46 protein-coding genes, 2 tRNA genes and 3 pseudogenes are annotated in these 57,671 nt (G+C 30.9%); 19 read left to right on the top strand and 32 right to left on the bottom strand.

The window, feature by feature from the left end:
* Nucleotides 1–382 precede the first annotated feature (382 nt).
* The 5 genes from J3359_RS00820 to J3359_RS00800 are packed head-to-tail and all read right to left on the bottom strand — an operon-like array spanning nucleotide 383 to nucleotide 8,951.
* A complete protein-coding gene (locus J3359_RS00820; protein ID WP_208078822.1) occupies nucleotides 383–3,175 on the bottom strand; it encodes a M16 family metallopeptidase in 2,793 nt (930 codons plus the stop codon).
* A gap of 27 nt (nucleotides 3,176–3,202) precedes the next feature.
* Nucleotides 3,203–3,928, bottom strand: a complete 726-nt coding sequence (locus J3359_RS18610) for a DUF4929/DUF8472 family protein (RefSeq protein WP_496559667.1) — start codon at nucleotides 3,926–3,928, stop codon at nucleotides 3,203–3,205.
* Between the two features lie 17 nt (nucleotides 3,929–3,945).
* Nucleotides 3,946–4,458 (bottom strand): DUF4929 family protein, encoded by a 513-nt coding sequence (locus tag J3359_RS18605; protein WP_208078820.1) that lies wholly within the window; start codon nucleotides 4,456–4,458, stop codon nucleotides 3,946–3,948.
* A 22-nt stretch (nucleotides 4,459–4,480) separates the two neighbouring features.
* Complete coding sequence (locus J3359_RS00805; protein ID WP_208078818.1) at nucleotides 4,481–5,866, bottom strand: RagB/SusD family nutrient uptake outer membrane protein; 1,386 nt, start codon at nucleotides 5,864–5,866, stop codon at nucleotides 4,481–4,483.
* A 4-nt stretch (nucleotides 5,867–5,870) separates the two neighbouring features.
* Nucleotides 5,871–8,951 (bottom strand): SusC/RagA family TonB-linked outer membrane protein, encoded by a 3,081-nt coding sequence (locus J3359_RS00800; protein WP_208078816.1) that lies wholly within the window; start codon nucleotides 8,949–8,951, stop codon nucleotides 5,871–5,873.
* Between the two features lie 243 nt (nucleotides 8,952–9,194).
* Between J3359_RS00800 and J3359_RS00795 the strand changes: the two genes are divergently transcribed.
* Nucleotides 9,195–9,377, top strand: coding sequence for a hypothetical protein (locus J3359_RS00795; RefSeq protein WP_208078814.1), 183 nt, complete (start codon nucleotides 9,195–9,197; stop codon nucleotides 9,375–9,377).
* Between the two features lie 72 nt (nucleotides 9,378–9,449).
* Here the strand turns inward: J3359_RS00795 and J3359_RS00790 are convergent, their stop codons facing one another.
* The 14 genes from J3359_RS00790 to J3359_RS00725 form a co-directional block, all read right to left on the bottom strand.
* Entirely contained in the window at nucleotides 9,450–9,788 is a 339-nt protein-coding gene (locus J3359_RS00790; RefSeq protein WP_367890404.1) for a 2Fe-2S iron-sulfur cluster-binding protein, read from the bottom strand.
* A gap of 77 nt (nucleotides 9,789–9,865) precedes the next feature.
* Nucleotides 9,866–10,681: a 5'-nucleotidase, lipoprotein e(P4) family gene (locus J3359_RS00785; protein ID WP_208078813.1), complete on the bottom strand. Its 816-nt coding sequence runs from the start codon at nucleotides 10,679–10,681 to the stop codon at nucleotides 9,866–9,868.
* A 14-nt stretch (nucleotides 10,682–10,695) separates the two neighbouring features.
* A complete protein-coding gene (locus J3359_RS00780; RefSeq protein WP_208078812.1) occupies nucleotides 10,696–10,995 on the bottom strand; it encodes a hypothetical protein in 300 nt (99 codons plus the stop codon).
* A gap of 11 nt (nucleotides 10,996–11,006) precedes the next feature.
* Nucleotides 11,007–11,663 carry a fructose-6-phosphate aldolase gene (fsa, locus tag J3359_RS00775; protein WP_208078811.1) on the bottom strand — a complete coding sequence of 219 codons (657 nt, stop codon included), beginning with the start codon at nucleotides 11,661–11,663 and terminating at the stop codon, nucleotides 11,007–11,009.
* Nucleotides 11,660–11,914: a YgjV family protein gene (locus tag J3359_RS00770; protein WP_208078810.1), complete on the bottom strand. Its 255-nt coding sequence runs from the start codon at nucleotides 11,912–11,914 to the stop codon at nucleotides 11,660–11,662. Before J3359_RS00770 ends, fsa begins: the two co-directional genes overlap by 4 nt.
* A gap of 19 nt (nucleotides 11,915–11,933) precedes the next feature.
* On the bottom strand, nucleotides 11,934–12,638 hold the full coding sequence (deoD, locus tag J3359_RS00765) for a purine-nucleoside phosphorylase (RefSeq protein ID WP_208078809.1): 705 nt from the start codon (nucleotides 12,636–12,638) through the stop codon (nucleotides 11,934–11,936).
* A gap of 3 nt (nucleotides 12,639–12,641) precedes the next feature.
* Entirely contained in the window at nucleotides 12,642–13,898 is a 1,257-nt protein-coding gene (locus J3359_RS00760) for an MFS transporter (protein ID WP_208078808.1), read from the bottom strand.
* A gap of 33 nt (nucleotides 13,899–13,931) precedes the next feature.
* Complete coding sequence (locus J3359_RS00755) at nucleotides 13,932–15,275, bottom strand: amidohydrolase family protein (protein WP_208078807.1); 1,344 nt, start codon at nucleotides 15,273–15,275, stop codon at nucleotides 13,932–13,934.
* Nucleotides 15,276–15,281: 6 nt separating this feature from the next.
* Nucleotides 15,282–16,331, bottom strand: a complete 1,050-nt coding sequence (locus J3359_RS00750; RefSeq protein WP_208078806.1) for an esterase-like activity of phytase family protein — start codon at nucleotides 16,329–16,331, stop codon at nucleotides 15,282–15,284.
* A gap of 13 nt (nucleotides 16,332–16,344) precedes the next feature.
* Nucleotides 16,345–17,283 carry a ribokinase gene (gene rbsK / locus J3359_RS00745; RefSeq protein WP_208078804.1) on the bottom strand — a complete coding sequence of 313 codons (939 nt, stop codon included), beginning with the start codon at nucleotides 17,281–17,283 and terminating at the stop codon, nucleotides 16,345–16,347.
* A gap of 43 nt (nucleotides 17,284–17,326) precedes the next feature.
* Nucleotides 17,327–18,070 (bottom strand): glutamine amidotransferase, encoded by a 744-nt coding sequence (locus J3359_RS00740; RefSeq protein ID WP_208078802.1) that lies wholly within the window; start codon nucleotides 18,068–18,070, stop codon nucleotides 17,327–17,329.
* Between the two features lie 98 nt (nucleotides 18,071–18,168).
* Nucleotides 18,169–19,539, bottom strand: coding sequence for a RagB/SusD family nutrient uptake outer membrane protein (locus J3359_RS00735; RefSeq protein WP_208078801.1), 1,371 nt, complete (start codon nucleotides 19,537–19,539; stop codon nucleotides 18,169–18,171).
* A gap of 11 nt (nucleotides 19,540–19,550) precedes the next feature.
* Nucleotides 19,551–21,968, bottom strand: coding sequence for a SusC/RagA family TonB-linked outer membrane protein (locus tag J3359_RS00730; protein WP_208078799.1), 2,418 nt, complete (start codon nucleotides 21,966–21,968; stop codon nucleotides 19,551–19,553).
* Nucleotides 21,958–22,743, bottom strand: a complete 786-nt coding sequence (locus J3359_RS00725) for a TonB-dependent receptor plug domain-containing protein (protein ID WP_208078798.1) — start codon at nucleotides 22,741–22,743, stop codon at nucleotides 21,958–21,960. The genes J3359_RS00730 and J3359_RS00725 overlap by 11 nt, the downstream gene beginning before the upstream one ends.
* A 189-nt stretch (nucleotides 22,744–22,932) precedes the next feature.
* Here J3359_RS00725 and J3359_RS00720 point away from each other — a divergent pair, with 189 nt between their 5' ends.
* Nucleotides 22,933–23,964: a LacI family DNA-binding transcriptional regulator gene (locus J3359_RS00720; RefSeq protein ID WP_208078796.1), complete on the top strand. Its 1,032-nt coding sequence runs from the start codon at nucleotides 22,933–22,935 to the stop codon at nucleotides 23,962–23,964.
* On the opposite strand, the pseudogene J3359_RS00715 reads toward J3359_RS00720, so the two are convergent.
* Nucleotides 23,961–24,180: pseudogene (locus tag J3359_RS00715) on the bottom strand (phospho-sugar mutase); the annotation flags it as partial. The gene J3359_RS00720 and the pseudogene J3359_RS00715 overlap by 4 nt on opposite strands.
* A 53-nt stretch (nucleotides 24,181–24,233) precedes the next feature.
* Between J3359_RS00715 and J3359_RS00710 the strand changes: the two are divergent.
* The 3 genes and pseudogenes from J3359_RS00710 to J3359_RS00700 form a co-directional block, all read left to right on the top strand.
* Nucleotides 24,234–25,181: pseudogene (locus J3359_RS00710) on the top strand (IS256 family transposase); the annotation flags it as partial.
* 296 nt (nucleotides 25,182–25,477) lie between these two features.
* Nucleotides 25,478–27,130 (top strand): alkaline phosphatase family protein, encoded by a 1,653-nt coding sequence (locus J3359_RS00705; RefSeq protein ID WP_208078794.1) that lies wholly within the window; start codon nucleotides 25,478–25,480, stop codon nucleotides 27,128–27,130.
* A 61-nt stretch (nucleotides 27,131–27,191) separates the two neighbouring features.
* On the top strand, nucleotides 27,192–27,863 hold the full coding sequence (locus tag J3359_RS00700) for an MORN repeat-containing protein (RefSeq protein WP_208078792.1): 672 nt from the start codon (nucleotides 27,192–27,194) through the stop codon (nucleotides 27,861–27,863).
* Between the two features lie 64 nt (nucleotides 27,864–27,927).
* Here J3359_RS00700 and J3359_RS00695 read toward each other — a convergent pair whose 3' ends face one another.
* The gene (locus J3359_RS00695; protein WP_208078791.1) at nucleotides 27,928–29,151 is read right to left on the bottom strand and encodes an NAD(P)/FAD-dependent oxidoreductase; all 1,224 of its coding nucleotides are present in this window, start codon (nucleotides 29,149–29,151) and stop codon (nucleotides 27,928–27,930) included.
* Between the two features lie 340 nt (nucleotides 29,152–29,491).
* Between J3359_RS00695 and J3359_RS00690 the strand changes: the two genes are divergently transcribed.
* On the top strand, nucleotides 29,492–30,538 hold the full coding sequence (locus tag J3359_RS00690; RefSeq protein ID WP_208078789.1) for an alkaline phosphatase family protein: 1,047 nt from the start codon (nucleotides 29,492–29,494) through the stop codon (nucleotides 30,536–30,538).
* A gap of 392 nt (nucleotides 30,539–30,930) precedes the next feature.
* Here the strand turns inward: J3359_RS00690 and J3359_RS00685 are convergent, their stop codons facing one another.
* A complete protein-coding gene (locus J3359_RS00685) occupies nucleotides 30,931–31,497 on the bottom strand; it encodes an RNA polymerase sigma factor (RefSeq protein WP_208078787.1) in 567 nt (188 codons plus the stop codon).
* A 261-nt stretch (nucleotides 31,498–31,758) separates the two neighbouring features.
* Between J3359_RS00685 and J3359_RS00680 the strand changes: the two are divergent.
* Nucleotides 31,759–32,714, top strand: a pseudogene (locus tag J3359_RS00680) (ISAs1 family transposase).
* A gap of 82 nt (nucleotides 32,715–32,796) precedes the next feature.
* Nucleotides 32,797–33,216, top strand: a complete 420-nt coding sequence (locus J3359_RS00675) for a nucleoside-diphosphate kinase (RefSeq protein ID WP_208078786.1) — start codon at nucleotides 32,797–32,799, stop codon at nucleotides 33,214–33,216.
* A gap of 114 nt (nucleotides 33,217–33,330) precedes the next feature.
* On the opposite strand, the gene J3359_RS00670 is transcribed toward J3359_RS00675, so the two are convergent.
* The 4 genes from J3359_RS00670 to J3359_RS00655 all read right to left on the bottom strand — a co-directional run bounded on the left by J3359_RS00670 (nucleotide 33,331) and on the right by J3359_RS00655 (nucleotide 36,187).
* Nucleotides 33,331–33,564: an Arm DNA-binding domain-containing protein gene (locus tag J3359_RS00670; protein WP_208078784.1), complete on the bottom strand. Its 234-nt coding sequence runs from the start codon at nucleotides 33,562–33,564 to the stop codon at nucleotides 33,331–33,333.
* Between the two features lie 230 nt (nucleotides 33,565–33,794).
* Nucleotides 33,795–33,869, bottom strand: a tRNA-Pro gene (locus tag J3359_RS00665).
* A 70-nt stretch (nucleotides 33,870–33,939) separates the two neighbouring features.
* Nucleotides 33,940–34,023, bottom strand: a tRNA-Ser gene (locus J3359_RS00660).
* A 100-nt stretch (nucleotides 34,024–34,123) separates the two neighbouring features.
* Nucleotides 34,124–36,187 carry an HD family phosphohydrolase gene (locus J3359_RS00655; protein ID WP_208078782.1) on the bottom strand — a complete coding sequence of 688 codons (2,064 nt, stop codon included), beginning with the start codon at nucleotides 36,185–36,187 and terminating at the stop codon, nucleotides 34,124–34,126.
* Nucleotides 36,188–36,323: 136 nt separating this feature from the next.
* Between J3359_RS00655 and J3359_RS00650 the strand changes: the two genes are divergently transcribed.
* Both J3359_RS00650 and J3359_RS00645 read left to right on the top strand, forming a co-directional pair.
* Nucleotides 36,324–37,499, top strand: coding sequence for an acetyl-CoA C-acyltransferase (locus J3359_RS00650; RefSeq protein WP_208078780.1), 1,176 nt, complete (start codon nucleotides 36,324–36,326; stop codon nucleotides 37,497–37,499).
* A 64-nt stretch (nucleotides 37,500–37,563) separates the two neighbouring features.
* Nucleotides 37,564–38,298: a C40 family peptidase gene (locus tag J3359_RS00645; protein WP_208080380.1), complete on the top strand. Its 735-nt coding sequence runs from the start codon at nucleotides 37,564–37,566 to the stop codon at nucleotides 38,296–38,298.
* A gap of 215 nt (nucleotides 38,299–38,513) precedes the next feature.
* Here the strand turns inward: J3359_RS00645 and J3359_RS00640 are convergent, their stop codons facing one another.
* The 3 genes from J3359_RS00640 to gyrA all read right to left on the bottom strand — a co-directional run bounded on the left by J3359_RS00640 (nucleotide 38,514) and on the right by gyrA (nucleotide 43,823).
* Nucleotides 38,514–39,761, bottom strand: a complete 1,248-nt coding sequence (locus tag J3359_RS00640; RefSeq protein ID WP_496559666.1) for a transposase — start codon at nucleotides 39,759–39,761, stop codon at nucleotides 38,514–38,516.
* Nucleotides 39,762–40,022: 261 nt separating this feature from the next.
* Nucleotides 40,023–41,273, bottom strand: a complete 1,251-nt coding sequence (locus J3359_RS00635; protein ID WP_208078778.1) for a tetratricopeptide repeat protein — start codon at nucleotides 41,271–41,273, stop codon at nucleotides 40,023–40,025.
* 18 nt (nucleotides 41,274–41,291) lie between these two features.
* Complete coding sequence (gene gyrA / locus J3359_RS00630) at nucleotides 41,292–43,823, bottom strand: DNA gyrase subunit A (protein ID WP_208078777.1); 2,532 nt, start codon at nucleotides 43,821–43,823, stop codon at nucleotides 41,292–41,294.
* A 262-nt stretch (nucleotides 43,824–44,085) separates the two neighbouring features.
* On the opposite strand from gyrA, the gene J3359_RS00625 reads away from it, so the two are divergent.
* Complete coding sequence (locus J3359_RS00625; protein ID WP_208078776.1) at nucleotides 44,086–46,644, top strand: ATP-dependent Clp protease ATP-binding subunit; 2,559 nt, start codon at nucleotides 44,086–44,088, stop codon at nucleotides 46,642–46,644.
* A 169-nt stretch (nucleotides 46,645–46,813) separates the two neighbouring features.
* Here the strand turns inward: J3359_RS00625 and J3359_RS00620 are convergent, their stop codons facing one another.
* Nucleotides 46,814–48,202, bottom strand: a complete 1,389-nt coding sequence (locus J3359_RS00620) for a trypsin-like peptidase domain-containing protein (protein WP_208078775.1) — start codon at nucleotides 48,200–48,202, stop codon at nucleotides 46,814–46,816.
* Between the two features lie 129 nt (nucleotides 48,203–48,331).
* On the opposite strand from J3359_RS00620, the gene dapF reads away from it, so the two are divergent.
* The 7 genes from dapF to gldG all read left to right on the top strand — a co-directional run bounded on the left by dapF (nucleotide 48,332) and on the right by gldG (nucleotide 54,297).
* Nucleotides 48,332–49,102, top strand: coding sequence for a diaminopimelate epimerase (dapF, locus tag J3359_RS00615; RefSeq protein ID WP_208078774.1), 771 nt, complete (start codon nucleotides 48,332–48,334; stop codon nucleotides 49,100–49,102).
* A gap of 291 nt (nucleotides 49,103–49,393) precedes the next feature.
* Nucleotides 49,394–49,807: a GxxExxY protein gene (locus tag J3359_RS00610; protein WP_208078773.1), complete on the top strand. Its 414-nt coding sequence runs from the start codon at nucleotides 49,394–49,396 to the stop codon at nucleotides 49,805–49,807.
* A gap of 94 nt (nucleotides 49,808–49,901) precedes the next feature.
* Nucleotides 49,902–50,423, top strand: coding sequence for a GNAT family N-acetyltransferase (locus J3359_RS00605; protein ID WP_208078772.1), 522 nt, complete (start codon nucleotides 49,902–49,904; stop codon nucleotides 50,421–50,423).
* Between the two features lie 28 nt (nucleotides 50,424–50,451).
* Nucleotides 50,452–51,477 carry an endolytic transglycosylase MltG gene (gene mltG, locus J3359_RS00600; protein WP_208078771.1) on the top strand — a complete coding sequence of 342 codons (1,026 nt, stop codon included), beginning with the start codon at nucleotides 50,452–50,454 and terminating at the stop codon, nucleotides 51,475–51,477.
* Between the two features lie 108 nt (nucleotides 51,478–51,585).
* Nucleotides 51,586–51,939, top strand: a complete 354-nt coding sequence (locus tag J3359_RS00595; protein WP_208078770.1) for a hypothetical protein — start codon at nucleotides 51,586–51,588, stop codon at nucleotides 51,937–51,939.
* A 5-nt stretch (nucleotides 51,940–51,944) separates the two neighbouring features.
* Complete coding sequence (gene gldF, locus J3359_RS00590; protein WP_208078768.1) at nucleotides 51,945–52,664, top strand: gliding motility-associated ABC transporter permease subunit GldF; 720 nt, start codon at nucleotides 51,945–51,947, stop codon at nucleotides 52,662–52,664.
* On the top strand, nucleotides 52,657–54,297 hold the full coding sequence (gldG, locus tag J3359_RS00585; protein ID WP_208078767.1) for a gliding motility-associated ABC transporter substrate-binding protein GldG: 1,641 nt from the start codon (nucleotides 52,657–52,659) through the stop codon (nucleotides 54,295–54,297). The genes gldF and gldG overlap by 8 nt, the downstream gene beginning before the upstream one ends.
* A 776-nt stretch (nucleotides 54,298–55,073) precedes the next feature.
* Here gldG and J3359_RS00580 read toward each other — a convergent pair.
* Nucleotides 55,074–55,838: an NAD(P)H-binding protein gene (locus J3359_RS00580; RefSeq protein ID WP_208078766.1), complete on the bottom strand. Its 765-nt coding sequence runs from the start codon at nucleotides 55,836–55,838 to the stop codon at nucleotides 55,074–55,076.
* A 31-nt stretch (nucleotides 55,839–55,869) separates the two neighbouring features.
* A complete protein-coding gene (locus tag J3359_RS00575; RefSeq protein ID WP_208078765.1) occupies nucleotides 55,870–56,535 on the bottom strand; it encodes an MIP/aquaporin family protein in 666 nt (221 codons plus the stop codon).
* Nucleotides 56,536–56,648: 113 nt separating this feature from the next.
* Here J3359_RS00575 and J3359_RS00570 point away from each other — a divergent pair, with 113 nt between their 5' ends.
* Nucleotides 56,649–57,581 carry a DUF2911 domain-containing protein gene (locus tag J3359_RS00570; protein ID WP_243765965.1) on the top strand — a complete coding sequence of 311 codons (933 nt, stop codon included), beginning with the start codon at nucleotides 56,649–56,651 and terminating at the stop codon, nucleotides 57,579–57,581.
* Nucleotides 57,582–57,671 lie beyond the last annotated feature (90 nt).

Here is a 57,671-nt window from a genome sequence, read left to right as displayed (position 1 = left end):
TTCATTGCAATTCTATCTTTCATCCATTGTTATATTTTTTCAGTAGGATTTAATTCTGGACAATATTTTTTGCTAACTCCTTATCTTTAGTGGAATAAAAAGAAGCATTATCTATTATTTTTACTTCGAATTGTTTGTTTATTTCTTCCTAACTTCTTTCTTTATAACATCACTTTGATAATGATATTTCTTTGAAATTACATAACGCAATATTTTTATTCTATCTTGTTAGAGACTACTTGAAGTTTATCAAAAAGCATTATTCAAAAAATGTAAACTCTCTTTTATGATAAAATATATTTTTTTTTACATACAACAAGGTACAACTTATCGTGGTAAATTCAAAGATAAAATGGTCTAATATCAACAAAATTCTATGATTTTAATCTTCATAAATTATTTTCATGTTTTTAAAATCAATAGTTTTTTTTATAAAACTTTGAAGGTCTTTTGTAGAAATTTTATGCAATATATCTGGAAAATATTCTAGTTCGCCAATATTTTCATTATTAGACAAACTTTTAAGAATATTAAAATTCCAATTATAACTGTTACTACTAGTTAAAACAGCGTTGTATTGTAGTAAAAGACCTTTTTTATATGAAGAAAGTTCTTCTTTTGTTAATATAGTTTCGATTGTTTTTTCTAAGGATTGTATAACAATTTGTTTGGCTTTTGCAGAATTTTCAGGTTTGCAGCTATATTGAATTTCTAAGATAGAAAACGGTTTTGGATGTATGTTTTTTTTAATAGCTGTAATAGGCGTATATACCAAGCCATGTTCTTCACGTAATACTTTAGTTATTTTAGATCTTAAATATTTTTCTGCCAAAGAAGCCAAAACACTATTTTTTATAGTTGGTTTATATCTTCCATAAAACAGAAAAGTTGTAGTGGCTATTTTATTGTCTTTTTTTAATGGGATTTTCAGTGCTTTTTTGAAACTATTTTTATTGAATAAATTGTTGTTTTCCAGATTTTTTCCTTTCCTTAAATTACCAAAATAAATGTTTAGAGAAGGTGTAATGCTATCAATAGAAAAGTTTCCTGTTATAATGAATTTCCAGTGATTTGCATTATTAAAAGCAGTATTGTAAAATTCTTGCATTTTAAAAATATCTAATTTTTTAAAATTGTTTATAGTTGTAGCACTCTTACGATTTGGGAAAAATACATTTTTCAATTCGGCGACTTTTTCATTATAAGTATTTGGCTCAAAAATTGTTCTCTTTTGTTTTTCTAATGTTTTAATTTCATCTTTGATGACTGATTTAAACTCGACTGTATCTACAGTTGCCTTGGTCATTTTTAAATACAAGTATTTTAAAAACTCGTTAACTTGATTAGTTTTTGAATATCCATAAATATTTCGTTCATATTCAGATATCATAAATGAAACGCCAAAATTTTTATCTTCGTTGTACGACTCTAATTGTTTTGGGTTTAAATTGGCAATTCCACCCAACTCCATATACGAAACCGCAAATTCGTATTGATAATACAAACTATCAGGAATAATCGAAGTTCCGCCATTAGCAACACCAGCAACTTTAACTTCATTGCTATGGTTTTTTATCGGTTTTAAATACACCTTAACTCCGTTTTTATAGTGCAATTTTGTAATTCCTAAATTTTTATAATAGCTTTTTTGTTTTGGCTTTTGTGCTTTTAAAACAGGTGTTTTCAGTTTATAAACAGTGTTATGTTTTTCTTTTTTTTTCTTTTTTTCTTCAGAAAAATCAAAGGGGATAGGCTGTAGCTTTTTTTCTGAAATTTTAGCTTTTATTTGCTCGAATTCACGTAGTGAAAGGCTTTCTTTTGGATATTGAGATGGTTCAATAAAAACACGTAATTTATTTGATTCAAGCCTGTTTTTAGCAATTTTTTTAATGATTTCAGGTGTAATTTTACGTAAAATTACACGTTTTAATTCATTTTTTTGATTTGTTGGCATAGCAAAATTAATTCCTAAATAGGAGTCAACAACCGTATTTATAATTTGATAAGACGATACTTTTTTAGGCTGTCTATTTTTTATGTTTTTTAATGCTTTGTTTACATAAAATTGCAATTCTTTTTCAGAAATTTGATGTAGTGCCAATCGTTGAATTTCTTGTAATACGTTTTCAACACCTTGTTTAATATCAGATTTTGCATTGTATGAAATTGATGAATACCCAACATCTGCCACAAAGTAATTTAAACCTATCGACAAATATTTTACATCGTTCTTTGCCAAACTATCTAACCTATTTTCTAAAATTCGATTAAATAACTGATTGGCAATTTCTTTTGATACTTGATCTTCCAGATTTGTAAAATCTTGTGCTAACGCCCACTCTAAATGTACTTTCGATTCAGATTTCGATTGAATTGTATCTGTTAAAACATCAGATGTTAAATGTTTGTATAATTGTTTGTCGGCTTTTTTTGTAGTTGTATTGTTGTTTTTAATCGTAGCAAAAGTGTTTTTTATAAGCGTTTCAGTTGCTGTGGTGTCGATATTTCCGACGACAAAAATTCTTGCGTTTTTTGGTTGATACCATTGGTTATAAAACGTTTTTAATTTTTTTTGAGAGATGTTGTTAATGCTACTATCTGTTCCAATTGCTAATCGTTGTAGGTAAAGACTGTTTCCTAATTTAAAATTATAGTGGTTGCTTGGCAGATTTGCAATGCGTTTTTCTTCTAAAACAATTTTTTTTTCGGTTGCTATTTGTTGTTTGTTTAGGTGCAATCCGTCTAAAATATCAGCAAAAAATGCCATTGTTTTTTGTTGCATTTCATAGTTTTCTTTTTTAGGAAATTCGATTGTATATAAAGTATAATCGTAGTTAGTTACTGCGTTGTAGTGTACGCCAATTTGCAAGCCTTGTGCCGTTAAATATTGGGTAAAAGGTTTGTTTTTAAAGCGTTTTCCGCCTTTAAAAGCCATATGTTCTAAAAAATGCGCATAGCCTAATTGATGCTCGTTTTCTTGAATAGAACCCGTTTTTACCACCAAATAAAAAAGCGTATTTTGCGTAGGATAATTATTTTGTTGTATGTAATACGAAAAACTGTTGCGTAATGTCTTTTCGGTAGAATATTGGTGTTGAGAAAAAGTTCTCGCAAACACAAAAAAAATGAGCATTCTTGCAATACAAAACAATACTGTATGTTTAAGAATGCTCATAATAAGGTTCGTTAACAATTATGTAAATTAGTTAGAAGCTGGTGTATATTTTACTGTAACTGTATCGTAGCTCCCTGAATTTTCGTGGTCTGTGTTAAACGTAAAAGTCATTTTACTATTTGAATAACTACTTGTAGGTGCTACCCAGTTACCTCCACTCCAGTCATCTGTTAAAATTGTGCTTAATCCGATGTATTTGTTAGGGTGAATAGACCCACCTTGTTCTACATTTTCTTTCAATTCAGCATTTGCATTAGCAAGTTCTAACAATTCATCCCATAGCGGAAATTCATATTGGAAATTTACCGCAGAAACTAAATCTGTACCTGTTGGCGTGGTTAAGAAATTAGAATAGATACTTTGTGAACCGTTTTCTCTAACAAAATCTACTGTATTATCTGCTTTGAACTCTAAATCGTCTACTTTTACATTAAACGTATATTCTTTATTTTGCCATTTAGTTACTCTATCTGTACCTAAAGCTGTCAATACAGCTTGTGGAGCTGGTGGTGTATTAGGATTGCTTGGATCATACCAATCTGTAGAGTTTAAAATAGTTTCATGTCTAAATACATATTGTAAATATTCGTTTAATCCGAAAGCGTTGTTTGTCATTACTAATAAAGGTTTTTCTCTTGTAGCATTTTCACTTAAGGTAATTTGTGTTGTACCTGTGTAAGTTAAAGTTTCTGAAGTTAAGAAAGGTGCAAAACCACCATTTTTACCTGTTACTACAGTTACTTCTACAGGAATTTTACCAATCCAAGGGGTTAAATTGATACCTTGTGTTTGTAGTATTCTACTAAATCTTTTTGTGCTTGTGTTAAAGGTGTAAAATCTTCTTCTGAAGTTACGGTAATCGTTTGCTCGTTTTCTAATCTAATAGTATTTGGAATACCTGTAGAAGACGCTAAGTTAATTTTAAAGTTAACGTTTTCAGCTAAGGTGTTTTCAGCATCTGGTTTTGCAGTTGCTACTATTTTTAACGTACCTGTTGTTTGACCACTTGCAATAACTACTGGGTTCGTTTTTATAGATAATAACCCAGGGTACTGTGCTAAATTCTCTAATTCGAATATTAAATTTATTTCTTGGTCGAAAGAACGGCTTAAAACTACGTTATAGGTAAATTCTCCTGCTTTACCTTCTACTACTTGTGTACCACCATTGGTAAGTAAGTTTACTGTTACTTCACCAGTAAAGGCGGTCAGTTCGTCATCACTACAAGATACTGTCAAGACAGTAAATAATAGTATATACAATAATGATTTAATGGTTTTCATAATACTTAATATTTTAAAATGTTTATATAATTGTTCCCCAATTTGGGTTTTGTGTTACGTTGCTATTGTTTCTAATTTCGGTAGCTGGTATTGGAAAAAGCCATCTGTAATCGTCAGACGATATGGTATTGATAAGCTCGTTAGTTCTAAAATCTACACGATCTACCCCGATTTTGTAGTGTTTTAAATCGAAATAGCGTGTACCTTCACCTATGAACTCTTTTTGTTTTTCTTCGAGCATATCGATTAAAAACTCTGTACCTGTCGTTGTAATTTCTTGGGCGTTTCTCAATGTTAAAAAAGTATTGAGGGTACTTCTTGCATCGGCTTCGTTACCAGCTTCGTATTTTGCTTCTGCTTTTGTAAAATAAAGTTCTGCACCTCTTAATGCAATGATAGGTCTTACAGTAAGCGTTGTTAAATTGGTTTGATATTTTCCTAAATAATTCACCTCAGTTCGAATATTGGTTATGGTAAAATATTCTGAGGGTAAAAAATTAACCTCTTTTCGATAATCAGCACCATCGTAGTTTATAGTTGAATTGCAAAAGAATTCAAAATTCGACGATGAGCTATCGTAAATACCATTATAATTAATTTGATTGTTTTCGAAAGCAAACAATGGTTCTTGGTTTAGAACAGGTGAGGTCCACATTGTTCTGTAATTATTTTCAGAAAAAGAAACGGCAGAAATAACCTCGTCGCACAAGGCTATAGCTTGATTGTATTTATTCCAATTCAAATATGTTTTTGCCAATAATGTTTTAGCGCTATTGGCCGAAAATCGATATAGGTTCGAGGTAATATTGTTCGAATTTGCTGGAAATAAACGAATAGCTTCTAATAATATTCGTTCTATTTCGCTGTAACAAGTTTCTAAATCGGCACGCGGTAATTCTTCTGAAGCTAAATTATTTTTGAGAATTATTCCTGCATCGTTTTTTGTAGTTTCTGAATAGGTTGGTGCGTATAATTGTAACAATTCAAAGTATGCAAGTGCTTTTAATCCTAATGTTTGTGCTTTGATGAATTGTAATCGGTCGGTTTCTTGTTGTCCTTGTGTAGTGATATTATCTACAGTGTTTAAAAGGATATTTGCTTTGTTAATTGTACTGTAATACGATGCCCAATACGAATTCGATGTAAAAATTATGTCTTGAGGCAACCATCTATAGAAATTATATCCTGACGGATTTTCAGCAATATATTTATTCGGATAAAAATCATCTGACAATACCGACAACATTAATTTGTTCTTAGGATATGCAAGATAAACACCCGATAAACTTTCATTTGCAATCGCTATTCCATCAATTGCGTCTAAGCCCGTTATTTCATCTTCTACAGGAAGATCTAAAGAACACGAAGTAAATACACTTGAAATTAGTATGTAAATAAACTTTTTCATTTTTTTAAAAAGATAAATTAAAGCCCATTGTTATAACTGGTTGTGCTGAGCCTACTAAGTTTGCAGATTCTGGGTCTCCTCCACCAAAATTAGACCATGTGGCAATGTTTTTTAACTGTAGATAAAATTGAGAACTCGTAACATTGTCGTTTGAAATTTTGCGTAAAAAATCATCGTCAAATTGATATCGTAGCATAATATTATTAAGGCGAATAAAATCGGTTTTACCAACAGTTCTATTGTTAGCAAAAGATAAGAGATCGAAAGCTTGGTTATTTACACCTTCTAAGCTTTGATAAATTTTATTTTCATCGCCTGGTTCGAACCAAGTATTTTCTAATTGCCCTGCAACACCATTTTTATTTGCCTCTAAATCGTCTGTAATAACAGATTGATTCGTAAACCTTGCAATACCACCAAAATTATAATACAAATCGAACGATAATTGCCAATTTTTATAGGTTAAACTATGATACCAACCACCATTATAAGGTGCCGTTCCATTTCCTAAAACCACAAAATCTTCAGAAGTAGCTGCGCCTGATACGCCACTTAAAATTCTACCATTTGCGCCCTGGTAACGTGTAATACCATCAACAGGATGTATACCCAAACTAATTAAACCATAGATAATATCTGCCGATTCTCCTTCTTTATAATCTGGGTAACGTTGCCCTGTTAAACTTAACTCTGTGCCTTCATATAAATCTACCACCACATTTTCGTTATACGATAAGTTTGCAGAAGTACTCCACGTAAAATATTTGGTGTTTAAAATAGTAGCATTTATTGAAAACTCTAACCCTTTGTTATCCATAACACCTACATTTCGCAATTGCTGGGTAAATCCGTTTGAGGGTGCAATAGGTACTGTTAATAACATATCTCTTGTTCTTCTTTTATAGGCTTCTACAGCTAGATTTAGTTTATTTGCGATACCAATATCAATTCCTAAGTTTATCGACGTATTTTCTTCTGGACGTAAACCTTCGTTAAACAAGTTTCTTAATGAAAATTCTCTATTACCATTATAACTTTTGGTTGTATATGCAAAAGTTGGTACAGCCAAAGAAGCATCAATACCTGCTAAGTTTGCAGTTACACCGTAAGTGGCTCTTAATTTTAAGTAATTGATAAGGTTGTTGTTTTTTAAAAAGCTTTCATTACTTAATGTGTATCCGATACCTATTGCCCAAAACTTATTCCAGCGTTTATCTTTAGGCATTAATGAAGAGCCATCGGTTTTATAACTTCCATAAATTTCGTAGGTATCGTTGTAATTGTACAACCCTGAAAAACCAAATCCTAATTGGGCATCGGTTATGTTTCTTGAAGAAGTTGTTGAGCGTCTTGAGCCAGAAATATCATTATTAATACCTGCACCAGAAGATAATTTACTTGGTAAACCATAACCATTAATACCTATAAAATCTACCTTGTTTCTGTAATAATCGACATTGGCACTGGCAGATATTTGATGTTTATCGATAGTTTTCTCGTAATTTAAACGTGTGTTGGTACTAAAGTTTATATTCGTTGTTTGATTTTTGGTGGCTCTACCTCGTTCTTTTTCAGGAACACCAGAAGTTACTTCAGAAAATGCATCTCTGGGTACGATAGCTAAGGAACGTTGAAATAAATAATCGACACCTACAACCGAGTTTAAATTAAGTTCATCTGTGAATTTTGCTGAGAGATTTCCTGAAAAGTTAAAGCGATTGTCTTGTGAATTTCTACTATATTGATTTATTAAATCTGCATACGTTCTATTTGGATAAGAAACCAAAACACCTTCTTCCATTTGTTCGTAAGGGTTTAGTTTATAAATAAGGTCAGTAGGTGAATAATTAGAAGCATTTGGTGTACTACTTTTAGACATACCAAAACCAGAATTCAACATTATATATATCTTTTTAGAAACGTTGTATTCGTAGTTTAACCTTGCAGTAAATCGATTAATTTCGTTTCCGGCAAATTTTCCACCTTGCTCGGTAAAATTTCCTGAGATATAAAACCTATTGGTTTCGTTACCACCTCTTGTGCTTATATTGTATGATTGAAAGGTGCTAATTCTTGATAATTTATTAAACCAATTATTGTCTATTTTTTTTAAAGAGTCTAATTTTCGTTGTCCGTCTGCGATAAGTTGTTCTAAATTCTGGTCATTTGCGAAAAACCTTCTAAAATATTCCTCAGACAAATTGTAACCAGGTGTACTTGTGTTTTTAACACGGCGTTCGAATTCTAATTTCTCTGTAGTTCCCATCATTTTTATACTTGGTTCGCCTTTTAAAGTAATACCTTGTTGTAACGAAAAAGAATATTGTGTTTTTCCGTTAATACCACGTTTACTGGTAATTTCAATAACTCCGTTAGCAGCTTTTATTCCGTATAAAGCATTGGCGGCGGCATCTTTTAAGACTTTCATTTCTTGAATGTCATTCACATTTAATGTCGCAAAGGCTTCTGGGGTAATTACTTGTCCATCTAATACAAACAAAGGTTGATTGGCTCTGTTATCAAATTCTTGTCGCTGTTCGTCGGTTAAGTTACCTGTCGCTGTTTTTATAGGTAAGGTAGTAGTACCTCTAATTCTAATTTTTAAGGGTTTTCCTAATTCTCCATCAGACTGAATGGTAAGACCTGCAACTTGTCCTTGTAATGATTCGATTACATTTACCGAAGGACGTTCTCTAATTTTATTAATTGCTACTGTGGTTATCGCACCTGTTGCCTTTCGGATATCAGTATCGTTAATATTGGTTTTAGTGTTAATAACTACTTCGTCTAATTGGGTAGTTTGCTCTTCTAAGTAAACAATTAAATTTGTTGTTAAAGCAACTTGTTTTTTCGTTTTATAACCAATAGCATTAAATATAATAGTATCGCCTAATTTTAAGGTCATTTTAAATTCTCCATTAAAATTAGCACTCGTTCCTCTTGTTTTTTTAACATTGAAGATATTCACTCCAGGTAAAGATGTCTTTGTAACCTTATCTAAAACTTTCCCTTTTATTACAGTTTTCTGGGCTTGTAATAGGAAGTTAGAACAAATTAAAAATGCTATCAAAAGGTTTTTTTGCATTTATTTTTATTTAGATTTAATATAAATAATAAGCAAAACTAATATATTTTTATTCTTTAAAAAAAGAATTACTCTAATTATTTCATTTTTTTTAAAATTAGCCATTCCCCGTTTTTTTTAATTGAATTTTTTGAGGTCAGTAGTTAAGAACATATAATTTTGTTTTGATACATTTTATCAGATTTGACCATTAAATTAGATATATTTACTTTAAAAATCAGAATAACTTTACTTACACACTTAATGGGATATTACCTTAGTATTTGTAAAACTATAAAAGGTGTCGAAATCGACACCTTTACTTGTACCTTTATTTTTAAAACATCTACCAACTTTAACAAAGTAGATACACTCATTTTAGTTTTGGCGTTTAAATTCTGTGACAAAGTGCCTTCTGGTATGCCTGTAATTTTTGAAATTCGATAAGGCGTATTTTTTGCTCATTCATTTCCATTCTTATTACTTCTAAATAATTATCTTCTGTTAATTTCATAAATATTATAGTTTTTGATTAAAAAATTCGTGTTCAGATAGTTTTAAAACAATTTCTAAATTTTCACATCTTATATAATTCATAAGTGAAAAGAAAGATTTATGACCTGTAATTTTCATTATATCTAAAGAGTTTATTCCTTCAACAGTAACAATGTGCTTTCCATTTGTATTTCCTAAAGGAGAAATACAAGATGTAATACTTTGATAATTTACCTTGTTATCTTTTAACTCTCCAACTAAAACTGTACAAGCGCTACAATCTCCTTTTCTACATTCAATTTTTGTTCCTTTTAATTGTTGCTGTTCTCTAATAAAATCCAGCAATGTAACCCCTGAATTTATAGCAGTTTTTATAATTTTATTATTGAATATAAATTGAATAATTTATTAGCTTTCTTTAAAAGAACAATTGTTGTTTATTAGTATGAAATAAGTTTACTTTTTCTAATAGAATCTCTTTGGGTTGGCGACCATGTATATTTACCTGAATACAATCCGTGATTTTCCCAGTCTCCATAAATTGGATTTGGCAGTACTATAAACTTTTTACCAAATTCAGTTTTCATTATTTTTACAATATTATTTCTATCTTTTGTTGATTTTCTTTCAAAAGCACTTGTAAAGTCAGATAAATTATCTCCTAATAACATAACAATATTATGAGCCTTTAAGACTTTTTTTCTTCTATCTTCTTTACTGCTAGTTTGTTTTTTTAAAAAGGTATGCTCTTTATTAGCAAAAGGAAATCCAAGTTTTTTTAAATTTTTAACGGTTTCTTCTAATTGATTTTCATTACGATTAGATATATAAAAAACAGCTACATTTTTACTTGCTGCATATTGAAAAAACTCTAGTGCTCCTGGTACAGGTGCTGCTTTTTCTAGAAGCCCCCAATCTTTCCACATCTTTTTACTGAAATTTTTATCTAATTTAATCATTTTAGCAAAATACGGGCTATTATCTAATACTGTTTCATCTATATCTGTAACAATTGCGAACGGTTTGCCATTATTTTTTGAAGATTGTATTGCATTATCTAATTGAATTTTAGCCAATAAAAATGCCTGATAAGCCAAAGCTTTGTATTCGCCTGAGAGTTGTTGCCATAAAACAGCTTTTACAGAATGTTCTTGAATTGGTGTTTTTAACACATTGTGTTTTGTGGGTAAAGTTTTGCAACTTATTATAGTAATAACACAAACTAATAAATTTATTATTTTTTTATTTATTCTCATTCCTAAAATTAATTCTAAACGACCAAAAACCAACCTGATAAACTATTTCCCAAGGATTTTCTAAAGCTAGATTTGTTAATAATTGATTTTCCTGATTTTAAAACTTCTGGAATTATACCATATTCTGCTACATTAGATTTTTTATCAATTTTTCTAATTAACATCATATAATCTACTTCCCAAGTTAATCTAACTAAAGTATATTCATAATATTCTTTATGCATTTTACCTTTAATTAATTTAAACAATTTTGTACCTGCTAGAAATTCTTTTTTAGCATCTATTTCTATTAATGGTCTCAAAATTGTTTTCATATTTTATATTTTTAATGATTGCCTTTCTTATAGTCTTTTAAAAATTGTGTTAAGCCACTATCTGTTAATGGATGATTTAATAGACCTAGAATTGACGATAAAGGACCTGTCATGACATCAGCACCTATTTTAGCACAATTAATAACATGCATTGTATTACGAACTGAGGCTGAGAGAATTTGGGTTTCAAAGCCATAATTATCATAAATTTGTCTAATTTCTGAAATAAGATGCAATCCATCTGTAGAAATGTCATCTAATCTTCCTAAAAAAGGAGACATATAGGTCGCCCCAGCTTTTGCTGCTAAAAGTGCTTGACCTGCAGAGAAAACTAATGTTACGTTCGTTTTTATATTTTTGTCTGAAAAATATTTGCAAGCCTTTACACCATCAGCAATCATGGGTAGTTTTACTACAATTTGTGGATGTAATGCAGCGAGTTCTTCACCTTCTTTAATTATCTCTTCAAATTCTGTAGCAATAACCTCTGCCGAAACATCACCATCTACCATGTTGCAAATTTTTACATAATGATTTAAAATATTCTTTTTTCCGGTAATACCTTCTTTTGCCATTAAAGACGGGTTAGTGGTAACTCCATCTAAAACTCCCAATGCTTGTGCTTCTTTAATTTGCTGTAAATTTGCAGTATCTATAAAAAATTTCATTTTCTATTTTTTATTGTTTGATTTTTATTGTTTTTAAAGTGTTTCCACAAATAATAAACATTAGTTATTCCTATAAAATAGTTTACTAAAATAATTGGCATAGATTCTATAAAAACGCCATAGGTTCCCAATAGGATTGCACCAATAAAATTGATTATTCTCAATTTTACAACAGATTCCATAGTAATACTAACAGCGATAAATAATGATGCTATATAACCCAATATTTCAATCCAATTTATTTCTTCCATTTTTATTATTCTTAGATTATTAAGCTAGCTCAAGTGCTAGGCTAATCATTTCTTTAAATGAATTCAATCTATCTTCTGCCGAAATTGCTTGCTCTTTTAAAAGATGGTCAGATACTGTTAATATAGCGAGTGCTTTTTTATTATATTTTGCAGCTATAGAATATAAAGCTGCTGCTTCCATATCAATACCTAAAACACCATATGTTTTCCATGGTAAAAAAGAATCTTTAATATGACTTTCTCCATAAAAAAAATCGGATGTTAAAACAGCACCTGTATGAACATTTATGCTTTTTTCTTTTGCAACTTCCCACGCTTTTTTAATTAATTCGAAATTGGCAGCAGGTGCAAAATCGTTTCCATTAAACCTTAATTTGTTCATGCCAGAATCTGTACAAGTACTCATTGCTAAAATAATGTCCATAATCTCTACATTTTCTTGAATAGAACCGCAAGAACCTATTCTTACTAGCTTTTCTACATCATATTCTTCAATGAGTTCAGTAGCATAAATAGACATGGAAGGCATACCCATTCCTGTACCTTGGACACTAATTCTTTTCCCATTAAAATAACCTGTATACCCTAACATCCCTCTTACTTCATTATAACATTTAGCATCTGTTAAGAATGTTTCTGCAATTAATTTTGCTCTTTGTGGGTCTCCTGGAAGGAGCACAAAATCTGCAATATCTCCTTTTTTCGCGTTGTTATGCACACTCATAATTTAATGTTTTATATGTTTAAAATCTTGTTTGAAATTGTGTTTGTATTTGAAAAATATAGCAAAAGCTACTGCAATTACCAAAGCATAGCCTGCAAATACAAACCAAATCGTTGGCCATTCTTTTAATGAATTCTTTGTAAAAAAATCTACAATGTAACCACTACTGTAAGCCCCCAGAATTGGACCTAAACCTCCAGTGGTCATTGCAAAAATACCTTGCGCACTCGATCGCATATTTTCTGGGGTTTCTTCTTCTACATACAACGAACCAGAAATGTTAAAAAAGTCGAAAGCCATTCCATAAATAATCATTGAAGCAATTAAAAAACCTAATCCCATTCCTTCTGGATTTCCAATTCCAAAAAAACCAAAACGAAAAACCCAAGCAATCATACTTATAAGAATTACTATTTTTATTCCGTATTTTTTATAAAAAAATGGAATTGCCAAAATAAAAATAGTCTCAGAAATTTGAGATAAAGACAATAAAAAAACCGAGTGTCTTACAGCAAATGAATCTGGATAATTCAATGCAAAATCATTTAAAAACGGAACGCCCCAAATATTCGTAATCTGTAGAACAGACCCCATAAATATTGAAAAAATAAAAAATATAAATAATCTTCTATTTTTGAAAATTGACAATGCTTCACTACCAAATCGTTGCCAAAAAGATTTACTTTCTATTGTATTATCTGGTATAGAAACTTTAGATTTTGGAAGTGTAAAAGCATAGATACCTAAAAAAGCAGAAGCACTTGCACTTAAAATAAATTGATTTTTACTCGTGCTCCAATCCAGTAAATCTATTGCCCAAGCTGCAACAATAAAGCCAATAGTACCCCAAACACGAATTGAGGGAAAATTTTTAATGATATCTAAATTCATTTTTGAAAGTACAGCATATGATACTGAATAGTTTAATGAAATAGAAGGCATATAAAAACAGTTTACTAAAAACATAATTGCATAAAAATAGCTGAAACTCTGTACTTGTGTTAGTAAAAGTAGTAAGCCGACAATTAACCAATGGCAATACCCAAATAATTTTTCTACAGGTATCCATCTATCTGCTATGACACCTACAATAGTTGGCATAAATAAAGATGTTATTCCCATAGTAGCATAAACCGCACCAATTTGTATGCCCGTAAAAGCTAATGTAGAAGACATATAAACACCTGCTGAAATCAGCCAAGAACCCCATACAAAAAACTCAAAGAAGTTTAAAATAGATAATCTTACTTTAATGTTCATGTTTTTTAATTTTATTTATTTTAAATCTTCTGTTTAATTTTTTTTTGCCAAGCTATTTCCAAAGGGTTTTATTATATGAAACCATTCATCCATAATTTTTTTATTTTCACGGATATCGTGAGTTAATAATTTTCTGTTTTCTACAATTATTTTTCCGTTTACAATCGTAGTTTCTACATTATGTGGGTTAGCTTGAAAAACTAAAGTAGCGTAAGGGTCATAGTTAGGAATCATGTTCATAGATTGAGTTTCAATAATAACAATATCTGCCAATTTGCCTTTTTCCAACGATCCTATTTTTTCACCCATTCCTAATGCGTTTGCTCCACCAAGTGTTGCCATTCTAACTACTTTTTCAGGAGTCATTATGGTTCTATCCATTTTTCGAATACGCTGAATTGTAGTTGTATAAGTCATCACTTTAAATAAATCTACCACATTAGAACCCATAAGACCATCAGTGCCAATTCCAATAGGAATATCGTATTGCATCGCTTCTACAATTCTAGCGGTTCCTGTTGCTCCTTTTGCATTTGCCATAGGATTGTGTGCTATTTTTGCACCACTAGATTCAATAATTTTAAAATCTTCATCATCTACATAATTGCAATGTGCCAACAATACATTTTCACCTAAAAAACCGATATTATTTAAATATTTTATCACCGATACTTTTTCTGTATTCTCTTTGATTTGATTCTTTTCATCTTCAAATTCTGCTACGTGAATGTGAATGATTAATTTATGTTGGTCTGCAAATTCTTTAGCAGCCAACAACTTATCTTTTGAAACCGTATAAGGTGCGTGAGGTGCAATTGCCAAAGAAACTAATTCTTCATCTTTAAAATCTGTAAGTATTTGTTTGGCATAATCTAAACCACCATAAGCTTCAGAAGCGTCTACCACAGGAAATCCCACGACTGTTTGCCCTAAAAGAGCACGAAGTCCAATTTTTTTGGTTGCTTTTGCCATTTCATCTACATGGTAATACATATCTGCATAAGTAGTAACACCAGACATTGCCATATCTATTGCACCATGAATTGTCGCATCGTAAATTAGTTTTCTGCTCAACATTTCTTTTTCTAATGGTATAAAATATCCCATTAATCGATCTTCAATCCCTTCTTCGCCTAAACCTCTAAAAGCTATCATTGGCAAATGACAGTGACTGTTTACCATACCTGGTATTACAATACCTTCTTGTGCATCTATCACTTTTTCAGCAGTATATTTTTCAAGTAAATCCTCAGAACCTAAATCTACAATTGTTTTATTTTGTATAATAAGAACACCATTTTCAATAATCTCCATTCTAGAATTTATTGTTAATACTTGTCCGTTTTTAATAATGATATCGACCTCTTTTTTATTCATTTTTTATTATTTATAAGACATGGTAAATAAGTATATAATTGTAGGTGTTTTATCTCTAAAATTATTATCGGAAACAAAAAGTATATATTGTTTTTGATTGATGATAGGTCCTAATGTCATTCCTTCTACATTAAATTGCCCAGAAGGAAGTTTAGAAAAATCTACTAACTCTTTCTTTATCGTATGATATCTATCTTTTGAAGATTTTTTATCAATTATTGTTAAAAACACTTTACATATATACTTAAAAGAGCCGTCTTTTCGATACGCTCCTGAACGCTCTAATGTTAGAAATTCTTTATCATTTAAATATAAAATTTCAGACAAACCATTGTCGCTACCAGTACCTTTCCAAGGAGGTTGAATTGCAGCCTTCTGTGGTACTTTTTCTAGCCAATATTCATACTCTTTTTGCAATTCTGGATTGTCGAAATTGCTTTCAAAAATACGTATGTGTCCTTTTTCATTTATTGATGCAACATCTCCATCACTTAACAAAGGTGCTTCTGTGGCGTAAAAAAGTGATTGATAATCTTTTGAAAAACTTAAACTTTCGAAAGATTTATTATTTCTGATGTTTGCTAAATATTCTTTTTTCAAAGGAAAGTCTTTGAAAAAATTTCCATAAACATCAAAAATTTTAATAGACGTTTTACCTTGTTTTCCTCCTTCGTCTCCAACTAATATTAGATTCTTGTTGGGGTTGAATCGAATGCTTTCTAAATCGATTTGATCTTTTTGATAATGATTTTTATTTTTATCAATAAAAGTACTCTTCCTCAGAAAAATAACAGTATCAATCTTATTGTTTTGAATCTTAATATTTACGGAATAAAACCTAGCGTTATTGTGTTCTGACCGATCGTCGCTTACTAAAAAATAAGTGTTGTTTTTAGGATTGAAATCAATACCAGAAATACCACCAACCTTACTATTTTCAAAATTAAAATCTGCTCCAATTTTATAATTATCTACATATTTTAATACAATTTCTTTATGAGAACTGCAACTTAAAAAAAGCATGCATGCTAAACAAAATAAGAAAGTATTACGCATATATGTAGGTGTTTTAAACAATTGTTTTCTGTTCGCTTTTATAATTTTTATGAACTTCTAAATCCTCTAAATAAGGAATTGATGATTGTGCACCAAGTTTTGTTACGGCTAAAGAGGCTGCTTTATTTGCAAATTTTATGGTTTCTTTTATTGACAATCCTTTGCTAATACCAATAGCAAAGGCACCGTTAAAAGTATCGCCTGCTGCTGTTGTATCTTTTGCTATTACTTGATAACCAGATATAATTCCGGAAAACTCATCTGAACATAAGTAGGCACCTTTGCTACCTAAAGTAATTATTACATTTTTGACTCCTTTACTTCTTAAAACTAAGGCTGCTTTTTTGGCACTTTGTTCGTCTACTACTTTTACATCCGTCATTATCTCTGCTTCTGTCTCATTTGGTGTAACAGCGAAAAGATTTCGATACAAAACATCTTCTAATTTTTTCCCTGGTGCAGGGTTTAAGATTACTTTTTTACCATACTTTCTACCCAATTCAATAACATGTTTTACGATTTTTAAAGGAATTTCTAATTGAATTAAAATAATTTCAGCTTTTTTTATTTCATCTATTGCCTTATTAATATTTTTCTTTTTCAAAGAGTTATTTGCACCAGGAGCGACTACAATACTATTCTCTGCATTGTCGCCTAAAGTTACTAATGCAATCCCAGAAGGCTTTGATTTATGTGTTACTGTAAAATCTATATTAATTCCTTCTTCTTTAAACTTTTTTAAAGATTCCTTACCGAAAACGTCTCTACCTATTTTAGTAATAAAGGTAACATCGCCACCAAGCCTAGCTATTGCAACTGCTTGGTTGGCTCCTTTACCACCAGAGTTCATAAAAAAATTTCCTCCTAAAACAGTTTCACCTGGTATAGGAATATGGTTTGTTTTAATAACCATATCTGTATTTGAACTACCTACTACTATTATTTTTGACATTTAATTTATTTTTATAAAACTTTAAGAAACCTAATAATCTACTCTAATCTCGGTTAGATAGCCAAATAATTAATTGTTTCCATAATTTAGGATAATCTTTCCAATCTACGAATTCTGGTGGTGCCCAATGTGGTGCCAAATCAGATGCAAATGCAGCTGTACGACCTTTACCGAATTCACCAATTACTAATAATGGATCTTTACCAACTGTAGCCAATGTTTTTGTATTTTCTTTTGCAGAAAATTGGTTGTAACCTAATAAGTTTGGCCATTCTTTGTCTAATGAATTTGTTATTTCGTGTTCTTCTGTTTTAACAGGCACTATTCCTTCAGGAATTTCAACTCTATCATCAAAATTTGGCATAATTACTGGTAAACAATCTTTTAAAGGAGATTGCCCGAAACGTGCTTTGGCATCTATTCCTGTAAAAGACATGTAACCACCAACCATTAAAAGGCTTCCACCATCTTCCACATAATTAGAGATTGCTTGTAATTTATTGGGTACAATTTTAGATTGATTGAATGTTTTTCTACCCAGTAAAAAACTATTTGCACCAACATCGCTAATAATAACAGCGTCATATTTTTTGTAATCTGAAGCTTCATCTGGTACCTCTGCTTCGATTTTATGAGCAGGAACATAGTCTACCTGCATACCTTGTTTTTCTAATTGGTTTATAAAGTTTGTACCACCTTCTACATATTCGGAAGTATGGAATACATCGAAACCCTTTTGGTGTACAGAATAAGTGAACCAAGATTCACCAATAAATAAAATTTTCATATTATTGTTTTGATTTTTAATTAGGTTTTTTATTATTAACCTGTAGCAAACTTTTTACATTTGCTACAAGTTAATGAAACCAATTCAAATTACTATTTTTAATACCCAGTGTTTTGTGGAAATTGAGTTGGATTATTATATACATTTATCTCGTTTTGAGGAATAGGATATAATAATTGAAACTGCTCAACTGTTTTGCCATCTGCTGCCATTGCTTGTATTGCGTTGTTTGTTCTTAAAAGATCGAACCAACGATGTAATTCTAAAGGAAGTTCTAATCTTCTCTCGTTTAAAACAGCTTTTCTAAATTCGGCTTGATTTGTTAAATCTGTTGAAGTAAAAGGTGTTACACCTGCTCTATTTCTTACATCATTTAAATAATTAAATGCATTTCCATTTGGTTGGTAACCAATTTCGTTTAAAGCTTCTGAAAGCATAAGTAAAACATCTGCATAACGTAAAACAATAAAATCTCTTCCTAATTCGCCATCTGCATTTTCAAATTGTTTTTTAGGATAAGAACCATTGCTATTACTTACGACATCTAATAAAGCTAACCTTTTGTCTACAACATCGTATTGAGCTAATAAATTTGTATATTCTGGTGTTCCAAAACCTAAATGACCTTCTTTAAAAGAACCGCCTTTAAAACGAACAGAAAAAATAATTTCATCATTTAACTCATTTGTTATATCAAAAACATCTTCTACATTCGATAATAGTTGATATTTACCAACTACTTCTTGTAAAATTGTAGCTGCTTCATTCCATTTTTGTTCTGTTAAATATACTTTTCCTAAAAAAGCTTTTGCTGCACCAGAAGTAGCTCTTCCTTCTTTACCAGTCACTGAAATTGGTAAATTATCTGCTGCAAATTTAAAATCGTCTTCAATTACTTTATACACTTCAGTAATGCTATTTCTCGTTAATGTTTTTGCTTCTTGCGGAGAAATTTCATTTAAAATTACAGGTACATCACCCCACAATCTAACTGCATTAAAGTAAGACAATGCTCTTAAAAAACGTGCTTCTGCTAGGTATTCATTTTTTAAACTTGCATCTATAGTTATATTTTCTATACGAGTTATAACCACATTTGCTTCAAAAATTGTTTTAAATATACTTGACCAAGAACCTTCTATAATACTGCTTAACGGATTGTCTACATAAGTATCTATTTCAAAAACATTTTTTCCTACACCTGAGCCAGCTTGACCATCTTTTGCATCATCTGCTCTTACTTCCATTAGAGCGTAAAAACCTCCACCAAAACGTGTGTCGCTACTACCATATTGATTATTACTTTGTAAATTGTTATAAACCGCCACTATTGCAGATTCAAAATCTGCTGGTGTTTTATAAAAATTTTCTGCATTACCTTCTGATATTGGTGCTAAATCTATAAAATCATCGCTACAAGACACCAAGAATACAACTAGAAGAATACTAATTTGTTTAAAATATTTCATAATAATTATTTTTAAAATTTAACATTTAAAGCCAAAGAAAATGTTTTTGATATTGGATAAGTTCCAAAATCTTCTCCTTGCCCTAATTGATTTGATGGATTACTACTAACTTCTGGATTATAGCCAGAGTACTTCGTAAATATAAATGGATTTTGTGCTGATAAAGCAATCCTAACACTCTGTAAATTCATCTTCTTTGTAAGCTCTTTGGCAAAATTATAACCTACGGTTATATTCTGAATTTTAAGATAAGAACCATCTTCTACATAATAACTAGATATGACGTTATTATTACCTGTTGTATCGAAATTAGCTCTTGGCACTTTTCCGTTCCCAGGATTGCTTTCAGAAACCCATCTATTGGCATTAATTGCCAAATTATTTACACCTCCTTGTGGAATTGCTGTGTAATTTCTTAAAGTATTTAAAACTTCGTTTCCTTGAACACCTTGTAAAGCAAAACCAAAATCGATATTTTTATATTTTAAAGAAGTTGTAAAACCGTATGTAAAATCTGGTTGGTAATCTCCAATAATCTGTCTATCGTCTACCGTAATTTTACCATTATTGTCTAAATCTCTAAACTTAAAATCTCCAGGTTGAGTAGTACCACTATCAGAATTTAAATGTGCATCTATTTCGGCTTGTGTGTTATAAATACCTTCTACAACATATCCGTAATAAGAACCAATTGGTTTACCTATTTGAGTAATAAAAGATTGCCCTCTACCACTATCTGCAAATATTGGATCTCCTTCTGGACCTAATTCCAATACTTCATTTTTATTGGTAGCAAAATTAACGGAAGACCTCCAACTGAAATCACCAAAGTCTTTATTAAGACCTACAGTAAACTCAAAACCTTTGTTACTTACTTTTCCAATATTTTGAAGTTGTGTAGAAAAACCAGATACACGTGGTACGTTTACATTTAATAATAAATCGGAAGTTTCGCTGTCGTAATAATCTGCTTCAAAAGTTAATAAACCATCTAATAAAGTTGCATTCAACCCAAAATCTACGGTTTTGGTACGTTCCCAACTTAATTCTTTATTACCTGACGAAATTTGTGTTAAACCATTGGTAATATTATTGTCTCCTGTAACATAATCACTATTACCAACTAAAGCGATTGCACCGTAATTAGGTATTTGAAAGTTACCTGTAACACCATAACTTGCTCTTAATTTCAGTTCGTTAATTGTTTTACTACTTTCCAAGAATTTTTCTTTTGAAAGTCTCCAACCAACAGAAGCAGATGGAAAATTACCCCATTTATTATTTGCTCCAAATCTTGAAGATGCATCTCTTCTTATTGCCGCTGAAACATAATATTTACTATCGAAATTATATTGTGCTCTAAACAAATAAGATAATAAAGACCATTGTTCTCTTCTGGTTTCTGAATCTCTATTTAATGCTGCATTTATGGTTGACACCAAATCATTTGCAAAACCTCTTCCTGTTGCTTTTGTGTACTTAATATCTTCTTTTTGTACGGAATAACCACCCAAAAGATTTAAACTATGCTTGCCAAAGTTCTTTTTATAATTTAACGTATTCTCTAACAACCAATTAGATGTGTTTGTTGAAACTGAAACAGCATCTGGTCCAAATCTTAACCAGAATAATGTTTCCAATGCTTGCGGTCTATAAAAATCTCTTCTAATATCATTTGTTTCGATACCAAATGAAGTTTTGTAAGTTAAATCTTGCGCCAGTTTAAAGTCTAAAAAACTACTAGCTACTAATCTGTTTGTTTGTATGTTATCTTGCACAGAATTTGCGATTGCTACTGGATTAGCCACAAATTCACTAGATAAAACTCTATGTCTAAAAGTCCAGTCTAATAAACCTCTATTATAGGTTCCGTCGTCATTTCTTACAGGAAATATTGGTGCTTGAGATAATGCAGAAGCAACAACACCTTCATTCCAAATAGGACCATTAGAGCTAACAATACTATAATTTAAACGGGATGGGTTTAATTTGATACCATATTTTACTTTATCAGACAATTTACCTTCATAATTAAATCTTCCAGTAAAACGCTCTAAATTAGAACCAATTACTGTACCTTCTTGAGTAAAATAATTTAAAGAAGTAAAGTATTTACTTTTTTCGCTACCACCATTTATAGACAAAGTATGACTTTGTGTAACAGCAGTTCTAAAAATCTTATCTTGCCAATTTGTATTTATTAGACCTTTTTCATTGTTAAGATATGGAGTTAATTCTTCTGGAATCCTGTATTTAAAACCTCCTTTAGAAATTCTAGTAGCATTATCATCATTTATATTTGCTCCTGCAACATTGTCTAAATAAGCATTGTTTTTAGCATCTGCATGTAATCTTGCAAATCCGTAAGCATCTAAAACATCTACTCTTTTTAAAACACTGCTAATTCCTATATTTGTACTATAAGACACTTGTGGTGCCCCTGTTTTTTCCTTTTTTTGTTGTAATTAAAACAACTCCATTAGAACCTCTTGAACCATAAATTGCTGCAGAAGAAGCGTCTTTTAATACTTCAATAGATGCAATATCTGCCATATCTATAGAGGCTAAAGGGTTCGTTGGCTGCTCTTGAAAACCGTTCCTAGATTCAGAAATTGAAGACAAGGAACCTGTTTCGTTTGACATTGGTACTCCATCAATTACATACAAAGGATTACCACCTGCTGTTATAGAGGAAGTTCCTCTAATTTTAATATTTACATTACTACCTGGTGCACCAGAAGTTTGCCTAATTTGCACACCTGCTAGCTTACCTGTTAAAGCTTCTGAAAAACTTGCTGTATTTTCGTTACTTAAAGCATCTCCCTTAATTGAAGATACTGAAGTTGTTACATCAGATTTTCTTTGAGAGCCGTAACCAACAACTACAATTTCATCTAATTGAGATGCTGCTGAAACCATTTTTATTATAAATTCAGTTTCATTTTTTAATGCAACTTCTTTAATTTCATAACCAACATATGAAATTGTTAAAAATTTAGCCTTTTCTGAAACTTTTAAACTAAAGTTACCATCAAAATCTGTTGTGGTTCCTTTTGTTGTACCTTTTACTACTACACTGGCACCTGGCAATGGCATCCCTAATTCATCTTGAATGACACCTTTTATTGTTCTAGCCGTTTGCGCAGATAACAAACTGCTAAACAAAAGCAAAAAACTGAAAATAAAATAAAATTTGTTTTTCATAATACATATTATAGTTAAATTAATTTGAACAATCGTTTATCCTAAGCGAAAACAAATTTAGAACAAACGATTGTTCAAATGTATATAAAAAAAATGAAAATAATAATAAAACTAAAAAAAATAATAAAATTAGATGTTAAATCAATACATTTGTTTTACTTCGTATCAATTCACCTTCAGAGTAAAACTATGAATAGTAACAAGGCAAAAACATTAAAAGATTTATCAAAGATTACAGGTTTTACTAAATCTACAATCTCTAGAGTTCTTAATGGTTTAGGAACAAAATATAGAATTAGTGAAGCTACACAAGTTATTATCAAAAAAGCAGCAGAAGAAACAAATTTTTCATTTAATGAAAACGCAAGAAGTTTAAGGTTAAAAAAAACATTTACAATTGGTTTAATTGTACCTGATATTTCCAATTCTTTTTTTGCTAAAATTGCTTCATTGATAGAGAGGGAAGCTAGATTACATAATTACTCTATTTTTCTTTGTAATAGCGATAACTCAACAGAAATTGAAAAGGAATCCCTAATTTTACTCCAAAAAAGAAAAGTAGATGGAATTATTATTTCACCTGTAGGGCTTCATTATAAACATTTAGAAAAATCCTACAGTAATATTCCTTTGGTATTGATTGACCGGTATTTTAAAGAAACAAACATACCTTACGTTACATCAGATGATTATCATGGCACTGTAGAAGCTGTGAAGTATTTAATTAACTCGGGGCATAAAAAAATTATTTGTGTACAAGGAGTAAACGAAACTTCATTAAATTCAAATAGAACAAGTGCATTTAAAAATACTATAGAAGCCAACGGAATACCATTAAATGAAAGTATGATGATTGGAGATGCTTTTAGTGAAGAAAACGGTTATTTATCTGCGAAAAAAATACTTAAAAAAACTAAAAAAGAACTTCCTACTGCCATTTTATCATTAAGTAATACAATTACTTTAGGAGTTTTGAAGGCTTTACATGAAGATGATATTTCCATTCCAAAAGATATATCGATTATTTCTTTTGACGAAGAAGGGTATTCATCCTTATTAAAAACTGCCATGACTACCATTTCTCAATCTAAAACACAAATGGGTAAAACCGCATTTATGATGCTTTTAGAACAAATGGAATCCGAAGAAAAAATAAAACAAAAAAACATTCTACTCCCAACAAAACTAATCATTAGAGATTCTGTAAAATCTATACATTAGTTATTAAATATTTTTACAATTCTTTTAATTTTGTCTTCTAAAATTAGCTCTATTGTAGAGGCGTCGCTAATACTATCTATAGGCATGTTTACACTAAAATAGAATTTGATTTTAGGTTCTGTTCCACTAGGTCTTGCAGCAATTTTGGTTCCTTTCTCAGTTAGAAAAATTAATACGTTAGATTTTCGGAATATTTATTGTTGTTTCTTCTCCAGTAAAGTCTCTTATCCCAATAAGTGTGTAAGTAAAGTTATAAACACACATTTATTATGAAACCAGAAGAATTATTAAACGACGATTTTTTAAGACAATTTAAAACAGGTTCAGAACTGACCCGTTTTATAGAACAACTGCACAAACGAGGAATAGAAAAGATTTTAGAAGGCGAATTAAATGTACATTTAGAGTATGAAAAGCATCAAAAAAGTAACAATCCCAATTCACGCAATGGTTATGGTACCAAAACCATAAAGACGCATTTAGGAGAAACCAAAATTAAAGTTCCCAGAGACCGTGATTCCTCTTTCAACCCTATGCTTATTAAGAAACGAGAAAGTACCTCAGAAGGTATTGAAAACATCATTATTTCTTTGTATGCCAAAGGAATGAGCACTACAGATATTGAAGAGCAAATACGAGAATTGTATAATTATACTATTTCTAGTTCCGCCATTTCTAGAATTACAGATAAAATTACTACTGATATTATTGCTTGGAAAAATAGACCTTTAGAAGCTACTTATTTGATTGTTTGGATGGACGGAATTGTCTTTAAAGTAAGGGGAAATTCCAAAGTCATTAACAAAACTATTTACATTGCAGTTGGCTTAAGAGTTGATGGAAAAAAAGAAGTTTTAGGACTTTGGTTAGGTAAAAACAAAACTATTTTTCCAAACTCTACAACACAAATATGTGTCGTACATCAAATAAGAAACTCTTGTAAATATGTAGTTTGGAAAGATAAAAAAGCCTTTACAACAGACATGAAGCAAATCTACACAGCGCCCACAAAAGAAGCTGCAAAAGCAGTCTTAGAAGACTTTAAAGAAAAATGGAACTCGAAATACTCTTATGCCATTAAATCTTGGGAAAACAACTGGGATGAACTCACTGTATTCTTCGATTTTCCGCTAGAAATTAGAACTATTATTTACACCACAAATTTGATAGAAAACTTAAATGGAAAAATTAGAAAATACACCAAAAACAAACTCTCACAGGCTAAACGCATTAAATTATATTTTAATGCGTTTAGCCTGATCATTTCTGGGTCGGACAGTTTTCCTTTTCGGTTCGTCTTTTTACCGATGAATCCTCTAAAAGTGGACGGTTTTCCAGTTGTGAAGCAAATTCTTTGTAAAAATCGTCCATTTCTACAAAGAATTCAGTAATTTTGTCTATGAGCATAAGAAGTGTTTTTATTGTTTATTTTACTAAAAATCTGTAAAATAAGCTAACATAAAAGCACTTTTTTCTTATCCATTATTCACGTTAATTTAATTTATATATAATTATGACTTTTAAATTTGATAAATTTTGCCTTTCAATAATTTTGTTATTTCCATTATTGTTTAATGGCTTTAGTATTTCAAGTCAAGAAAAAGAAAGCCTTCCTACAAATAAAATTGTAAATAAAGTATTAATTATTGGAATTGATGGTTGCAGACCAGATGCTATGATGGAAGCTAAAACACCAAACTTAGATGCTTTGATGGAAAATGGAACATATTCTTTAGATGCCAGATGTTTATATACGACAAGTAGTGGGCCTGGTTGGACATCTATGTTAAGTGGAGTTTGGCAAAATAAACATGGTGTTGTAAACAATACTTACGAAGGTGCTCAGTTTTCTAAATATCCGCATTTTTTTAAATATATTAAAGAAGCAAGTCCTAAAAGTAGAACGGTTTCTATTGTAGAATGGAACCCTATAAATGACAATATGGCTTCATTAGCGGCAGATGTGTTTACTAACGCTAACTCAGATGCAGATGTTAAAAACAAAGTAGCTAATGAGTTGCTAAATAATAACCCTACTGCATTATTTGTGCAGCTTTCTGATGTAGATATTACAGGTCATAGAACTGGGTTCAGTCCCCAAAACCCCAACTACATAAATGCTATTGAAACAGTTGATACACAAATAGGAGGAATGTTAGATGCTTTAAAGGCTCGTAAAACCTATAATAATGAGAATTGGCTTATTTTGGTTAGCACCGATCATGGTGGTTTGGGAACTGATCATGGAGGTCCGTCCGAAGAAGAAAGAACCATATTTGTTATAGCAAGTGGAGATAATATTCCAAACAAAGAAATAAAAAAAACAACTTCTCAGGTAACTATTCCACCTGTTAGCAATTGTTTAAATAGTAAGTATGAGCTAAAATTTGATAACACAGTAGTGAAAATTTCGAATAATGATAATTTTAATTTCGGAGAAAATCAAGACTTTTCAATAGAATGTAGAATTCGTTCCAAATCTCCACAAGACGTTAGTGTTCTCGCTAAAAAAAACTGGAGTAGTGGAGTACAGCCAGGATACATTTTCTCATTCAAACCCAATACAAATAGTTTTAAAGTTAATGTTGGTGATGGTACTAATAGAATTGATGTGGAAGCTGGTGAAATTACAGACAACCAATGGCATACAGTTAGTGCTACATTCGATAGAGATGGCTTGCTAAAGGTTTATATAGATGGTGTTTTAAAAAATAGTATGTCTATGGCTACAATTGGCAATATTAATAATAATCTTCCATTTACTATGGGAGCCGATGGTAATTTAAATAATTATTACAATGGCTATTTATCTGAAGTTAGAGTGTTCAGATCAATACTTAGTGATACTGATATTAACAATTGGAAATGTAAGGTGCTGGATAGTTCTCATTCCAAGTATGCATACCTATTAGGGTACTGGAAACTAACAAAAGGTACTGGTACTACACTTAACGATTTTAGCTGTAATAAACATATTGGAATAATAACAAATGGTGTATGGAATAACGCAAGAACTAGTACAGTAGAAACAGTAAGTAATTTTAACAATACCCCAAGAACAGTAGATGTGGCAGTTACAGCTCTAAATCATTTATGCGTTCCAATAAAAAGTAGTTGGAATTTGGAAGGGAAATCTATTATTAGTACAAATTGTTCCAATAATTAATGGATAAAATAATTCACTGGAATTCTCTATTTTAAACCACAAAATAATAAAATATTTTGCTATGAGAAAACAAATTTATATAATTATTTTTGGTTTATTTTTTGTAAATGCTGTAGTTGGTCAATTAGATTGTAGAGTAAAACTCAAAACAATCGGTTCTACCTACAAAGGTAAATGTAAAAAAGGATATGCTCATGGATGGGGTGAAGCTAAAGGAGAACAGGATTCTTATATTGGAAATTTTAAAAAAGGATTACCTCATGGAACTGGTACTTATATTTGGGGAAATGGTAATATGTATAAAGGAGGTTTTAGAAAGGGAGAAATGGATGGTAAAGGAGTCTTAACAATTAAAAAATCTGATGAAGAAGAAGAGGTTCAAAGCGGTTATTTTAAAAAAGGAAAATATATTGGTTTGTATGCGGTTCCTTACAAAGTAACATCTAAAAGAGAAGTAAAAAAAGTAAGTTTTCAAGACCTAAACTTAAATTTAGGCAACTATAATCAAGTTAAAATTAGGGTGAATTCTGCGGGTAATATGGTAAATGCTCAGTTAATAGTTACCGATGATAATAATAGTGTTACAGAGCTTACAACTGGCGGTGTAATTTTAACAAATGTAAAATTTCCAATGAAAAAAATTACAGTAAATTTTATGTATGATAACTTTTCCAGTAGAGTAGTTTTTGATATTTATAAAAAAGGTGATTGGGATGTTGTTATTCATATTTAAAATAATACAAAATTATACCAACTTCTTATTTGTATAGTTTTAAAAAACAAATAGATTATTCTATTTATCCTTCTTTTTTCTTAGAACGAGCATCTGCACATTGTTGTCTAAAATCATTATCGAACGGATCAATATTGCCAAATCGGTTAATACTAAACGATTCAATTTCTGTGAATAAAGGTTTATTATAAATTAACTCTGCAATAATTCTACCATAGCCGCCAGAAGTGGCAACACCAGCTCCAGAACATCCAGTTGCAATGTACAGACCCTCAACGTAATTTGATTTTCCTACCGTTAAAGAGGCGTCTGGTGTGTAGGTAGAAATACCAGAAATGCAATGGGCAATTTCCATATCCTGAAACTCTGGAAAGAATTTTTGAAATCCGTCTCCTTCATTCATTAGAATGTTCCAGTGTTCTTCGTCATCTATCATTTTAAAACCAAGCATATTATTAGGAAGCTCTTTTGGATTTATGTGTACACCCTCTTTATCTCTTATTCCAAAAAGAAGCGCCTCTCCATCTGGTCTACAATACGTAGAAGCATCTGGAAAAATTGCTATAGGTTGATTGGCGTTAAAAAGTTCAGGTCTTTTACCCGTAAGCCAATAGATGCTTCTTACAGGAGCCATTGGTATTGCCTCGTTCATAGGCATTGATAGTAAATTGCTCCAAGCTCCAGCAGCATCGACCACCATATCACATTCAATAATACCATCTTGGGTTTTAACTCCAGTTATTTTACCATTTGTATGTAAAATCTTTTCTACTGTTGTATATTGTTTTATTTCTGTTCCGTATTTTATGGCGGCTTTTGCGTAGTTGTTGGCTAAAACAGTAGACTCCAAATAGCAGTCATCTTTCATAAATGCACCACCCCTAACATTTTCGATATCAACCCATGGTAATTTTTCCTTTATTTGGTTAGGTAATAACCATTCGTAGTTTAAATCAAATTCGTCGGCAATTTTCATAAGACCTCTAATATTTTTTTCAGTAGCATCAGAAGCCGCAACATGAATACTACCTACCTTCATTACGCCCGAAGGCTCGTTCAAGAGTACTTCCATTTCTTCAATGGCGGTAATAGTTTCTTTAACCAATGGAACTATTGATTTTTTGGATCGTGCTAATGTTATTAAAGAAGCAGCTGAAGAAGTGTTACCACTTCCAATATAATCTCTATCAACTAAAATAACTTCTGCTTTTCCCATTTTACTTACATAGTAGGCAACTCCTGTGCCTATAGTTCCACCTCCAATAATTACGACCTTCTTTTTATCCATTTACGAATTCTATTAAAATGATTGGTTAACGTTAAATTTCGATAACAAAAATAAGTTTATTAAATTTTAAAATAGTAATATTAGTAAAATATTTTGCATATTTGTAAAGTTATTCTAATTAATTAAGATTAAATATTTATAAATGAAACCAAATATCAGTTTTAAAAAAACTTTAGAAAGATTACAATTCAAGTTTATTAAATATTTAATTATGTACATTTTTTTTAAGAGGATGTACATATTTTAAAAGGGAAAACTGTATTAATAATAATTAAAACCTTATCATAAAGGCACATCGTGTTTTGTAATTCTTAATAACTTTTAAATTAAATAAATAACCATGTTAAAAATTAAAATATTAGCACTCGCTTTGTTATTGTCATTCATTAGTTTTGCTCAAAAAAGTAAAATTGAAAACATAGTGCTTATTTCTGTTGATGGATTGCGTTGGCAAGAAGTTTTTCAGGGAGCTGATTCTTTATTGGTCAAGGATAAAAAATATTGGGCAAAAACAGCCAACGAAAGACGAAAAAAATTAATGCCCTTTTTCTGGGAAACTATCGCCGAAAAAGGACAGCTTTATGGAAATCGTGATTTAGGAAATAAAGTAAACGTTAAAAATGAATATTGGTTTTCTTACCCTGGTAGAAGTGAAACGCTATGTGGATATTATGACCCCAAAGTAAATTCCAATGGGTATCCCAATAATCCTAATGAGAATGTATTGGAGTTTTTCAATAATCAGACTGGCTATAAAGGAAAAGTTGCCACTTTTGCTTCTTGGGATGCTTTAGGAAGAATATTAAACAGAGATCGCAATGGCATGTTGGTTAATTTACCAGGAGAAGATGTAGAAGGTACAAATTTAACAGAAGCACAAAAGTTAGCCAATGAACTTCAGCATTTTGTTCCAGAGTATTTTGGTGAATGTAGGCCAGATGCTCTTACTTTTGGCTTAACTAAAGCATATTTTAAGGCACAAAAACCAAAAGTGTTACATATAGACTTTGCGGACACAGATAACTATGGTCATTCAGGAAAGTATAATAGTTATTTAGATGCGGCACATTTTATAGATGGTATGATTGCCAACTTGTGGGAAACCATACAAAAAGATCCTAATTATAAAGGAAAAACGGCAATTTTAGTATATCCCGATCATGGAAGGGGAGTTGGCAAAAAATGGACTGGACATGGAAGAGGTAATCCTAAATCTGATGAAACTTGGTTGGCTGCTTTGGGGCCAGGAATTAAGCCTTTGGGAGAGGTAAAAAAAGGAATGCAAATTTACCAGGATCAAATTGCCCAAACCGCAGCCAATTTGTTAGGTTTTATTTTTAAAGCCAATCATCCCGTTGGAAAAAGTATAAAAAGTATTTTAGAATAGGAGTTTTAGTAGAATTAAAATGGACTGGTAGTTATAGTTGCAAACGATGCGAATTAACTGTTTATATAAAAGGGAGGAAACCTTTTAGTTGTCGCCTTAGTAAATGTAGTTGCGGTAAATCTGTAGAATCAGGAACTTTATTTCACAAACTTAAATTTATAACCTTAAAGCTCTTGAGTCGCTTTATGAGATTACAACAAGTAAAAAAAGGTAATAGTATTTGGTTTGCAGAAAAATTTGGGTTGAATCAAAAAATAACATAGGTTTTCCTTTAGAAAGTACAAGTAGCGATGATAAGCATTGAGCAATAGAATGTTAAATTGATGTTTCTTATAAAAAAAATAGATGACTGTAAACAATATTTTTATATAGATAGAATTTAGTTTACAGTCTCAATTTAAAATGAAATAAAAAAAGGCTTTACTTTGCTTTTTAATTTTTTTACTTAAAATTTTAAAGGCTCTAGTCATGTGTCCTTCAACCGTTTTTGTAGATATTTTTAGATATTCCGAAATTTCGATATGCGTTAACCCTTCTTTTTTATTCAATAAAAATATTTTTTTACATTTAGTTGGTAGGTTGTTTATTTCTAAATCAACTATCTTTATTAATGCTTCTAAATCTTCATAATCCTTTTCAATAACTAAATCTAAAGCTTCTAAATATTTTTTCTCTAAATATACAATGGGTTTATTTTTTCTATAGTAATCAATAAACTCATTATATACAGATTTATACAAATAACTTTTTATAGAAAATTTAGCATTTAACTGTTCTCTTTTAATCCATACGGTTACAAAAACATTCTGAACAATATCCTCTGCTCCAGAACGATTTCTAATTAAAGTTTCTGCATAAGCACAGAGATTTGGATAATATGACTCCATTAAAAAATTATAAGCTTTTTCATTTCCTTCTTTTAATTGTCTTACTAAAAAAAAATTATTATTGAAATTCATATTAATGCAGATAATTATTTAGACTTAATCCAAAATCATTGTTATCCAATAAAAAAGAAGTCAAAAAAAAAGATTGGTTTCTCAAATGAATCGTAAAAATGTTTTTCAAAATACAAACAAAATTCAAAATACGATAGGTAAAAGTAATTATTTTTCTAGTAAATATATTTTTGGTCAAGGCAAACGCATCTAAAAAAGTTTAACATTTAGAGTTAAATTATTGATTTTTAGTTGTTTTTAACAAAACATTTTTTATATATTATGCTGACAATCAATATTTTATACATTTTAAGAACAACAAGTAAATTAGTTTCTATTTTTAGTAAAATAGACGATCCTAGGCGTGATTTAACAAAACTTCACGGATTAAACGACACCCTTCTTATTGGCATAATTTCAGTGATTTGTGGAGAACAGATAAAGAAATTATTGCTATAGATAGCAAAACCATTTGAGGTGCAAAACATAAAGGAAAAAAATCTCCAATACATATGGTAAGTGCCTTTGCTTGTGAAAACAATCTTGTTTTAGGATAGGTAAAAACCGAGGAAAAATCTAATGAGATTACAGCCATTCCCAAGTTGTTAGAGATTTTGTCTATAAAAGATACTGTGGTAACTATAGATTCTATGGGGTGCCAAAAGTAGATAGCAGATAAAATTATTGAAAAAGATGCGGATTATATTTTAGCTGTAAAAGCCAATCAAGAACAACTTCTTGAACATATAGAAGATGAATTTAGATTTGCTAAAATTACAGAAGCAGATATACATTGCAATTTAGATCATGGAAGAATAGAAACACGTGTCTGTAGCTGTATTAGAGATTTCAAATTCATCTCTAAAGAGAATCCTTGGACAAATTTAAAAACTATTATTAGAATAGAAAGTACTCGTGAATTTAAAAATTCTAACAAACCTATAGATAAAGCAACACGATATTATATATCAAGCCTAGATACTAATGAAAAAGTATTTCAAAAGGCAATATGATCTCATTGGACAATAGAAAATAAATTGCATTGGACTTTAGATGTGGCTTTTTCTGAAGATGCCTCTAGAAAAAGAACCAAAAATGCTACTCAAAACTTCTCGATACTTACTAAAATCGCTCTAAACCTTCTAAAAAAAGACACCAAAACTAAAGTGGGTATTAAAAGTAGAAGACTTAAAACTGCTTTGAATAATAAATATATGCTAAAAGTACTCAAATTATGATGCGTTTGCCCTGATACAAAATTCACTTGACTTGTTTTTTACAATAAAAGCCTTACTTTTGCCGAAAATTAAAAAAAACAGAATGACAACAAATAGAACATTTACAATGATTAAACCAGATGGTGTAGAAAACGGGCATACTGGAGCAATCTTAGAAAAAATTAATGCAGCAGGCTTTAGAATTGTAGCTTTAAAAAAAACACAAATGACAAAAGCAGATGCAGAGACTTTTTACGCAGTACATAATGAACGTCCATTTTTTGGAGAATTAGTAGAATTTATGACTCGTGGACCAATTGTAGCTGCAATCTTAGAAAAAGAAAATGCAGTAGAAGATTTTAGGACTTTAATTGGTGCTACAAACCCAGCTGATGCTGCTGAAGGTACTATTAGAAAACTATATGCGACTTCTATGGGAGAAAATGCTGTACATGGTTCAGATTCTAATGAAAATGCTACTATCGAAGGAAATTTTCATTTTTCTGGAAGAGAGCAATTTTAATACTGAACCTAAATAAATTTAAGAGTTTTAGCAATTCTTAGTCTAAAGTATATTTAGTAAAAACTCACAACGCAAGTTGCGAGTTTTTTTGTTTCTTTTAAAATTGAACTAAATTTATTTGCAAAAAACAAGCACATCTAAATAGGCATTGAGCATTTTAGCTCCAGGTGTTCTTGGTTTGGCTCTTTTTGATTTGGTGTCCCAATAGGTAACCAAAATGTCTCGTTTTAAACTGATTTCGGCACGTTTTCCGTTTACGGTAATACGTGCATAAATAGGAGCTGAATTTCCTTTTTTCTTGGCTAGGTTCAGCCAAAAATGAATACTGAATGTTTTTGAAGTCTGCATAAACTCTCGCTTTAAGTGAATATTCGATTTGTCTTACGAAAGTCAAATCGAAGCGAAAGTCAAATCTTAATGAAGTACCAATGTAGTAAAAAATTTCGGTTACAAACAGGTAACCGAATAGGTAACTTTTCAATTTATATTAAAGCTAATCTTATGAGTTCAAAAAAAATGAAAAAACCTGTTAATCATATGATTAACAGGTTTTTGGTAACAATTGATATGTTAAAAAGTCGGGGTGGCAGGATTCGAACCTGCGACCTCCTCGTCCCAAACGAGGCGCGATAACCGGGCTACGCTACACCCCGAAAGTGTAAAAATAATAATGTAATTTATTTCAATTAAAATTAAATAAACTACGCTCCCGAATTAATTTTGCGGAGAGACAGGGACTCGAACCCTGGCGACAGTTACCCGTCGACAGATTAGCAATCTGCTCCATTACCACTCTGGCACCTCTCCTATTTTATTTAGAACTTAGCACTTCTTTAAAAATGCGAGTGCAAATGTAATATTAGATTTACAATTTAGCAAGATGTTTTTAAATTTTTTTCTTTTTTATTTATTCAGGATATTCTACTCTTAAGTGATAGATATTCATTAACTTTTTCTTAATTACTTTTTTTATGGTTTCTATCTCTTTTAAAGTAATATTAGAGTTTATAAATTGATTATCTGCCATCTGTTTATCTGTAATTTTGTCTATCAAATCGCTTATTGACTGTGCTGTAGGTTTTCCCAAACTTTTTGAAGCTGCTTCTGCAGCATCACACATCATTAAAATAGCAGTTTCTTTTGAAAAAGGTAGAGGACCTTGATATTGAAATTTTTTAATATCAACTTTAGTATCTGGATTTTGTTCTTGTTCTTTTACATAAAAATAATAAGTTGTGCTTGTTCCATGATGTGTTCTAATAAAATCTATAATTCTATCTGGAATGTTATATTTTTTAGCAATTTCTACTCCTTTTATTACGTGGTCTGTAATTATTTTTGCGCTATCTCTTGGCGATAAATCGTTATGAGGGTTTACTCCTGTGGTTTGATTTTCGATAAAATACATTGGATTTACAATTTTACCAACATCGTGATACAAAGCACCTGTTCTTACCAACATCGAATTTGCTCCAATTTCATTCGCTGCTGCTTCTGCTAAATTAGCCACTTGCATAGAGTGTTGGAAAGTACCTGGAGCTTTCTCATTTAATTCTCGAAGTAATTTAGAGTTTGTGTTTGAAAGCTCTAATAATGTAACATCAGAAACTAAACCAAACACTTTTTCGTACATATAAATTAAAATTATTGCTAAGAAAGACAACAATCCGTTTGCTGCAAAAAGCATAAAATAATCTAAATTTATTTTAGAAGCATTTCCTTCCTTTATAATGGAAAAAGCAAAATAAGTAATCATATAAATTAAAGTAATCTGTGCTACTGAAATAAATAAATTAGCTCTCTTGTAAAGCTCTGAAACTGTTAAAATGGTAACAATACCTGCAATAATGTGTAAATAAATAAACTCAAAACTATTTGGAACTATATACCCTAAAAGTAATACTGTTAAAACGTGTGTAAAAAGCCCTAATCGTGCATCAAAAAAAGCTTTTAAAACGATTGGCAATACACTTAATGGAACTACATATAAATAATCTGGATTGTATTTTATAACTAATGTTTGCACAAAAATCATAGAGAATACATTAAAAAATATAAATGTAACTGTATTGTTATTATTGTAAATTTCTACTCTGTATTTTTTCAAAAACAATAATAACATTAACATTGCTAACGCAACTAAAATGGTGTATCCAAGGATTATCCAATTATAGTTAGAATCTGTCCAAACTTTAGATTCCGACTCACTTTTTAGAGAGTTTAACATCTCTAACTTTTTTCCCTCGACAATACCTCCTTTTAGAATTATTAATTCTCCTTCAGAAACTTTTCCTTTTGTATAGCTTATATTTTTAGCATCTGTATCTATAATTTTATTCGTAAAATCGGAATCATAAATAACGTTTGGTTTTATAATTTCAGCTAAAATATCTAATACCTTAATTTGTTCTTTAGAATAAGGCTCTGAACCTAAATTCTTTTTAATAATATGTAAAATTTCTGATGAATTGTATAAATTTTTAAACAACACATCTTCAACAACATTATTCTTTCGAATGGCAACTAATTCATTTTTATTTGAGACCCTATCTTGACTAATTACTTCTAAAAAACCTGTTTTATATACTTCTTCAATTGTTTTTAGTCCGTTTCTTTTTAGTTTATTTATTTTTTCAATAGATAAAGAATCGTTTTCAATAAACAAGATCATTCGTCTATTAAAAGCATTTTTTACTTCATCTATAACAGAAGAATTAAAATTAAAGTACAGCTTAGCGTTTGCTTCTATCTCTTTCTTTTCTATTGCTATTTCTTCTTCTGATTTCTGAATCGCAAAATCGAAAGGTGCATATAAATTATCGTATTTCCATAATTGGCCATTGCTAAAATCGTATTTAAACTGCCCTCCTTTTGGGAATAAATACACAATAGCAATAGTGGTAAGCAAGAACAAGATTACCTTATAAATAATCGTGTTATTTTGGTATAATTTATTAACTAAATCCTTCATATGAATTCTCTTCGAACAACAAACTTACTGCAAAATATTTTAGATGAAAAATTCAACCTATAGAATCGAAGAAAAATTGATTAAAAATAGTTAATTTAGCATCATAAATTTTACACAAATAAAACTCAAATAATATATGAAAGAAGTCGTAATTGTATCGGTTGCAAGAACACCCATTGGAAGTTTTATGGGAAGTTTATCTTCAATTCCAGCCCCAAAATTGGGTGCTGTTGCCATTAAAGGAGCCTTGGAAAAAATTAATTTATCTCCTAATTTAGTACAAGAAGTATTTATGGGAAATGTTGTTTCTGCTGGTTTAGGGCAAGCCCCTGCTAGACAAGCAGCAATTTATGCAGGAATTCCAGATGTTGTACCTTGTACAACCGTTAACAAAGTATGTGCTTCTGGTATGAAGTCTATTATGTTGGCTGCACAAACCATTGCTTTAGGCGATGCAGATATTGTAGTTGCTGGTGGTATGGAAAATATGAGTTCAATACCTCATTATCAGCATGCAAGAAATGGTGCTAAATTTGGGCCAATTACAATGGAAGATGGAATGCAAAAAGATGGTTTGGTAGATGCCTACGAAAATGTTGCAATGGGAGTTTGTGCAGATGCTTGTGCTACAGAGTATCGCTTTTCAAGAGAAGACCAAGATGCTTTTGCTATTCAATCTTATAAAAGATCTGCGAATGCTTGGAATGAAGGAAAATATGCTGATGAAATTGTGCCTGTAGAAATTCCTCAAAGACGTGGAGAACCTATTATTTTTTCTGAAGATGAAGAGTATAAAAATGTAAAAATGGAAAAAATCCCTGCTTTAAGGGCTGCTTTTACGAAAGACGGAACTGTTACTGCTGCAAATGCATCCACAATTAACGATGGAGGCGCTGCATTGGTTTTAATGTCTGCCGAAAAAGCAACAGCATTAAATATAACGCCATTAGCAAAAATAAAAAGTTATGCAGATGCTGCTCACGAACCAAAGTGGTTTACAACTGCTCCTGCAAAAGCATTACCAAAAGCTTTGGCAAAAGTAAATCTTTCGATTAACGATGTAGATTATTTCGAATTAAATGAAGCTTTTTCTATTGTTGGTTTGGCTAATATGAAAATCTTAGGAATTACAAACGATAAAGTAAATGTAAATGGTGGTGCTGTTTCTTTAGGACATCCTTTAGGAGTTTCTGGTGCAAGAATTGTTATTGCTTTAACTTCTATACTAAAACAAAATAATGCCAAAATTGGTGCTGCTGCAATTTGTAATGGTGGTGGTGGTGCAAGTGCATTAATTGTTGAAAGAATTTAATCTTGAATTTAGAAATTAAATTTTGAACAATTTATTTGGCATTTGTAATTTAAGCATTGTTCCTATGAGAGCAGAAGCGTCCGACATTTCTGAAATGACAAGTCAGCTTTTGTTTGGTGAACATTTCGAAATTATTGAAAAACAAAAAAATTGGAGTAAGATTCGATTGACTTTCGATAATTTCGAGGGTTTTATAGACAACAAACAATACCAAGAAATTACTCCAGAATTTTATTCTGAAATTTGCAATGAAATTCCCAAATATTCTGGTGAAATTTTAGATTTCGTAACAAATACAAATAACGAGTTAACTACCATTCCTATTGGATGTAATCTACCTTTATTTAAAAACGGAAAACTAAAATTAGGAACTACTGTTTTTTCGTATGAAAATGCTATATTTTCTGATAAAAAATTAAAAAACGAAATTTTAAAAACTGCTTTTTCTTTTTTAAATTCTCCTTTTCTTTGGGGAGGAAAAACTCCATTTGGCATCGATTGTTCTGGATTTACACAAATGGTTTATAAACTTTGTGGATATACATTATACAGAAATGCAAAAGAACAAGCTACGCAAGGCGAAGTTTTAAGTTTTATTGAAGAAAGTGAACCTGGAGATTTGGCTTTTTTTGATAATGAAGAGGGCGAAATTATTCATGTTGGCATTATACTTAATGATTACAACATTATACACGCACATGGTAAAGTTAGAATAGACATTTTGGATCACAGTGGTATTTTTAATGCCGATTTACAAAAACATACGCATAAATTAAGAGTTATTAAAAAAATGATATAACAGATATTTTCTCTTAAAAAAAAATCCGAAATTTTAAAATTTCGGAGGCACATTCAGAAAATAGGTTATTTTTAAAAATGCAGCTAAAATTGCGGGCATAATTATTTAAATTCTACCCTCAATTTTTGTTTTAAAGCTGTTTTAAGGGTTCAGTTTCTTAAAAATTTCCCAACAAGACATACCTCTCCCATAAAACTATATTCAATGCTTCAAATTTAGGCTACTTGTTGTGCTGTTTTAGCTATTTTTCTTCGGCCAATTTCAAGAGCATTCCCTGTGTGTATTCCAAAGAATATCCATAGAATTTCATTCTTTTTAGTTTTGGCTTTTATTTTTCGTAAGTGATAATATTCTTTATCCTTTCCAAAAGAACCTTCTAATCTTGTAGCTCTTTCTTTTGCGATAATAGCTCTAAGTTGCTTTTTTTCTTTATGATTTTTCGGCTTTTTTCCCTTGGGGATAAAGTCTGTTTCTATGTTCTTAGAACTACAGTGTTTTCTATTTTTATTGGTGGCATAAATTTTATCTGCTCCAGCTATTTTTACTTTTTTTCGAGTTAATCCTTGTGCTTTTTGGACTGTTTGAATAAAACGATTTCCTTCATGAAATGCATTAAAGTTAATATGTTCGATAAAGCTAATTCCATCAATTTGAACTTTGTTAACTTTTGCTCCAAATTCAACAGGTTTTACTTCCTTTCCTCGAACAATAGGACGAATATAATCCTTTTGAATGCTTACAATTCTATCTTTGATTTTTTCTCCTGTATCAAAATGATCTTTTTGTTGTTTGTAAATCCTTTGAATTGTATTTATTCGCTTATAATACAAAGCTATAAACTCAATATTGTGATTTTCTGACAACTTTTTTTCAAAGTTGATAAATTTACTTAACAGATTGAGTAAACCTCGGGTTAATGAAATACGTTTCGACTTGGTTTTTCTTCGCATTTTACTAAATCCTTGATAACGTTTTTTCCACTTGATATATTTACTTCTAATCATTTTAACCCCTAATATAGAGCAGGTTTTACGTAATTGATTGTACAACCAATGAACCGACTCCCAAAGTAATTTTTGGATGCTAGGGTAACGAACTTCACTTTCATAACAAGTAGCATCCATTACAATTTGATTGGGGTTTTCAATTTCGTTTTTCCAAGAGTTGAATAGAATTTTTTCTATGGAATTAATATCGAGTTTCTCTGCTAATTCACAACGTATTTGGCTCACTATTTTATAGTTTGTTAAGCGTTCAAAACCTAGTTCTATATCACAGAAAAATTGATAGTCTAAATTCGAGTTTAGTTGCTCAATCAATTTTCTATCTGAACAATTAGCATAATGTTTTAAAAACATTAAACCTAGTCTTCCTTTAGGACTAAAAAGATAGTTTCTCCCTTTTGATTGTTCAGAAATACCAAAAGAGCTAACTAAATCATTCCAAGGAATTGCAGAGTAGATTTTACCTAAATCTCCCTCTAAAAATCGCGCATAATGAGCATCATAATTCTCGCTGAGGGGAAAAAATTGAAATGCGGTGTTGCATTTCAGAAATTCTTCGTACTTTCATAATTATCGAAATTAAAACCCCGTTTTTTGCCTATATTGGCCATTTTCGGGGTTTATTATAGCTACAAAATACAACAAATCCCTCGTAAAAACAAGGGATGCGTTGTTTTATGAAAGCGCCTTCGGATTTTTTCTTGTTTACAATTTAAGGCTTTACTGACCTCTCATTTCTTTATAAACTTTTCTCAATGGCTCAGATTTATTAGTCATCTCTAAAGTATCGTAAATATTTAATAAAGAACGAACAGTATCTTCTGTTCTTTTAATTTCATCTGCTTTTTCTAAAAAAGGCAAAGCTTTTCTATATAGTTCTTTTTGCTTTTCTTGTAATTCATCATACTTTTTAAAGTTCGATAAATTTTCATTCATCTCATCTACAATAGCTTTTTCTTTACTTAAAATAGCTGCAGCCATATTCATGTAAGCATCTCCATAATTAGGGTCTAGTTCAATTGCTTTTTTATAATATTTAATAGCTTCTTCTACCTTGTTTTCATTAGCATTTACCACACCTAAATTAAAGAACAATGTTGGGTTTGTAGGATCTAACTCAACAGCTTCTTTCATTAAGGCTCCAAATTTATCCATTTTTTTAAGCTTTATATACATTTGTGCTTCATTAAGTAATAAGTTTATATCCTTTGGATTTGACTTTCTTGCTTCTTGTAAAGCTGCAATTGCTTCTTCGGTTTTTCCTTGATTTACATAAATATACCCAATATTTTTTACAATTTCTGCTTTTTTAGATTTAGAAACTTTTGTTGTAGGGTTTGTATATTGCCCAAGTTTAACCATGGTATCTCTATTGGATTTCGAGCCTAAATTTTCAACCTCTCCAGATGTTTTATTAGTGGCTAAATATTGCGTTGCTATACCTGTATAGCCAACATTTTTTAATTCTTTATAATACTCTAAAGAAGTATCATAATCTTTTGCTAACGAAGCACTAACAGCTGCATTGTATAAAAAGGAAGTATCTTTGGGGCTTAATTTATAAGTTAAGTAAAATTGTTTTGTAGCTTCCTTATAATCTTTATCATCATTATAAGCCTTTATCGCAGCATTAGATACTTTCTGAATTAAATCGTTTAACATCGGTTGAGCATCTTTTGTATATCTGCTTTTTCCAATTTCTTTTTCATAAGAAAATAGGTTATTAAAGGCTTTTGCTGCATCTTCGTAATTCTTTTTACCAGCCAAAGCTTGTCCTTTTAAAAAGTAATATTTTGATTTATATTTAGATTTCATATCTGTAAGCATGCCTTCTACAGATTTAACAGCGTTTAATGCTGTAGCATAATCGTTTTTCTTAATCGCTTTTTCTGCGGTTCTTAATTCTTTCTTTTGAGCAAAAGTTATCACAGACATTAATCCTAATGAAAGCGCTATGATTTGTTTTTTCATTTTATTTGTTTTTAATTGTTATTCTTGTTTTTCTGTATTATTATTTTCAATATCCGTGCCATTTTCTTTTTCGGATTCAGTATTGTCTAAAGAATCGTCTTCTACTTCTTCTTCCTCATGTTTCACTTTTGCAACAGCAGCAATACTATCGTCTTCTTTAATGTTAATTAAACGAACGCCTTGTGTTGCACGCCCCATTACACGTAAATCTTCAACAGCCATTCTAATTGTCAATCCAGATTTGTTAATAATCATTAAATCGTTAGAATCATCTACATTTTTAATAGCTACTAAATTACCTGTTTTTTCTGAAATATTAAGTGTTTTTACACCTTTACCACCTCTGTTGGTTACTCTATAATCTTCTAATTTAGATCGTTTTCCATATCCTCTTTCAGAAACCACTAAAATATTGCTTTCCATATCGTTTACAGCAACCATACCAATAACTTCGTCATTTTCATGTTGTAGAGTTATACCTCTAACACCAGAAGCAGTTCTACCCATTGGTCTTGTTTTTGCTTCTTCGAAACGAATAGACTTCCCAGATTTTAATGCCAGCATTACTTGGCTATCTCCAGTAGTTAATTTTGCTTCTAACAACTCATCTCCTTCTTTAATGGTAATTGCGTTAATTCCGTTTGTTCTTGGGCGAGAATATTGCTCTAAAGAGGTCTTTTTAACTTGCCCTTTCTTTGTAGCCATAATTACATAATGACTATTTATATATGCTTCGTCTTTTAAATCTTGTGTTACCAAAAATGCTTTTACGGAGTCGTCTTGTTCAATATTAATAAGGTTTTGCATGGCTCTACCTTTGGTGTTTTTCCCTCCTTCTGGAATTTCATAAACGCGCATCCAGAATACTTTTCCTTTCTGGGTAAAGAACATCATATATTGGTGATTGGTTCCTACAAATAAGTGCTCTAAGAAATCTTCATTTCTGGTAGTTGCCCCTTTTTGACCTCTTCCTCCTCTATTCTGAACCTTATATTCATCAAGATTTGTACGTTTTAAATACCCTGCATTTGAAATGGTTACCACAACTTTCGTATCAGGAATCATATCTTCAATACGCATATCTCCACCAGCATATTCTATCGTAGATCTACGCTCGTCTCCATATTTATCTTTAATATGTAATAACTCTTCTTTGATAATTTCGTAACGTCTTGGCTCGTTAGATAAGATGTCTTTTAAATCTGCAATTGTTAACATTATTTCGTCGTACTCTGCACGTAATTTATCTTGCTCTAATCCTGTTAATTGACGCAAACGCATTTCTACAATTGCTTTCGCCTGAATTTCCGTTAATTCGAAACGCTCAATTAAGCTTTCTCTTGCTTCATCTGCATTATTGGAAGCTCTAATAATTTTAATTACTTCATCTATATTATCTGAAGCTATAATTAAGCCTTCTAAAATATGTGCTCTTGCTTCTGCTTTCTTTAATAAAAATTCTGTTCTACGAACAATAACTTCGTGCCTATGTTCTACAAAGTAATGGATTAATTGTTTTAAATTTAATTGCTCTGGTCTTCCGTTAACCAATGCAATATTATTTACACTAAAAGAAGTTTGTAATTGTGTGTATTTAAATAATTTATTTAAAACGATATTTGGTATTGCATCACGTTTTAAAACATACACAATACGCATTCCGTTTCTGTCAGATTCATCACGAATATTCGCGATTCCTTCTAATTTCTTTTCGTTCACCAAATCTGCAGTTTTCTTAATCATGTCTGCTTTATTGACTTGGTAAGGAATTTCTGTAACAATAATACACTCACGTCCTTTAACTTCTTCAATAATTGCTTTTGCACGCATTACAATACGTCCTCGACCTGTATGAAAAGCATCTCTTACACCATCGTAACCATAGATAATTCCTCCTGTTGGAAAATCTGGTGCTGTTACGTGTTGCATTAATTCGTCTATCTCTATATCGTTATTCTCAATATATGCAATGGTTCCATTGATAACTTCTGTTAAATTGTGTGGTGCCATATTTGTAGCCATACCCACAGCAATACCAGACGCTCCATTTACCAATAAATTAGGAATACGAGTTGGTAAAACAGTAGGTTCTTGCAAAGTATCATCAAAATTTAAACGATGGTCTACAGTGTCTTTCTCAATATCAGCCAACATATCTTCTGATATTTTTTGCATCCTAACCTCTGTATAACGCATTGCTGCAGGCGAATCTCCATCTACAGAACCAAAGTTCCCTTGCCCATCTACCATCATGTAACGCACACTCCAATTTTGCGCCATACGCACCATAGAATCGTACACAGATGTATCTCCATGTGGGTGATACTTACCTAAAACTTCTCCAACAATTCTTGCGGATTTTTTGTACGAACCTGTCGCTTTAATTCCTAATTCGTGCATCCCATATAAAACCCTTCTGTGCACTGGTTTTAAACCATCTCTTACGTCTGGTAATGCTCTTGAAACAATTACTGACATCGAATAATCGATGTATGCAGCTTTCATCTGCTCTTCAATATTAATCGGAATTAACTTTTCTCCCTCTGCCATATATATTTTCTATTAATATTTAGTCATAATTTTAAAACAAGGCAAGATAGCATTTCTCTTATTATTTACAAAGGTTTCTCATAGCTCAATTAAAGAGAGTTATCAACATTTATTGATAATTTTTAACAGTATTTTATTTGGCTGACTTTCAATTGTTTTATAACTTAGTTTCGTAGTCAAACTGTCAGATATACAGCCTTGGCATCTTTTTTGTAATTATTCACAAAAAAAAGGACTAAATTTACATCAATAAGACAAAAATATGGACGATAATTTTTCACCGAAAGTTAGAGATGTGATTGCTTTTAGTAAAGAAGAGGCGCTAAGATTAGGGCACGAATTTATTGGAACAGAACATTTAATATTAGGTTTAATAAGAAAAGGAGAAGGAAAAGCAATGGAAATTTTAACTGCATTTGATGTAGATACCACTTTATTGCGTAAAAAATTAGAACAACTAAACCCTGCAAATCCTGCTTTTACAGAAACATCAGAAAAGAAAAGCTTGCATTTAACGAGACAAGCAGAAAAAGCGCTAAAAACTACGTTTTTGGAAGCGAAACTATACCAAAGCAATTCGATAGACACCGCACATTTATTACTTTGCATTCTTAGAAATGAAAATGATCCAACCACAAAGTTAATTCATAAATACCACGTAAATTACGACGAAGCTAAAGCATTGTACAAACAATTACATGTAGATGATGTGGATTTACCAACGAATCCTATTGCAGAAACTCCTTCTGATGATGAGTTTGCATCCGAAAAACCAAATCCTTTTGAGCAACCTCAAAAAGGAAAATCGGTTAAAAAATCGAAAACTCCGGTTTTAGATAATTTTGGAAGAGATTTAACTTTATTAGCCGAAAACGGAAAATTAGACCCTGTAGTTGGTAGACAGAAAGAAATTGAACGCGTTTCGCAAATTTTAAGTAGACGTAAGAAAAACAATCCAATGCTAATTGGAGAACCAGGTGTTGGTAAATCTGCCATTGCAGAAGGTTTAGCCTTAAGAATTGTGGAACGTAAAGTTTCTAGAATTTTGTTTGATAAGCGTTTGGTTTCTCTTGATTTAGCAAGTTTAGTTGCAGGCACAAAATACCGTGGGCAATTCGAAGAACGTATGAAAGCGCTGATGAATGAGTTAGAAAAGAATGACGATATTATTCTTTTTATTGATGAAATTCATACCATTGTTGGTGCTGGAGGAGCAACAGGTTCTTTAGATGCATCCAATATGTTAAAACCTGCTTTGGCAAGAGGAGAAATACAATGTATTGGTGCAACTACGTTGGATGAATACAGAACAAACATCGAAAAAGATGGTGCTTTAGAACGTCGTTTTCAAAAAGTAATTGTGGACCCAACTTCTGTTGAAGAAACAATTCAAATATTACAGAATATTAAAGGAAAATACGAGGAACACCATCATGTAAATTACACTGATGATGCTTTGGAAGCTTGTGTTAAATTAACGAATAGGTACATGACTGACCGATATTTGCCAGACAAAGCGATTGATGCTTTAGATGAGGCTGGTTCTCGAATTCATATTACCAATATTGTGGTTCCTAAGCAAGTTTTAGAATTAGAAACGCAATTAGAAGTTATTCGTGAGCAAAAAACGAAAGCAGTTAATGGGCAAAAATATGAAGAAGCTGCCAAATTACGTGACGACGAAAAAAATATGGAAGCAGCTTTAGATTCTGCTCAAAAACAATGGGAAGACGATTCTAAATTAAATCGTGAAGTGGTTACAGAAGACAATGTTGCAGAAGTAGTTTCTATGATGACAGGTATTCCTGTAAATAGAGTTGCAGAAGCAGAAAGCCATCGTTTACACGAACTTCCTTCTATGATTAAAGGAAAAGTTATTGGTCAAGACGAAGCCGTTACCAAAGTTGTAAAAGCAATTCAAAGAAATAGAGTTGGGTTAAAAGACCCAAACAAACCCATTGGCTCTTTTATTTTCTTAGGGCAAACAGGGGTTGGTAAAACACAATTAGCGAAAGTTTTAGCACGTGAATTATTTGATTCAGACGATTCTTTAATTAGAATTGATATGAGTGAATACATGGAAAAATTCGCGATTTCTCGTTTAATTGGAGCACCTCCAGGATATGTTGGTTATGAAGAAGGTGGGCAATTAACAGAGAAAGTTCGCAGAAAACCATATTCAGTAATATTATTAGATGAGATTGAAAAAGCGCATCCAGATGTGTTTAATATGTTGTTACAAATTTTAGATGACGGACATATTACGGATAGTTTAGGTCGTAAAATCGATTTTAGAAATACCATTATTATAATGACTTCTAATATTGGTGCACGTCAATTAAAAGATTTTGGTGGTGGCGTTGGTTTTGGAACCGCAACAAAAGTTGCACAAGCAGACGAGCATGCAAAATCGGTTATTGAAGGAGCTTTAAAGAAATCTTTTGCCCCAGAATTCTTAAACAGAATTGACGATGTAATTGTATTTAACGCATTAGAACGTAAAGACATTCATTCTATTATAGATATCGAATTAGATAAATTATTACATAGAATTTCTGACCTAGGATACACCTTAAATTTAAGCGAAAAAGCAAAAGATTATATTGCTGATAAAGGTTTCGATAAAAAATATGGTGCAAGACCCTTAAAAAGAGCCATTCAAAAATATATTGAAGATGCATTGGCAGAAGAAATTGTAAACTCTAAACTTTCGGAAGGCGATACAATTGCCATGGATTTAGATGAAGAAAAAAATATGCTTACCATTAATATTGAAAAAGGTAAGAAAAAAGCTGAAACTCGAACAGAAACAGAGTCTTAAAAGCATAAGTAAATAAAGTTACACCTTATAAGGTTACCTATTAAAACGAGCTCGATAAAAATATCGAGCTCGTTTTTTTTACTTTTTTTTTATAAATATAAATTGCAAAAAATGCCCTCAAATTGTAAATAAAATTTGAGGGCATTTCAATTAAATTAAAATCTGTTTTCTATCTAAATGCGTAACGTTCGGTTTCTCCTTTCAAGTTAATCACTTCAATATAAATTGGCGATCCTTTACTTGAAGAAAAATCTAATCTCCTTGAAGCTTCTGCAGCATTTTTAACTGGTTTTTTATTAATTTTTGTAATTATGTAACCTTTTTTTACACCATAATAATCTAAACTTTTATTGGCATTTTCGGTTATTTTAGCTCCATAAGAAATACCATATTTTTTCTTTTCTTTTTTTGATAAATCTTTTAAAACCACCTTAAACACGCGAGAAACAAAAGAATCTTTTTTACTTAACTTTACCTCTTTTGTTACAGTTTCTCCATCTCTATTTACAGTAATACTTACAGACTCTCCAGGTCTTTTTGCTGTTAATTGCCCTCTTAGCTCAGAAAATTTAGATATTCTAACATTATTTACTTTTGTAATAATATCTCCAGATTGTAAACCCGCTTTTTGTGCTCCTCCTCCATCTGAAGTAGAAGCAATTTTTACACCATCAATATCTACATCTCTTCCATCTATATTAACCCCTAAAATAGCTTCTTGTACAGCACCAAATTCTAAAATATCGTCGACAATCTTTTTAGCAATGTTAGAAGGTACTGCAAAAGAATACCCAATAAAAGAACCTGTTCTAGAAGAAATTGCAGTATTTATTCCTACCAATTCTCCACGAGTATTTACCAAAGCTCCCCCACTATTTCCTGGATTTACAGCTGCATCTGTTTGAATAAAAGAATCTATACTCCTATTTCCCTCTAAATCTCTACCTTTCGCAGAAACAATTCCTGCAGTTACTGTAGAGGTTAAATTATAAGGATTTCCCACAGCCAAAACCCATTCTCCAATTTTTATATTATCAGAATTCGCGAAAGGAATGTATGGCAAATCCATATCTGCATCAATTTTTAACAATGCAATGTCGTTTTCGGCATCTGTTCCAATTAATTCAGCCTTATATTTCCTTTTATTATTTAACGTAATTTCTAATGCTGTTGCCCCATCAATCACATGATTATTCGTAACAATATAACCATCTGCAGATATTATTACACCACTTCCAGTACCTACTTGTTCGTACCTTCTTTGTCCATTTCCATTTCCAAAGAAAAGATCTAATGGATTTGTTTGCGTTCTAATGGCTGTGTTTTTAACATGTACAACTGCATGAACAGTGTTTTCTGCTGCCGTTGTAAAATCTACAGAATTCTCAGTCGTATTTGCCCTATCTAAAGCAGGGTTATAGCTTGCTGTAACTGTTTGCATAGGATGCGAAACTGTCCTCTCTACAACAACTTCTTTATCGAATAACATTTTGTAACCACCTAATGTAATTGCACCTCCTAAAAGTGCCATTCCTAAAAAACCAAAAATTTTTTTCATAATTTTAAAATTTATTTACTCAAATATACAATTTTAACAAATCCACAAAATCTGTTTAACTTGTTTTTAACGGACTTTAACCGCTTTTTAACAACTCTTTTTTTCTATTGAAAACCCTATCTTTGTCTTATGAAATTAACTTTTTATAAATATCAAGGAACTGGAAACGATTTTGTGATGATAGATAACAGAACAAAAATCTTTCCAAAACAAAATACTGACAAAATTTCACAAATTTGTGACAGGCATTTTGGTATTGGTGCAGATGGCATTATCCTAATTGAAGAAGATGAAAACTTTGATTTTAAAATGATTTATTTTAATGCAGATGGGAGTGAAACTTTCTGTGGAAATGGAGGTAGATGTGCTGTTGCTTTTGCGAAACAATTAAGTTTAATTGAAAACAAAACTACATTTCTTGCTTTTGATGGAAAACATTCTGCCGAAATTGAAAATGATATAGTATCGTTACAAATGATAGATGTTGAAGAAATTCAAGTGAAAAAAAATTCAGTTTTTGCTTATACAGGAACGCAACATCATGTAGAATTGGTTGATAATTTAGACAAATATCCCGTTTTCGAAAACGGAAAAAAAATACGCTATTCTTATGACGATCCTGGAAGCAATGTAAATTTTGTACAACAAATAAATGAAAATAGTTTTAGAGTAAGAACCTACGAAAAAGGCGTAGAAGACGAAACTTTGGCTTGTGGAACTGGTGTTACTGCTGTAGCAATTGCCATGCATAAAACAAATAAAACAAAAAGCAATTCTATTTCTTTACCTGTCGAGGGTGGAAACCTAGTGGTTTCTTTTACTGAAGAAAATGGAGTTTATAAAAATGTTTTCTTGAAAGGACCTGCAACTTTTGTTTTTGAAGGTATTATTGAAGTATAGTTTTTTGTTTTACCACATAGAGACATAGAAAACATAGCTAATCTTTGTAGGTTTCTCTGAGTTATATTGTAGAGAAATTAAATTATACTGCCTGTTGAAAGTGGAAAATTTAGAAGTCTCTTTTATTGAAGAAAATGACGTTTGTAAGAATGTATTTTTGAAAAGACCAACTACATTTGTTTTTGAAGGTATTATTTTTTGTTTTATCAAATAGCGACATAGAAAGCATAGCCAATCTTTGTGGTTTTCTATATTGAATATCTTTTATTTATATTGTAAAAAAAATCTTAGATGATAACTAAACAATATTTAGATGAATTAACTTACGCAGTAATTGGTTGTTGTATAAATGTTCATAAAGAATTAGGTCCTGGGTTACTAGAAAATATTTATCACCAATGTTTAATTGAAGAGTTAAAATATGAGAGAATTTCTTACATTTCAGAAATAATTGTTCCTGTAAGTTATAGAAATATTAGAATTGAAACGAATTTAAGAGCAGATTTATTTATTGATAATTGTTTAGTACTTGAATTGAAATCTACTAATGAAATAAAAACAATTTTTGAAGCTCAACTACTAACCTATATGAAACTTTTAAAAGCTCCAAAAGGAATATTAGTTAATTTTAATTGTTTAAATATTTTTAAAGAAGGGCAAAAAACTTTTGTAAACGATATTTTTAATGAGTTACCAAAAAACTAAAATAAAAAAACAAAATACTTCCATCCACCAGCTCATACAAAACCTATGTTTTCTATGTCTCTATATGGTAAAATATAAACAGTAGAAATAAAATATGCTATTAAAAAATAAAAATATCAGCTTAAGAGCCCTAGAACCCGAAGATTTAGAATTTCTATTTCAAATAGAAAACGACGAATCTTTTTGGGAAGTAAGCCATACCCAAACTCCGTTTTCTAAATATGTTCTCAAACAATACTTAGAAAATGCGCATTTAGATATTTATGAAGCAAAACAATTGCGATTAATTATCGAAGAAAATTCTTCAAAAAAAGCAATTGGAACCATCGATCTTTTCGATTTTAATCCACAACATAAAAGAGCCGGAATTGGAATTTTAATTCATCCAGATTTTCAAAAAAATGGATTCGCCTCAGAAGCATTATCACTTTTAATTAATTATGCTTTTTCTCATTTAAATTTGCACCAATTGTATGCCAATATTACTGTTGATAACACAAAAAGCATCTCCTTATTTGAAAAACACCATTTCAAAAAAGTTGGCATAAAAAAAGATTGGATTTTATCCGAAGGAAAATATAAAGATGAAATTTTATTTCAGTTGATAAAAGAGTAACTTTGCAATCTTATTAAAATAAAAAACATTGAACAAAAAAATAATTTACATAATAGCCTTCTTCCTTTTATTGGGTGGAATTTTAACCTACAATTACTATCAAAAAATATTCGGAGAAGCCATTACAGAAGACATTGAGCTTTTTGTAGAATCTTCCGACAGTTTAATTGACGTTAAAAAGAAATTAGAAGATTTCTCTAAAAGCCCAGAAACATTTCTTTGGGTATCTGCAAAAAAAAACGTTGAGAAACCAAAAGTTGGACGTTATCTTATTAAAAAAGGAACTTCGAATAACGATTTGGTAAATATGTTACGAAGTGGAAGGCAAACGCCTTTAAAAATTTCTTTCAACAACCAAGATACCTTAGAAAAATTCGCTGGAAGAATTGCAGAACAAATTCAAGCAGATTCAATTTCTTTAATAGAAACCTTTAAAGACGAAGCGTTTTTATCAAAAAACAATCTGACAAAAAAATCGGTTCTACAAATTTTTATACCAAATACCTACGAAGTTTATTGGACAATTTCTCCAGAAAAGTTCAGGACTAAAATGTTAATTGCTTACAAACGTTTTTGGAACGAAAGTCGCTTGAAAAAAGCTGAAAAATTAGGATTAACAAAAAACGAAGTAATTACATTAGCTTCTATTGTTCAAAAAGAAACTACACAAAATTCCGAAAGACCTATTGTAGCAGGTTTGTATTTAAATAGGCTCAAAAAAAAATGGCCTTTACAAGCAGATCCCACAATAATTTATGCCATTAAACAGTTAAAAGGGCAAGATTATGTAGTAAAAAGAGTGCTTACTGTAGATTTAGAAATAAACTCACCTTATAATACTTATAAAAATACAGGTTTACCTCCTGCATTAATTTCTATGCCAGATGTAAGTGCTATTGATGCTGTTTTAAATGCAGAAAATCACGATTATTTTTATATGTGTGCAAGTGTCGATAAAATTGGGTATCACGATTTTTCAAAAACACTTTCTCAGCATAACAGAAATGCTGCAAAATACCAAAAATGGTTAAACAAACAAGGGGTAAATAGATAAGTTGGAAGTTGGAAGTTGGAAGTTGGAAGTTGGAAGTTGGAAGTTGGAAGTTGGAAGTTGGAAGTTGGAAGTTGGAAGTTGGAAGTTGGAAGTTGGAAGTTAAAAACTATGAAATTAAGCTTTACTAGAAATATAATTTTCTGTTTTTTAGTTGTGTTTTTGGTCTCTTGCGGAAATAAAAACATCAAAGTAAAAGACCATAAAAAAATTGAGTTTTTTAAAGAAATTGAAAATTTAGACGCATTTAAAATCGCCGAAAAAAGAATCGATTCTTTAAAAAGTGAAGGCATTGAAGCTGAAATTTCCATTAGTATTTTAAAAGAATCTTATTACAAAGAAGATTCCTTAAAAAACATTTCTTTGGCTTTTATAAATGAAGGGTTAGATTATTCAAGTAACATTTTGTACACCATAAAGTTTAACAGAGATACTTATAAAATACTCGCTGTAATTCCAAATTAACGAAAATGTTTGCCATTTTAAAAAAAGAATTCAACTCGTTTTTTGCTTCGCCAATTGCCTACTTGGTTATTGGAGTTTTTCTGTTGATTAATGGTTTGTTTCTTTGGATTTTTAAAAACGATTTTAATATTTTAAATGCTGGTTTTGCAGATGTAAACCCATTTTTCTATATAGCTCCATGGGTATTTTTATTTTTAATTCCTGCAATTACCATGAAGAGTTTTGCAGATGAATTCAGCAATGGAACCATCGAACTTTTAAAAACAAAACCACTATCAAATTGGCAAATTGTAATGGGCAAATTTTGGGCTTCACTCCTACTAGTTATCATTTCTTTAATTCCTACTTTAACGTATGTTTATACGATTTATCAATTAGGAAACCCTATTGGGAACCTAGATTTTGGAAACACCATTGGTTCTTATATTGGCTTGCTTTTCTTAGCATCTACTTACACAGCCATTGGTTTGTTTACCTCTACACTTTCTAAAAATCAAATTGTAGCATTTATTTTAAGTGTTTTAATTACATTTTTATTGTTTTATGGTTTCGATTCCATTTCCAATTCTTTTGGAAGTAATTCTTTAATCCTTAAAAAAATCGGAATTAACGAACATTTTAAAAGTATTTCACGAGGCGTAATTGATACTAGAGATATTATCTATTTTTTGAGTACTACTTTTTTCTTTTTATTCATCACTAAAACAAGATTAAACAATGAATAAAAACCTAAAATACATCGTATTTTTAATTATCGGTTTAATCGTTTTAAACATTGCAAATCAATTTTTCTACAAACGTTTCGATTTAACTGAAGACCAACGCTATACGCTTTCTGAAACAACAAAAAATATTATTTCTAATGTTAATAAAAATTTATTTATCACGGTTTATTTAGAAGGAGAATTTCCTTCAGAATTTAAAAGATTACAGGTTGAAACACGTCAATATTTAGAAGAATTGGCATCTAAAAATTCGTTGATACACATCAATTTCGAAAATCCTGATGACCAAAGAGAGGCTTTAATTAAAAAAGGAATGATGCCTAGCCAATTAACAGTCGAAGAAGATGGTAAACTTTCGGAAGCAATTATTTTTCCTTGGGCAGCACTTTCTTATGGAAAAAAAACAACCATTGTTTCTTTGTTACCAAACGCAATTATGGCTTCTCAAGAAGCACAATTAGCAAAAGCAATCGAAAATTTAGAGTATAGTTTTTCGAATGCAATTAACTCCGTCACTAAAAAAATAGAGAAAAAAATAGGAATTATCACTGGAAATGGCGAATTAAAAGATATTTACCAGTATAGTTACTTGAGCGAAGTAGCTAAAAAATATCGCTTGGCAAAATTCACGTTAGACTCTGTGGCTATAAATCCGCAACAAACATTGCAAGATTTAACAGGTTTAGATATGGCAATTATTGCAAAACCGACTCAGAAATTTACTGAGAATGAGAAGTTTGTTTTAGATCAATTTATTGCAAATGGTGGAAAAACTTTGTGGATGATCGACAATGTGCAAGCAGACCAAGATAGTTTGTTTAACGGTGCAAAAATGTTGGCATATCCAAGAGATTTAAATTTAACAGATTTATTTTTCTCTTACGGAATTCGCGTAAACTCTATATTGATAAAAGATTTATACGCAGCTAAAATTCCTTTGGCAACTGGCAAAAGTGGCAACCAAACTCAGTTTCAGAATTTAGATTGGTATTTCCATCCTTTGGTTGGTGGAAATCCAAACCATCCAATTACCAAAAATATTTCTCCTGTAAGATTACAGTTTGCTAACCAAATAGATACGCTTAAAAACAGCATTAAAAAAATACCTTTGTTAGTCAGTTCTGTGCTCACTCAAAAAGTAGGAACACCAACATTTATTGAATTACAATCTATTGCTGATAAAGTTGTAGAAAACGATTATAAAGATGGAAATCAATTATTTGCTGTACTGTTAGAAGGAAATTTTAATTCGGCTTATAAAAACAGAATAAAACCTTTTGAAACGCCACTTTATAAAGAAAATGCAACGAACAATAAAATGGTTTTTATTGCTGATGGCGATGTTGGGAGAAATCAAATTTTAAAAGGTAAGCCATTCGATTTAGCAAGAGACAAATGGACCAATGAACAATTTGGAAATAAAGATTTTCTACTAAACACAATCGATTATTTATTGGACGATGCTGGTTTGATGAATTTAAGAAACAAATCGTTAAAAATTAAAATGTTAGACAAACAAAAAGCATTTAAAGAACGTACTTTTTGGCAATTTTTAAATGTTGCTTTACCGTTAATTTTCTTGTTTGGATTTGGGATTGCTTTTAATTATTTAAGGAGAAAACGATATTCTTAAGAGTTATAACACAGAGGTTCACAGAGATTTAATTTAAAACACACGGATTTCACAGATTTACACTGATAATTCTGCTGAATGATATAAAAAATTGAAAGACACGAATTTCACAAATTGCCACTAATAATTACTTAGAATTTCTCGAACTCCACAAACGATCTAACACACTGTCAGTTCGTGTGATTTTGATTTTTTTATCAAAATTGTATCGAGAACAACTTTGCAAATATAAAACACTACAACTTTGCGCCTTTGCGACTTTGCGAGAAATAAAAAGACACAGATTTCACAGATTTGAACTGATAATTGTGTGAATTATACTGTTAACACACAGAGGTTCACAGAGTTTTTTCGCAGAGATTCACGGAGATTTAAAAAAAATACAAAGACATGAATTTCACGAACTCCACAAACGATCTAACACACTGTCAGTTCGAGTGATTTTAATTTTTTTATCAAAATTGTATCGAGAACAACTTTGCGAATATAAAACACTACAACTTTGCGCCTTTGCGACTTTGCGAGAAATAAAAAGACACAGATTTCACAGATTTGCACTGATGATTGTGTGAATTATACTGTTAACACACAGAGGTTCACAGAGTTTTTTCGCAGAGATTCACGGAGATTTAAAAAAAATACAAAGACATGAATTTCACGAACTCCACAAACGATCTAACACACTGTCAGTTCGAGTGATTTTGATTTTTTTTATCAAAATTGTATCGAGAACAACTCTGAAATTCTGAAACTTTGAAACTTTGAAACTTTGAAACTTAAATAGAAAGCAAATTATCATGAACAAAAGAATACCCCAAAACCTTCTCCAACTTACTTGAACTAATAATTTTCCATTCGTACTTTTCGTTTTCCTCAAAAACGGGAGTCTCTAACCCCTTACTCATTCTTGCATTTACGTAAAACTCTTCTCTGGTGGGATGATGAGTTGCACACGCATTAAAAGTTTCGTTCCAACAATTTTTGTTAATAATTGTATGAATAATTTCCATACAGTCTTCTCTATGAATCATGTTTACAAAACCTTTTGGTTGCGGAATTTTTCGTCCGTCTTTAAACCAGTTTGCTGGATGTCTTTCTCCACCAAACAAACCTGCAAAGCGAATAATTGTGGTTTCAAAAAACGTGTTTTCTCTAAATAAATTTTCAATTTCTACTAATGGATTGTTCTCTATAACAATATCTTCTTCCGTCATTATTTTATTAACTCTTGGATAGACAGAAGTAGAACTTATAAAAATTACTTTTTGAATGGTAGAATCCTGAATTTGAGAAATCAGATTTTCAAAACCATCTACATCTTTGGAGGTAATTGCAATTATTAAAATATCCGTATTTAAAAAATCATCAAACTCTTCAAAGTCAGAGATATTTACCAAATAGGGTTCTATTCCTACAGATTCTAAATCAGTAATTTTTTCTTCCGAAGTTGTAGAACCTTTTACGGTAAAACCATCTTCTAACAGAGAAACTGCCAATGGTTTTCCTAACCAGCCACAACCTAAAATGCTTATATTTTTCAATATTAATAATTTTTAAAATTCAATACTTAAATTAACAATTTGGAGTGTCGCAACAATTATCGTCTTTTATTAATTTACAAGAAACAACGGCTAACAAAGCTCCTAAAATTGGCGCTAAAATATACATCCAAAGATGTTGTAAATTTCCTGAAACTACATTTGGAGCAATGGAACGAGCAGGATTCATAGAGGCATTTGTTATTGGGCCAGCAAACATTGCTTCCAATAAAACAACTGCTCCAACAGCAATTCCTGCAATAATTCCCATTTCTTTACTTCCTGTGGAAACATTTATAATTACCACCATCAAGAAAAATGTGAGTAATAATTCCAACACAAAAGCGCGCCAAACATCTACAGTTGGTATGGTTGCACCTAAATTTTCACTCGCTGGAAATAAAAACCATAAAATAAAACTTGCTGCAAATGCTCCTAAAATTTGGGCAATAACGTATTTGGGAACTTCTTTCCAAGAAAACTTTTTGGCATAAGCAAAAGCGATGGTAACTGCAGGATTAAAATGCGCGCCAGAAGTTTCGCCAAAAGCATAAATCATAGCCATAACAATTAAGCCCCAAGTAATTGCAATTCCTACATGTGTAACATCTCCATCAGTAACTTCGTTAATTGTCATGGCTCCTGTTCCACAAAAAATCATTGAAAACGTTCCTATAAATTCTGCAATGTATTTTTTCATAATCTATCTTAAAAACGCAAATATACATACCTTAATTTAAGATTTTGTTAACATTTACCGTTTTTTGAAGTCGTAATTTTGATAATATTACTAACCAATTATAATAACAAATCATGAAAAAAATTTCAATTAAATTTTTAAGTACACTTACTGTACTTACAATGGTTTTCTTTACAAACTGTCAAAATAAAGAAACAAAAGAAGAAGCTCCAAAAGTGGAGACTAAAGAAGAAGTAAAGCCTGCTGCTGCAAGAATTGAGGCTCCAGCACCAAGTCCGTTTTCGACTTTAGAGCAAAAAGTAGGTTTAACAGATGTTACTATAGAGTATTCTAGACCAAACATGAGAGGACGTGCTATTTTTGGAGGTTTAGTGCCTTATGGAAAAACTTGGAGAACAGGTGCCAACGCAAACACTAAAGTAACTTTTAGTACAGACGTTACTGTTAACGGAAAAAATATTAAAAAAGGAGCCTATGCATTATACACAGTACCTAATAAAAAATCTTGGGACATTATGTTATACAAAGATGCTGATAATTGGGGAAATCCTAAAGAATGGGATGATGCAAAAGTGGTTGCAAGTGTTGCTGCAGACGTTGTAAAAATGCCAATGAAAATTGAAACGTTTACAATTACATTAGACGATTTAACAAACAATTCTGGTGTAATTGGAATTCTTTGGGACGATGTATATGTTGGTTTACCAATTGAAGTTCCAACAAACGAAATGGTTATGGCTTCTATTAACGAGGTAATGAAAGGTTCACCAAATGCAAGAGCTTATTACGATGCTGCTGTATATTTAAAGTCGGAAAATAAAGATATTGACAAAGCATTGGTTTGGGTTGATAAAGCTATTGAAATGACTAAAGACGATCCTAAATTTTGGATGTTAAGACAACAATCTTTAATTCATGCTAAAGCAGGAAAAAAGGAAACTGCAATCGCTGCAGCAAAACAATCTTTAGAATTGGCTAAAAAAGCTGGTAATGACGATTACGTAAAAATGAACGAAGATTCTTTAAAAGAATGGGGAGCAAAGTAAATTGATTTCCTTTTTTAAAATATTTAAAATCTCAAGTTTCGACTTGAGATTTTTTTGATTAACAAATTAACTAAGTGTTAATATAAATTA

This window comes from Polaribacter cellanae, from assembly GCF_017569185.1.
Classification (GTDB): domain Bacteria; phylum Bacteroidota; class Bacteroidia; order Flavobacteriales; family Flavobacteriaceae; genus Polaribacter; species Polaribacter cellanae.
Note: the sequence above shows the minus strand (reverse complement) of the source record. Positions and strands in the feature narration are given on the sequence as shown.

Excerpts from the sequence above, each read along its gene's own strand:
- J3359_RS00760 (WP_208078808.1), bottom strand. The coding sequence starts at position 13,898 with ATGAACATTAAAGTAAGATTATCTATTTTAAACTTCTTTGAGTTTTTT.
- J3359_RS00645 (WP_208080380.1), top strand. The coding sequence starts at position 37,564 with ATGAGAGCAGAAGCGTCCGACATTTCTGAAATGACAAGTCAGCTTTTG.
- J3359_RS00735 (WP_208078801.1), bottom strand. The coding sequence starts at position 19,539 with ATGAAATATTTTAAACAAATTAGTATTCTTCTAGTTGTATTCTTGGTG.
- gldF (WP_208078768.1), top strand. The coding sequence starts at position 51,945 with ATGTTTGCCATTTTAAAAAAAGAATTCAACTCGTTTTTTGCTTCGCCA.
- J3359_RS00625 (WP_208078776.1), top strand. The coding sequence starts at position 44,086 with ATGGACGATAATTTTTCACCGAAAGTTAGAGATGTGATTGCTTTTAGT.
- J3359_RS00635 (WP_208078778.1), bottom strand. The coding sequence starts at position 41,273 with ATGAAAAAACAAATCATAGCGCTTTCATTAGGATTAATGTCTGTGATA.
- J3359_RS00770 (WP_208078810.1), bottom strand. The coding sequence starts at position 11,914 with ATGGAAGAAATAAATTGGATTGAAATATTGGGTTATATAGCATCATTA.
- fsa (WP_208078811.1), bottom strand. The coding sequence starts at position 11,663 with ATGAAATTTTTTATAGATACTGCAAATTTACAGCAAATTAAAGAAGCA.
- J3359_RS00595 (WP_208078770.1), top strand. The coding sequence starts at position 51,586 with ATGAAATTAAGCTTTACTAGAAATATAATTTTCTGTTTTTTAGTTGTG.
- J3359_RS00575 (WP_208078765.1), bottom strand. The coding sequence starts at position 56,535 with ATGAAAAAATACATTGCAGAATTTATAGGAACGTTTTCAATGATTTTT.
- J3359_RS00725 (WP_208078798.1), bottom strand. The coding sequence starts at position 22,743 with ATGAAAAACAAATTTTATTTTATTTTCAGTTTTTTGCTTTTGTTTAGC.
- J3359_RS00655 (WP_208078782.1), bottom strand. The coding sequence starts at position 36,187 with ATGAAGGATTTAGTTAATAAATTATACCAAAATAACACGATTATTTAT.
- J3359_RS00610 (WP_208078773.1), top strand. The coding sequence starts at position 49,394 with ATGATAACTAAACAATATTTAGATGAATTAACTTACGCAGTAATTGGT.
- J3359_RS00820 (WP_208078822.1), bottom strand. The coding sequence starts at position 3,175 with ATGAGCATTCTTAAACATACAGTATTGTTTTGTATTGCAAGAATGCTC.
- J3359_RS00780 (WP_208078812.1), bottom strand. The coding sequence starts at position 10,995 with ATGAAAACAATTTTGAGACCATTAATAGAAATAGATGCTAAAAAAGAA.
- J3359_RS00675 (WP_208078786.1), top strand. The coding sequence starts at position 32,797 with ATGACAACAAATAGAACATTTACAATGATTAAACCAGATGGTGTAGAA.
- deoD (WP_208078809.1), bottom strand. The coding sequence starts at position 12,638 with ATGAGTGTGCATAACAACGCGAAAAAAGGAGATATTGCAGATTTTGTG.
- J3359_RS00620 (WP_208078775.1), bottom strand. The coding sequence starts at position 48,202 with ATGAAAAAAATTTTTGGTTTTTTAGGAATGGCACTTTTAGGAGGTGCA.
- gyrA (WP_208078777.1), bottom strand. The coding sequence starts at position 43,823 with ATGGCAGAGGGAGAAAAGTTAATTCCGATTAATATTGAAGAGCAGATG.
- J3359_RS00700 (WP_208078792.1), top strand. The coding sequence starts at position 27,192 with ATGAGAAAACAAATTTATATAATTATTTTTGGTTTATTTTTTGTAAAT.
- J3359_RS00605 (WP_208078772.1), top strand. The coding sequence starts at position 49,902 with ATGCTATTAAAAAATAAAAATATCAGCTTAAGAGCCCTAGAACCCGAA.
- J3359_RS00650 (WP_208078780.1), top strand. The coding sequence starts at position 36,324 with ATGAAAGAAGTCGTAATTGTATCGGTTGCAAGAACACCCATTGGAAGT.
- J3359_RS00750 (WP_208078806.1), bottom strand. The coding sequence starts at position 16,331 with ATGCGTAATACTTTCTTATTTTGTTTAGCATGCATGCTTTTTTTAAGT.
- J3359_RS00720 (WP_208078796.1), top strand. The coding sequence starts at position 22,933 with ATGAATAGTAACAAGGCAAAAACATTAAAAGATTTATCAAAGATTACA.
- J3359_RS00795 (WP_208078814.1), top strand. The coding sequence starts at position 9,195 with ATGGGATATTACCTTAGTATTTGTAAAACTATAAAAGGTGTCGAAATC.
- J3359_RS00705 (WP_208078794.1), top strand. The coding sequence starts at position 25,478 with ATGACTTTTAAATTTGATAAATTTTGCCTTTCAATAATTTTGTTATTT.
- dapF (WP_208078774.1), top strand. The coding sequence starts at position 48,332 with ATGAAATTAACTTTTTATAAATATCAAGGAACTGGAAACGATTTTGTG.
- J3359_RS00755 (WP_208078807.1), bottom strand. The coding sequence starts at position 15,275 with ATGAATAAAAAAGAGGTCGATATCATTATTAAAAACGGACAAGTATTA.
- gldG (WP_208078767.1), top strand. The coding sequence starts at position 52,657 with ATGAATAAAAACCTAAAATACATCGTATTTTTAATTATCGGTTTAATC.
- J3359_RS00785 (WP_208078813.1), bottom strand. The coding sequence starts at position 10,681 with ATGAGAATAAATAAAAAAATAATAAATTTATTAGTTTGTGTTATTACT.
- J3359_RS00570 (WP_243765965.1), top strand. The coding sequence starts at position 56,649 with ATGAAAAAAATTTCAATTAAATTTTTAAGTACACTTACTGTACTTACA.
- J3359_RS00805 (WP_208078818.1), bottom strand. The coding sequence starts at position 5,866 with ATGAAAAAGTTTATTTACATACTAATTTCAAGTGTATTTACTTCGTGT.
- J3359_RS00690 (WP_208078789.1), top strand. The coding sequence starts at position 29,492 with ATGTTAAAAATTAAAATATTAGCACTCGCTTTGTTATTGTCATTCATT.
- J3359_RS00670 (WP_208078784.1), bottom strand. The coding sequence starts at position 33,564 with ATGCAGACTTCAAAAACATTCAGTATTCATTTTTGGCTGAACCTAGCC.
- J3359_RS00740 (WP_208078802.1), bottom strand. The coding sequence starts at position 18,070 with ATGAAAATTTTATTTATTGGTGAATCTTGGTTCACTTATTCTGTACAC.
- J3359_RS00800 (WP_208078816.1), bottom strand. The coding sequence starts at position 8,951 with ATGCAAAAAAACCTTTTGATAGCATTTTTAATTTGTTCTAACTTCCTA.
- J3359_RS18605 (WP_208078820.1), bottom strand. The coding sequence starts at position 4,458 with ATGAAAACCATTAAATCATTATTGTATATACTATTATTTACTGTCTTG.
- J3359_RS00695 (WP_208078791.1), bottom strand. The coding sequence starts at position 29,151 with ATGGATAAAAAGAAGGTCGTAATTATTGGAGGTGGAACTATAGGCACA.
- J3359_RS00685 (WP_208078787.1), bottom strand. The coding sequence starts at position 31,497 with ATGAATTTCAATAATAATTTTTTTTTAGTAAGACAATTAAAAGAAGGA.
- rbsK (WP_208078804.1), bottom strand. The coding sequence starts at position 17,283 with ATGTCAAAAATAATAGTAGTAGGTAGTTCAAATACAGATATGGTTATT.